At 66.5% G+C, this 48,301-nt stretch carries 46 protein-coding genes and 4 tRNA genes; 26 read left to right on the forward strand and 24 right to left on the reverse strand.

Going from position 1 to position 48,301, the window contains the following annotated elements; translation table 11 throughout:
• The coding region (locus tag QMZ25_RS07790; RefSeq protein WP_283219404.1) for a peptidase domain-containing ABC transporter at nucleotides 1-2,155 on the forward strand (2,155 nt) is incomplete at its 5' end.
• Here the strand turns inward: QMZ25_RS07790 and QMZ25_RS07795 are convergent.
• From QMZ25_RS07795 to QMZ25_RS07815, 5 genes are all read right to left on the reverse strand, one after another.
• Nucleotides 2,070-3,347 carry an HlyD family efflux transporter periplasmic adaptor subunit gene (locus QMZ25_RS07795; protein WP_080375280.1) on the reverse strand — a complete coding sequence of 426 codons (1,278 nt, stop codon included), beginning with the start codon at nucleotides 3,345-3,347 and terminating at the stop codon, nucleotides 2,070-2,072. The two genes, QMZ25_RS07790 and QMZ25_RS07795, sit on opposite strands and share 86 nt — an antisense overlap.
• Before the next feature lie 48 nt (nucleotides 3,348-3,395).
• On the reverse strand, nucleotides 3,396-4,685 hold the full coding sequence (locus tag QMZ25_RS07800; protein ID WP_111187021.1) for a retropepsin-like aspartic protease: 1,290 nt from the start codon (nucleotides 4,683-4,685) through the stop codon (nucleotides 3,396-3,398).
• A gap of 68 nt (nucleotides 4,686-4,753) precedes the next feature.
• A complete protein-coding gene (locus QMZ25_RS07805; RefSeq protein WP_164972387.1) occupies nucleotides 4,754-5,308 on the reverse strand; it encodes a hypothetical protein in 555 nt (184 codons plus the stop codon).
• Between the two features lie 638 nt (nucleotides 5,309-5,946).
• The gene (locus QMZ25_RS07810; protein WP_283219405.1) at nucleotides 5,947-7,266 is read right to left on the reverse strand and encodes a retropepsin-like aspartic protease; all 1,320 of its coding nucleotides are present in this window, start codon (nucleotides 7,264-7,266) and stop codon (nucleotides 5,947-5,949) included.
• Between the two features lie 49 nt (nucleotides 7,267-7,315).
• Nucleotides 7,316-7,936 (reverse strand): hypothetical protein, encoded by a 621-nt coding sequence (locus QMZ25_RS07815; protein ID WP_197572643.1) that lies wholly within the window; start codon nucleotides 7,934-7,936, stop codon nucleotides 7,316-7,318.
• A 268-nt stretch (nucleotides 7,937-8,204) separates the two neighbouring features.
• On the opposite strand from QMZ25_RS07815, the gene QMZ25_RS07820 reads away from it, so the two are divergent.
• Both QMZ25_RS07820 and QMZ25_RS07825 read left to right on the forward strand, forming a co-directional pair.
• Complete coding sequence (locus QMZ25_RS07820) at nucleotides 8,205-8,897, forward strand: hypothetical protein (RefSeq protein ID WP_193396687.1); 693 nt, start codon at nucleotides 8,205-8,207, stop codon at nucleotides 8,895-8,897.
• On the forward strand, nucleotides 8,894-9,316 hold the full coding sequence (locus QMZ25_RS07825) for a hypothetical protein (protein WP_197572644.1): 423 nt from the start codon (nucleotides 8,894-8,896) through the stop codon (nucleotides 9,314-9,316). Before QMZ25_RS07820 ends, QMZ25_RS07825 begins: the two co-directional genes overlap by 4 nt.
• Nucleotides 9,317-9,370: 54 nt before the next feature.
• Here QMZ25_RS07825 and QMZ25_RS07830 read toward each other — a convergent pair whose 3' ends face one another.
• The 7 genes from QMZ25_RS07830 to QMZ25_RS07860 form a co-directional block, all read right to left on the reverse strand.
• Nucleotides 9,371-11,512 (reverse strand): TonB-dependent siderophore receptor, encoded by a 2,142-nt coding sequence (locus QMZ25_RS07830; protein ID WP_283219406.1) that lies wholly within the window; start codon nucleotides 11,510-11,512, stop codon nucleotides 9,371-9,373.
• A gap of 100 nt (nucleotides 11,513-11,612) precedes the next feature.
• Entirely contained in the window at nucleotides 11,613-13,316 is a 1,704-nt protein-coding gene (locus QMZ25_RS07835; protein ID WP_283219407.1) for an ATP-binding protein, read from the reverse strand.
• An 89-nt stretch (nucleotides 13,317-13,405) separates the two neighbouring features.
• Nucleotides 13,406-13,591: a hypothetical protein gene (locus QMZ25_RS07840; RefSeq protein WP_111187042.1), complete on the reverse strand. Its 186-nt coding sequence runs from the start codon at nucleotides 13,589-13,591 to the stop codon at nucleotides 13,406-13,408.
• 4 nt (nucleotides 13,592-13,595) lie between these two features.
• Nucleotides 13,596-13,835 carry a hypothetical protein gene (locus QMZ25_RS07845; RefSeq protein WP_053517863.1) on the reverse strand — a complete coding sequence of 80 codons (240 nt, stop codon included), beginning with the start codon at nucleotides 13,833-13,835 and terminating at the stop codon, nucleotides 13,596-13,598.
• A gap of 106 nt (nucleotides 13,836-13,941) precedes the next feature.
• On the reverse strand, nucleotides 13,942-14,196 hold the full coding sequence (locus QMZ25_RS07850; protein ID WP_283219408.1) for a hypothetical protein: 255 nt from the start codon (nucleotides 14,194-14,196) through the stop codon (nucleotides 13,942-13,944).
• A gap of 129 nt (nucleotides 14,197-14,325) precedes the next feature.
• Nucleotides 14,326-14,595, reverse strand: a complete 270-nt coding sequence (locus QMZ25_RS07855) for a hypothetical protein (protein ID WP_053517866.1) — start codon at nucleotides 14,593-14,595, stop codon at nucleotides 14,326-14,328.
• Nucleotides 14,596-14,734: 139 nt separating this feature from the next.
• The gene (locus QMZ25_RS07860; protein WP_164153102.1) at nucleotides 14,735-15,946 is read right to left on the reverse strand and encodes an MFS transporter; all 1,212 of its coding nucleotides are present in this window, start codon (nucleotides 15,944-15,946) and stop codon (nucleotides 14,735-14,737) included.
• Nucleotides 15,947-16,253: 307 nt separating this feature from the next.
• Here QMZ25_RS07860 and QMZ25_RS07865 point away from each other — a divergent pair, with 307 nt between their 5' ends.
• On the forward strand, nucleotides 16,254-16,760 hold the full coding sequence (locus QMZ25_RS07865; protein ID WP_164153108.1) for an N-acetyltransferase: 507 nt from the start codon (nucleotides 16,254-16,256) through the stop codon (nucleotides 16,758-16,760).
• Nucleotides 16,761-16,770: 10 nt separating this feature from the next.
• Here QMZ25_RS07865 and QMZ25_RS07870 read toward each other — a convergent pair whose 3' ends face one another.
• Nucleotides 16,771-17,208, reverse strand: a complete 438-nt coding sequence (locus tag QMZ25_RS07870; RefSeq protein WP_164153107.1) for an acetyltransferase — start codon at nucleotides 17,206-17,208, stop codon at nucleotides 16,771-16,773.
• Between the two features lie 111 nt (nucleotides 17,209-17,319).
• Between QMZ25_RS07870 and tadA the strand changes: the two genes are divergently transcribed.
• The 4 genes from tadA (at nucleotide 17,320) to QMZ25_RS07890 (ending at nucleotide 20,715) form a co-directional block, all read left to right on the forward strand.
• A complete protein-coding gene (tadA, locus tag QMZ25_RS07875) occupies nucleotides 17,320-17,844 on the forward strand; it encodes a tRNA adenosine(34) deaminase TadA (protein WP_164153106.1) in 525 nt (174 codons plus the stop codon).
• A 75-nt stretch (nucleotides 17,845-17,919) separates the two neighbouring features.
• The gene (orn, locus tag QMZ25_RS07880) at nucleotides 17,920-18,492 is read left to right on the forward strand and encodes an oligoribonuclease (protein WP_053517870.1); all 573 of its coding nucleotides are present in this window, start codon (nucleotides 17,920-17,922) and stop codon (nucleotides 18,490-18,492) included.
• Between the two features lie 64 nt (nucleotides 18,493-18,556).
• Nucleotides 18,557-19,429 carry an EcsC family protein gene (locus tag QMZ25_RS07885; RefSeq protein WP_283219409.1) on the forward strand — a complete coding sequence of 291 codons (873 nt, stop codon included), beginning with the start codon at nucleotides 18,557-18,559 and terminating at the stop codon, nucleotides 19,427-19,429.
• Between the two features lie 170 nt (nucleotides 19,430-19,599).
• On the forward strand, nucleotides 19,600-20,715 hold the full coding sequence (locus QMZ25_RS07890; RefSeq protein ID WP_283219410.1) for an alkene reductase: 1,116 nt from the start codon (nucleotides 19,600-19,602) through the stop codon (nucleotides 20,713-20,715).
• Between the two features lie 105 nt (nucleotides 20,716-20,820).
• Here QMZ25_RS07890 and QMZ25_RS07895 read toward each other — a convergent pair whose 3' ends face one another.
• The 3 genes from QMZ25_RS07895 to ppsA all read right to left on the reverse strand — a co-directional run bounded on the left by QMZ25_RS07895 (nucleotide 20,821) and on the right by ppsA (nucleotide 25,147).
• A complete protein-coding gene (locus QMZ25_RS07895; protein WP_253119946.1) occupies nucleotides 20,821-21,720 on the reverse strand; it encodes a mechanosensitive ion channel domain-containing protein in 900 nt (299 codons plus the stop codon).
• Nucleotides 21,721-21,832: 112 nt separating this feature from the next.
• Nucleotides 21,833-22,606 (reverse strand): hypothetical protein, encoded by a 774-nt coding sequence (locus QMZ25_RS07900; protein ID WP_283219411.1) that lies wholly within the window; start codon nucleotides 22,604-22,606, stop codon nucleotides 21,833-21,835.
• Between the two features lie 162 nt (nucleotides 22,607-22,768).
• Nucleotides 22,769-25,147, reverse strand: coding sequence for a phosphoenolpyruvate synthase (ppsA, locus tag QMZ25_RS07905; RefSeq protein WP_253119942.1), 2,379 nt, complete (start codon nucleotides 25,145-25,147; stop codon nucleotides 22,769-22,771).
• 145 nt (nucleotides 25,148-25,292) lie between these two features.
• On the opposite strand from ppsA, the gene QMZ25_RS07910 reads away from it, so the two are divergent.
• The 5 genes from QMZ25_RS07910 (at nucleotide 25,293) to QMZ25_RS07930 (ending at nucleotide 29,535) form a co-directional block, all read left to right on the forward strand.
• On the forward strand, nucleotides 25,293-26,114 hold the full coding sequence (locus QMZ25_RS07910) for a pyruvate, water dikinase regulatory protein (RefSeq protein ID WP_053517875.1): 822 nt from the start codon (nucleotides 25,293-25,295) through the stop codon (nucleotides 26,112-26,114).
• A 177-nt stretch (nucleotides 26,115-26,291) separates the two neighbouring features.
• Nucleotides 26,292-26,804 (forward strand): DUF1249 domain-containing protein, encoded by a 513-nt coding sequence (locus tag QMZ25_RS07915; protein WP_053517876.1) that lies wholly within the window; start codon nucleotides 26,292-26,294, stop codon nucleotides 26,802-26,804.
• A 40-nt stretch (nucleotides 26,805-26,844) separates the two neighbouring features.
• A complete protein-coding gene (locus QMZ25_RS07920) occupies nucleotides 26,845-27,333 on the forward strand; it encodes an 8-oxo-dGTP diphosphatase (RefSeq protein ID WP_053517878.1) in 489 nt (162 codons plus the stop codon).
• A gap of 93 nt (nucleotides 27,334-27,426) precedes the next feature.
• Complete coding sequence (locus QMZ25_RS07925) at nucleotides 27,427-28,059, forward strand: DUF2239 family protein (RefSeq protein ID WP_283219412.1); 633 nt, start codon at nucleotides 27,427-27,429, stop codon at nucleotides 28,057-28,059.
• A gap of 114 nt (nucleotides 28,060-28,173) precedes the next feature.
• Nucleotides 28,174-29,535: an MATE family efflux transporter gene (locus QMZ25_RS07930; protein ID WP_283219413.1), complete on the forward strand. Its 1,362-nt coding sequence runs from the start codon at nucleotides 28,174-28,176 to the stop codon at nucleotides 29,533-29,535.
• Between the two features lie 53 nt (nucleotides 29,536-29,588).
• Here the strand turns inward: QMZ25_RS07930 and QMZ25_RS07935 are convergent, their stop codons facing one another.
• Nucleotides 29,589-30,239 carry a class I SAM-dependent methyltransferase gene (locus QMZ25_RS07935; protein WP_283219414.1) on the reverse strand — a complete coding sequence of 217 codons (651 nt, stop codon included), beginning with the start codon at nucleotides 30,237-30,239 and terminating at the stop codon, nucleotides 29,589-29,591.
• A 343-nt stretch (nucleotides 30,240-30,582) separates the two neighbouring features.
• On the opposite strand from QMZ25_RS07935, the gene QMZ25_RS07940 reads away from it, so the two are divergent.
• From QMZ25_RS07940 to QMZ25_RS07985, 10 genes are all read left to right on the forward strand, one after another.
• A complete protein-coding gene (locus tag QMZ25_RS07940; protein WP_053517884.1) occupies nucleotides 30,583-31,197 on the forward strand; it encodes a CDP-alcohol phosphatidyltransferase family protein in 615 nt (204 codons plus the stop codon).
• A gap of 22 nt (nucleotides 31,198-31,219) precedes the next feature.
• Complete coding sequence (phaE, locus tag QMZ25_RS07945) at nucleotides 31,220-32,311, forward strand: class III poly(R)-hydroxyalkanoic acid synthase subunit PhaE (RefSeq protein ID WP_283219415.1); 1,092 nt, start codon at nucleotides 31,220-31,222, stop codon at nucleotides 32,309-32,311.
• 3 nt (nucleotides 32,312-32,314) lie between these two features.
• Entirely contained in the window at nucleotides 32,315-33,388 is a 1,074-nt protein-coding gene (locus QMZ25_RS07950; protein WP_053517887.1) for a class III poly(R)-hydroxyalkanoic acid synthase subunit PhaC, read from the forward strand.
• Between the two features lie 32 nt (nucleotides 33,389-33,420).
• On the forward strand, nucleotides 33,421-33,792 hold the full coding sequence (locus QMZ25_RS07955; protein ID WP_053517888.1) for a YfeK family protein: 372 nt from the start codon (nucleotides 33,421-33,423) through the stop codon (nucleotides 33,790-33,792).
• 64 nt (nucleotides 33,793-33,856) lie between these two features.
• Nucleotides 33,857-34,060, forward strand: a complete 204-nt coding sequence (locus tag QMZ25_RS07960) for a PspC domain-containing protein (RefSeq protein ID WP_074899197.1) — start codon at nucleotides 33,857-33,859, stop codon at nucleotides 34,058-34,060.
• Between the two features lie 11 nt (nucleotides 34,061-34,071).
• A complete protein-coding gene (locus QMZ25_RS07965) occupies nucleotides 34,072-34,545 on the forward strand; it encodes a hypothetical protein (RefSeq protein ID WP_283219424.1) in 474 nt (157 codons plus the stop codon).
• A gap of 659 nt (nucleotides 34,546-35,204) precedes the next feature.
• On the forward strand, nucleotides 35,205-35,420 hold the full coding sequence (locus tag QMZ25_RS07970) for a hypothetical protein (protein ID WP_005410085.1): 216 nt from the start codon (nucleotides 35,205-35,207) through the stop codon (nucleotides 35,418-35,420).
• A gap of 204 nt (nucleotides 35,421-35,624) precedes the next feature.
• A complete protein-coding gene (locus QMZ25_RS07975; RefSeq protein WP_283219416.1) occupies nucleotides 35,625-38,012 on the forward strand; it encodes a Tex family protein in 2,388 nt (795 codons plus the stop codon).
• A gap of 208 nt (nucleotides 38,013-38,220) precedes the next feature.
• Nucleotides 38,221-40,416, forward strand: coding sequence for a PAS domain S-box protein (locus QMZ25_RS07980; protein ID WP_283219417.1), 2,196 nt, complete (start codon nucleotides 38,221-38,223; stop codon nucleotides 40,414-40,416).
• A 63-nt stretch (nucleotides 40,417-40,479) separates the two neighbouring features.
• The gene (locus QMZ25_RS07985) at nucleotides 40,480-40,719 is read left to right on the forward strand and encodes a hypothetical protein (RefSeq protein WP_283219418.1); all 240 of its coding nucleotides are present in this window, start codon (nucleotides 40,480-40,482) and stop codon (nucleotides 40,717-40,719) included.
• 9 nt (nucleotides 40,720-40,728) lie between these two features.
• Here QMZ25_RS07985 and QMZ25_RS07990 read toward each other — a convergent pair whose 3' ends face one another.
• The gene (locus tag QMZ25_RS07990) at nucleotides 40,729-41,817 is read right to left on the reverse strand and encodes a DUF5694 domain-containing protein (protein ID WP_283219419.1); all 1,089 of its coding nucleotides are present in this window, start codon (nucleotides 41,815-41,817) and stop codon (nucleotides 40,729-40,731) included.
• 424 nt (nucleotides 41,818-42,241) lie between these two features.
• Here QMZ25_RS07990 and QMZ25_RS07995 point away from each other — a divergent pair, with 424 nt between their 5' ends.
• Complete coding sequence (locus QMZ25_RS07995) at nucleotides 42,242-44,077, forward strand: methyl-accepting chemotaxis protein (RefSeq protein ID WP_283219420.1); 1,836 nt, start codon at nucleotides 42,242-42,244, stop codon at nucleotides 44,075-44,077.
• On the opposite strand, the gene QMZ25_RS08000 is transcribed toward QMZ25_RS07995, so the two are convergent.
• Together QMZ25_RS08000 and QMZ25_RS08005 are read right to left on the reverse strand one after the other, a co-directional pair.
• Nucleotides 44,074-45,510: a GGDEF domain-containing protein gene (locus tag QMZ25_RS08000; protein ID WP_283219421.1), complete on the reverse strand. Its 1,437-nt coding sequence runs from the start codon at nucleotides 45,508-45,510 to the stop codon at nucleotides 44,074-44,076. The two genes, QMZ25_RS07995 and QMZ25_RS08000, sit on opposite strands and share 4 nt — an antisense overlap.
• 205 nt (nucleotides 45,511-45,715) lie before the next feature.
• Nucleotides 45,716-45,801, reverse strand: a tRNA-Leu gene (locus QMZ25_RS08005).
• A gap of 140 nt (nucleotides 45,802-45,941) precedes the next feature.
• Between QMZ25_RS08005 and QMZ25_RS08010 the strand changes: the two genes are divergently transcribed.
• A complete protein-coding gene (locus tag QMZ25_RS08010) occupies nucleotides 45,942-46,322 on the forward strand; it encodes a response regulator (RefSeq protein WP_053520434.1) in 381 nt (126 codons plus the stop codon).
• A 40-nt stretch (nucleotides 46,323-46,362) separates the two neighbouring features.
• Here the strand turns inward: QMZ25_RS08010 and QMZ25_RS08015 are convergent, their stop codons facing one another.
• Nucleotides 46,363-47,319, reverse strand: a complete 957-nt coding sequence (locus QMZ25_RS08015) for an SOS response-associated peptidase family protein (RefSeq protein ID WP_283219422.1) — start codon at nucleotides 47,317-47,319, stop codon at nucleotides 46,363-46,365.
• Nucleotides 47,320-47,396: 77 nt separating this feature from the next.
• On the opposite strand from QMZ25_RS08015, the gene QMZ25_RS08020 reads away from it, so the two are divergent.
• Nucleotides 47,397-47,813, forward strand: coding sequence for a GNAT family N-acetyltransferase (locus QMZ25_RS08020; RefSeq protein WP_065182734.1), 417 nt, complete (start codon nucleotides 47,397-47,399; stop codon nucleotides 47,811-47,813).
• 38 nt (nucleotides 47,814-47,851) lie between these two features.
• Here the strand turns inward: QMZ25_RS08020 and QMZ25_RS08025 are convergent.
• The 3 genes from QMZ25_RS08025 to QMZ25_RS08035 all read right to left on the reverse strand — a co-directional run bounded on the left by QMZ25_RS08025 (nucleotide 47,852) and on the right by QMZ25_RS08035 (nucleotide 48,301).
• Nucleotides 47,852-47,927 (reverse strand) — tRNA-Glu (locus tag QMZ25_RS08025).
• A 48-nt stretch (nucleotides 47,928-47,975) separates the two neighbouring features.
• A tRNA-Ala gene (locus QMZ25_RS08030) sits at nucleotides 47,976-48,051 on the reverse strand.
• A gap of 180 nt (nucleotides 48,052-48,231) precedes the next feature.
• Nucleotides 48,232-48,301, reverse strand: a tRNA-Glu gene (locus QMZ25_RS08035).

Here is a 48,301-nt window from a genome sequence, read left to right on the forward strand (position 1 = left end):
GCTGGCATGCCTGGCGATCTGCTCGTCCATGCTGGGCGCGGATCTGGAAATGAGCGAGCTGCGGCGCAAGTACCACAACTCCCAGCGCGGTGTGGACCTGAACCAGCTGATCGCGCTGGCCAGCGCGCTGGACATGCAGTGCCGGCCGGTGCGCTGCGAGCCCAGCGATCTGCAGCATCTGGGCACGCCGGCCATCCTGCACTGGAAGCTCAATCATTTCGTGGTGCTGGAGAAGGTCTCACGCGGCCGCTACCACATCATCGACCCGGCCCATGGCTCGCTGTCCTTCAGCGAAGCGGAGCTTTCCCAGGCCTTCACCGGCATCGCGGTGGAGGTCAGTTCCTCGCCCAGCTTCCGGCCGCGCAAGCAGCGTTCGCCGCTCAACATCTGGTCGATGATCCGCTTCAAGGGCGGCGTCGGCACCGCGCTGTTCCATACGCTGGTCTATACGCTGCTGCTGCAGGGCTTCGTGCTGTTGTCACCGTTCTTCATGCAGCTGGCTGTGGACGAGGGTGTGCTGCGCGGCGACCGGGGCTTCCTGATGGCGCTCGCGCTGGGGTTCGGTGCGGTGGCCGTGTTCAACAGCCTGGCCGAGGCGCTGCGCGGGGTCACGCTGCAGCGGGCGTCGGCGTTGATGGGCTGGGACATGAGCCGGCGCCTGTTCCATCATCTGGTCAGCCTGCCGCTGACCTGGTTCCATCGACGCCGTCTGGCCGATGCGCTGTCGCGGATGGAGTCGATCGACCCGATCCGCCAGCTGATCGCCAACGGGCTCATCGGCGCACTGCTGGACGGTGTGCTGGCGCTGGGCATCATCGTGCTGATGTTCGTCTACTCGCCGCTGATGAGTCTGGTCGCACTGACTGCGCTGGGGCTGTACGTACTGATGCGGGTGGCCGCCATCCCGATGTCGATGAAGATGGGTATGGCCAGTCTGCAGGCGAACATCGCCGAGCGCGGGACGCGCATCGAAACGCTGCGCGCGATGCAGTCGATCAAGACCATGGGCGGCGAGTTCTCGCGCGAATCGATCTGGGCCAACAAGTACGCCGATCTGGTGCGTGCTTCGTTGAACAGCGCCAACCTGCAGATTGGCATCGGCGCGGGGCGCACCCTGCTTGATGGCCTCAGCCTGGTGGCCATCGTCTACATCGGCGCCCAGGCGGTACTGGCCAACACGCTGACAGTAGGCGCGCTGTATGCCTTCGTGGCCTACCGGCAGCAGCTGAGCAACCGGCTGACCACGCTGGTGGACCAGTGCATCGCCTGGCGCCTGACCGAGCTGCATTCGGACCGCATTGCCGATATTGCCCTCAGCCCCAGCGAAGAAGGCTTCAGCAAGGATCCTTCGGCGTCGGACAGCATGGAAGGGCACATCCAGCTGCGTTCGGTGTACTTCCAGTACTCGGCACAGGAAGCGCCGGCGCTGAAGGACATCAACCTGGCCATTGCGCCGGGCGAGTTCGTGGCCATCACCGGCCCGTCCGGCTGTGGCAAGAGCACGCTGGTGAAAGTGCTGACCGGGCTGTACCCGCCCAGCGCCGGCGAGCTGCTCTATGACGGGCTGAACATCGCCAGCTGGGGGCCGCGCGTGGTCCGTCAGCGGATGGGCGTGGTGATGCAGGATGATGAGCTGCTGACCGGTTCGATCGTGGAGAACGTGACCTTCTTCGCCGAGCGCCCGGACATCGCGCTGGTCTGGCAGTGCCTGGAAATGGCGGCAGTGAAGGAGGATGTGCAGCGCATGCCGATGCAGCTGGAAACGCTGGTGGGCGACATGGGCTCGACCCTCTCCGGCGGCCAGAAGCAGCGCCTGCTGCTGGCCCGTGCGCTGTACCGCAAGCCCAGCATCCTGGTGCTGGATGAGGCCACCGCGAACCTGGACGTAGCGCGCGAGAGCCGCATCTACCAGGCGCTGGCGCAGCTGGATATCACCCGCATCCTGATCACCCACCGCCCCGACACCATGCGCCTGGCCGACCGTCTGGTGCGCATCGACCAGGGCAGGGTGGTGGGCGATACCCGCAAGCCCACCGCAGCGGCGCCCACAGCAGCGCCGACCGTCAACCTCATTCCTGCCGTCGTTTCGCCGCCAGCAGCGGTTCCAGCAGCCAGTCCAGCAGCGAACGCTTCTCCAGAACCAGATCGGCTTTGAGGCGCATGCCCGGGGTCAGTGCCAGTGCCTTGCCATAGGCCTGCATCTGCTGGTCGTCCAGCGCGGCCAGCAGGCGGTACTGGCTTTCCACGGCCTGCAGGTCGGCGGGCAGTTCCTCCGGTGACGTCGGTGAGCGCGCGATCTTGACGATCCGGGCGCGGCCGACGCCGAACTTCTGGTAGGGGAAGGCGTCGTACATCAGCCGCACGTCGGTGCCGACATTGACGAAGGCGATGGCCGAGGAGGGCACCCACAGCTCGGCGAACAGCTGCGAGCCTTCCGGCATCATCACCCCGAGCGTGCGCCCGGCGGTGACCGTGGCGCCCGGCTTGGCCTGCAGCCAGGTGACCTGCCCGGCGGACTGCGCCACCAGATTGAACTGCGTGCCCAGCTTGTAGTTGATCGCCTTCTCGCGTGCGCCCAGCAGTTCGGACAGCGCGGTGGCGCGGTTGGCGTCACGCTCGGCCTTGAGGCGGCCCAGCTCGTGCCGCATCTGCTCGTGCTCCTGTTCCAGCTGGGCAATGCGCGTCTGCACTTCGGCCACCGATTGGCGCACGTTCAGTACCCGCACCTCCGCGTCGCGGTACTGCAGTTCGGATACCAGCTTGTCCGCGCGCAGGCGGCCCAGGTCGTGCACGGTCTTCTCGGCGATGGCCTGCTGTTGCTGGTACAGCGTGACGTTGTCACGCAGTACCGAAAGCTGGCGGGTGGTGCCCAGCATGCGCTCGCGGATGCCGGCCTCCTGGCTTTCCAGGGATGCTTCGGTGGCGCGTTCGCGATCGACCGACGCCTGGGTGAGGCGCTCGGCCATGCCGGACAGGGTGGCGCCGGTGCTTTCGCCGGTGTCGATCACCGAATCCACCGAGACGCTGACGATGGGGTCGCCCTGGCGGACCTTCGCGCCTTCCTCCACATGCACGTTGCTGACGATGCCCGAGCGCTGGCTGATGATCGGCAACAGGCCGCGCGAGGGGACCAGCGCACCGGATACGGTTTCCTTGCGCGGGAACGAGGTGGTCACCAGGAACAGTACCGCCAGGCCCAGCAGCGCAACCACGAAGCCGGTGGCCAGCCACATGCCGACACCCGGTGCCTGCACCGGGGAGCCGAAGCGCTGCGTGGCAGCCTCGATCGCTTCGTTGCGGAACAGCGGAATCACATCCGCCGTCTCATCCTTTCTGGCTGGTTCCATGTGGCCTGCGGTGCCGCGTCGTTGCGGAGAGTGGGATGGGTAGGGACATCATCGAGCGGTTCGGGGCGCAAGGCAGCCATGGCCACCGGCCACGTCCACGTAGTAGTCGTAATCGTCGCGCAGGCCGAAACCCACCCGCCAGGAGATCGGGAACACGTTGGCGGGCTGGTCGGAGACCTGGGTCTGCAGGGTGACCGTGCGGCCATTGAACGTGACCGGTGCGGTGGCCTCGGCGTAGCGGACCGGTTGCAGGCCGTGCATCGTCCAGCGGCGTCGCTGCACCAGGCTGGCCTGTGGGTAGGTGGACAGGTCCACGCCGGAGGCTTCCAGTGCGACATCGGTGCCGGTGTCGAGCAGGACGAGCTCGTCGCGCTTGCCGATGCGCATCGGCAGGCGCAGCGAGTACTGGCCGCCCCACAGTGCAGAGGTGGTTGCCAGGGGTTGCCGGCAGGTACCGGCAGGCAGTGCCTTCAACAGCTCCAGCTCGGTGGGCCGCAGCACCAGCGGACCCAGCCGATACAGCAGGTCCAGGCCGATGATGTTGAACTCGATCTGGTCGGTGACCGTAAAGGCGACGTTGCTGAAGTGCAGATCGCCCAGCTGCACATCGACCGGAGCGGCCAGGCCGATCGCCACGGTCTGCCCGGGCCGCGAATTGTCGGTGGCGAAGTTGTCGGTCACCGCCAGGCCCATCGCCTGTGCGGCCTTGCGGCTGATATGCGAACGGGTGGCGCCGGTGTCGATGATGAAATCGGAGTCGATGTCGCGCTGCTTTCCATCCTGGCCGCCCCGGATCTTGCCGCGGATGACAGGAACACCGGCCTTGGCCGACAGCGGCAGGCGGGTTCCGGCAGGCGGCGGTGCGGCCAGCGTGGCCGATCGCGGCCATTGGCTGAAGGACTCGAACGCGGGGGCGGTGATGGCGCGTACTTCCTCGCCTGCACGCAGCGACGGCGCGACATGCTGCTGATAGAGCGCGCGGACCTTCTGCATGTCGGCGGCCCAGCCGGCGATGTCGCCTTCCAGCAGACGGTTGCCGGCACGCAGGCTCCGGCACAGGTACATGACCCCCTGGCTCTTCTCGGCCACCACGGCAGCGTCGGCGATACAGGTGTCGGCCCAGCGATTGGACTGGGCGATTTCGCCACGCGTGCGGTGGTAGCCGGCACGTGCGGCCAGCCGTGCCGTGGTATTGGATTTGCCGATCCGCTCCAGGGCCGCGCTGTTGCCCTGCATCACCGCCACGGTGATGCCATGGCTGTCTTCAGCGACCACATCGCGGGCCCCGGCGGGGGCGGCCACGCCCAGCGCGATCACTGCGGACATCAGGAATTTCATTGCCTCAGCTCCTCTGTGACACGTATCGGCCGCCCGGTCTCCCGGGCGGCCGATGTTCCGGTGCAGCGTCAGAACCCGCTGATGACCAGGTTGAACTGGCCGGTGAACGAGTTGGTGTTCGGATCGAACGTCAGGCCGATGTTGAACGACACACCGTTACCGAAGTCCTGGTTGAAGCTGGCGTTGTAGTTGCTCACATTGAAGTGATCGGTGGTCAGGCCCAGGGTGTAGGTCTGGCCTGCGTACTGGAAGCTGCCGTTACCGGCCAGGCCCCAGTTGCCATTGGTCAGATTCAGGTTCTCGGTCAGGTTGAAGGTCAGGTTGTAGTCCTGCAAGACCCATGTCTGGGTCGCGCTGGCTACACCGTTGCCATCAATGCTGGCGTTGGAACTGAAGGTGGTCTCGCCACCGCCGTCGCCACCACCACCGCCGCCACCACCACCGCCACCGCCGCCATCGCCCGGATCCCACGGATCGGTCCAGTCCGGCGGATCCGGGTTGGGACCCCAGTCGTCCGGCGGGGTCACATCGACCGGCGGCAGATCGGTGGTGTCCACCTGTGCGCCACCGGAGACCAGTGCACGTTCTTCGGGGGAGAGATCACGAATTCCACTTGCAGACATCTCACAACTCCTTGTTTGTCCGATGCAGATTACGGATGCGTCGATCGCCGCCTTCATGCGGCCCTCGGACATTTATCACACGAAGTGGACAGTGCTCTGTCAGAAAAATCTGATTCGGACAGAAGGGTGATAAACGACAAAAATGAACGCGCCCTGCGCTTGCTTTCGTTCAGCGGCCGCTTGCTGCGACACGCTAGCCCCCACCGCAGGCACTCAGGCAGCGGTCGCGTATTTCCCCGCACTTGATGTCCGGAAGGCGATTCCGGCAGAAATCCACGCTCGCCTGGCATGATCGACGAAGATACCTGTCCTGGATTTCGTCACAGTTGCCACCCCATTGGGATGCCGAGCCCAGGCACCCGCTACTGCTTCCGGCGGAATGACAGCTGGCATATTGGTCCTGACACTGGTCCATGCATTGGCGTGCAGCCGTGGTTTCACGAGCGCCCTGCGCCAGATAGGGGTCGCCATGGCTGCTGCAGGATGCCATTGCAACGACAGCCACGAATACGAGTAGTTTGCTCTGCACTGCAGCAGACCCTTTCAATTGATCGTATCAGTCTCTTCATCATCAGCCGGCTGATTCCATTCTGGCCTGAGTGGCTGTGCTGATGCGGAGATTCAATCAGGATGCGATATCAATGTGCCGACTGGGTGGCCCCCAAAGACATCAGGCAGGCCTTGTTTGTGATGAAATCCAGATAGATGGAGACCTTGCGCAGACTGCCGCCGCCCAGCACATAGCGCGTCTTGCTTGGATGGTTTCCAGTGGATGTGCTCATCTGCAATTCTGCAGAGCCGTCCAAGGTCTGCACAATGGCCTCGCGCGCGACCGATGCTCTTCGCTGCTGTCCTTGTACGCCTTGAACAACACTGTGTTGAACTGGACCTGCTGGCAGAGCCACACCGATTGGCAAGGCTTCCATCAACTCGCCACTGTTGCCAGTATCCAGCATTGCTTCCTGGCGCTTGCCGTCAACAGTAATGAATAACCTTGGGACGGTCTGCGTGCCGCTCAGGTCTGCCGCCGAGAACATCGGGGCGTCGCAGGCCGGAGCGGCAGATCCCTCCGCGAGCACCTGCAGGCCATCCTTGCCGATCAGGACTCGGCCGAGACGAGATAGAACATCGAGGCCAAGAAGGTTCGCAGGAATGCGTTCGCTGACGGATACCAATGGCTGCGAGATGATCAACGGACCAAACTGGAGGGTCTGTGGCTGGGCGATCCTGCTGCGCTGTTGTGAGTCGCCCAGCACGCCGGAAAGCGTGAATCCCTCCATGAGCGGGGGCGCAGTTATCGCCGCGGGATGCACTATGGTCAGTGCCGAGCCTGTGTCGACCAAGACCTCAAGAGTCTTTCCGTCAATCTGCAGTTGCGCCATGTTGGGATAAGCGACACGGCCGCCGTCGTGATCCTGGCTGGACGCTACCGTAACCGTTCCTGTGTTCAGGGCGATACGTCCTTGGCCAGATGAATCGACTTTGGGAGCGGGCCGACCGGCCATCGCGGCGTAGTCTGGAATGCGGGTGAACACATCGACATTTCCCAATGTTTTGCCCCGCTTCTCCGCAGCGGCCCGAACGCGCTCCCGCGCCTGCATCGACAGGCGTGCCCATGCAGGCAGGTCACCCGCTACCACCTCGACGCCAGCTCGCAGTGCTCCGCAGACAGTCAGCCCGGCCAGATGCGTAGTCTGCTGCGCCATCTGGATACATTCATCTGACGCTTCGCGGGCTCCAGGAACGTCCAGCAGAACGCGGCGTTCGGCGGCCCTGGCCATCTTCTTTACGACGGTATTGGTTGCATTGACCTGCAGCTGCCGTAGTGCAGCGACATCACCTTGAGCCAGCGCTTGGCTGACCGGCGTGGGGTCGTTGAATATCTGCGTGACGCGGGTTGTCTCAGCGGCACCAGCACAGGATGAAACGAGCAGCAATGCAAGTAAAAGGGGACGCATGGGACTCCAGATGGATGCCGCGTCCGCGGACGCGGCATCCCAAGAGGGATCAAGGACTCTTGTTGTAGAGGAACTGGGCTTCGCCCTTTATGTCGTTGTCCGCTGAGTTGTAGATCAGGTTGATCTGAAAGCCGAAGCCGGCGCCGATATCCCAGTAGTAACCACCATTGACGGTGGAGGTCCAGGAACCTTCGTTCAGCTGCCACTTGAGAAGACTGCCATCGTTGCCGACGAAATCCAATGTGCCCTTGCCGTCCTTGAAGGTGCCGTCGGTGTTGAACTTCAGCTCGGTGCTGACCGTCCACTGGCCGAACTCATTGGGAATCGGGTAGGTCAACACCGCTTTGTTGAAGCCCGGCTCGCCATTCTCGCCCGGCGTGTAGGTCAGCTTGCTTTCAAAAGGCTTGACATCGATGAAGGTGAAGTCCGGCTGTCCGTCACCGTCACCGTCACCACCGCCGTCGCCACCACCACCACCACCGCCGCCACCGCCGCCGCCGCCATCGCCCGGATCCCACGGATCGGGCCAGTCCGGCGGATCCGGGTTGGGACCCCAGTCGTCCGGTGGGGTCACATCGACCGGCGGCAGATCGGTGGTGTCCACCTGCGCGCCACCGGAGACCAGTGCGCGTTCTTCGGGGGAGAGATCACGAACTCCACTTGCAGACATCTCACAACTCCTTGTTTGTCCGATGCAGATTACGGATGCGTCGTTGCCGCCTTCATGCGGCCCTCGGACATTTATCACACGAAGTGGACAGTGCTCTGTCAGAAAAGTCTGATTTGGACGGAAGGGTGATAGACGACAAAAATGAACGCGCATCGCACTTGCGCCACGACGATTCTTCATCTTGAAGTAATGCGAATGTGCTATTTGACCTTCACGCAGTTGCTGCGCTAAACACCACACCTCACGCTCGAAGCAAGGAGTTGCACGCATGCAGGAAAATGGAATTCGCGAGCTGTCGTTGGAAGAGCTCGCGCTGGTTTCTGGCGGTGCGCAGATGGACACCACCGATCTGCCTCCGGTGGATGCGTTGCCGCCCGATGACGGCGGCTGGCCGGATATCGATCCGCCAGACTGGACCGATCCGTGGGACCCGGGCGATGGCGGCGGCGGTGGTGGCGGCGGTGGCGGTGGCGAGGCGCCGCCGAGCGCGTATGAGCAGGTCGATGCACAGGCTGACACCGTCGCGCGTGAGGTGGAGGCACTGATCAAGGCCGATCCGGGTTATCAGAGCCAGGAGCTGGGCACGGTGATCTACCGCGACGCAGTGACCGGTGAAATCAAGACCAGCCCACTGGCGCGCGGTGATGCCAGCAATCCCGGGGCCATCAGCTATCCGCTGCTGGAGTGGGGCATCACGCCGGGCCAAGTGGTGGGCATCATCCATTCCCATCCGGCCGGGGTCTTCCCGTCGGAGACGCATGAGGTCAACAAGTACCCGTCCGACAACCGCACCGTTGGCGGCGTGGCCTATGAGGGCGGGGACTGGGGTGTGGCCGATCTGCTGCGCGACAACGGCATGAATGCCGAAGAGTTCCGCTACTACATCATCGGGCCCGACGGTGTGACCCGTGAGTATGATTTCAACGACCGCGATGCGGAAACGCTGGGTACGACGCTATGAAGATAGAGGCCGCATGGGCGGTGGCCGTTCTGGCCGTGGGCGCAGCAGCCTGTGCGCCGGTGGCGCGTGCCGATTCGCCAGGGCTGGCGGTGCTGCGCAGCGAAGATGGACTGCCTGCGGACCGCTACACCTCGCAGCACCAGATGAGTTGTGGCAGCCGCGTGTTCGAGCTCGTGGTGGAATCGCCGGGTCCGGTCAGGTTGACTGGCCTGAAGGTGGATGGCGTCGCGGTTCCTGCCGCGCAGCTGCAGGCCATCAATGCACAGGTACCGGAGCGCTCCTGGTTCCAGGGCATCGCCTCGTCCTGCACGTCGGCCCGCCAGTCGCTGACCCTTCAGCTGTCATCGCCGCAGGGGGCAGTGACCATCCCGCTTTCGTTCAAGGATGGCGTGCTGGTGCCGGCGGCACCCGCCAGGTAACGCAGGTGCTGCAGGCTGCCGGCCCCTGCGCGGGGCCGGCAGCGCGACCGCCCGTCAGAAGCGGTAGGCCGCCTGCACGTACACCCGGCGCGGTTCCCCGGGGAAGTGCCCGTTGCGCGCGATGAAGCCACTGGCCGCATACACCTTGTCGAACAGGTTCTTGACGTTGGCCTGGAACTGCCACTGCTTCCACGTGGTCTTCCAGCTCATGTCGAACACGGTGTAGGCCTTCACGCTCTGCCCGTCCAGGCTGATGCGCTCGCCGACATGGTCGGCACCGAAACCAATGGCCGAGTTCAGCGCAGGCAGGTCGTAACGCGTCCACAGGCCGAGCGAGTTGCGCGGTGCATTGGCGAAGCGGACTCCGGAGGCGTTGGTGATGCCGTTCGGGCCCGCATCCTTAACCCGTGCGTCGTTGTACGCGTAGGTGAGGTTCACCACCCAGCGATCGGTCACATCGGCCAGCAGATCGAGTTCCATGCCGGTGCTGCGCACCAGGCCCAGCGCGGCGAGCTGGTTCACGCCTGCGGTCACTTCGCCGGTGGCCTGCACGATGTTGCTGCGGTCGATGCGGTAGGCCGCCATGTTCAGGGTCACACGCTCGGCCAGCAGCGACTTCATGCCTATCTCCCACTGTTTGCTGCGTTCAGCGTCGAACGGGCCGCCGGCAGCACGGTCCTGGTTGGCCGCGCTCTGTGGCACGAATCCGCTGGCCACGTTCGCGTACAGGTTCAGCCCCTCGCGCACAGTGAAAGTGCTGCCCAGCCGCCAGCTGAGGTCGTGCCCATCCACGCTGCTGCCGCCGAGGCGATCCTCGTCCTTGAAGCCATCCCAGCGCAGGCCGGCCAGCACATGCCAGCGCGTGCCCAGCGCAAGTTCGTCCTGCAGGTAGCCGCCGTAGCGGGTGCTGCGCGTGGAGGTGCTGCGCCAGGGCAGGGTAGTCAGAGCGTAGTCGTGCCAGGTGCTGGCGCCATACACTGGATTGAACAGGTCGATGCCACGCACCGGCCCCGCACCGCGCGCGAGGTCGGCACTATTGGCGGTCTGCGCGGTGAAGTCGGCATCGAGCTGGTACACGTCAGCGCCGAACAGCAGTTTATGCTCGATGCGGCCGGTACTGACCCGCCACACGGCATTGCCGTTGACCGTAAACGCCTCGTTGTCGCGGATCTGGTTGCGCAGCTGGCGCGTCATCCACTCGGCCACGCCATCGCGATCGCGGTCGATCAGCCCCATCGGCTCGTGATACATCTGGTGCTCGTTGTTGGTGAACCAGCGCGCGGCGAAATCCACATCCAGATTCGAGGCCGGCGCGAAGCGATACTGCGCCAGGGCGACCTTCGCGCGCATGTCGAGGAAGTCGCTGGCCTCGTTGTGGTTCCAGCGGCGAGCGGTCAGGAACGTACCTGCGTCATTCACTGGTACACCCCGCAGGCGGTTGCCGCCCAGGTTCTGGGTGATGTCGGTGAACTGCAGGGTCAGCTCGCCGGTATCGCCCACATCGAAGGCCAACGATGCATCGCCGATCACGCTTTCGCTGTCGGTGTTCCAGCGCACACCCTGCTCGGTGTCGCCGTACAGACCGGCGCGGTAGCGCACGCGGCCGGCCGCATCCAGGGGGCCGGTGGCCTCGACCGAGCCGGCGCGGAAATCCTCGTTGCCCAGCTGGACTTCGATGCGGCGCTCAGCCGTGGCCCGCGGTTTGCGGGTCACATAATTGATGACGCCGCCGGCATCACCACCGCCATACAGTGCGCCGGCCGGACCCTTCAGCACCTCCACCCGCTCGATGTTGAACAGCTGGGGCACCGCGAAGCCCGCATACGGGTCGCCGCGCAGGCCGTCATAGAGCACGTTTTCCTGCCGGAAGCCACGCAGGGTCACGCCCGCATAGCTGAAGAAGCTGATGCCGCTGATGCTGCGGTACAGGTCGGTCACCTGGCGCGCCGCCTGGTCGTCGATCAACTCGCGCGGCACCACCTGCACCGATTGCGGCACCAGCTCCAGCGGGGTATCGGTGCGGGTGCCAACCGCGGCGTCGTCAACCCGGTACAGCGTCTGAGCACGGCCACGCACTTCGACCTTGTCGAGCTCGGTGGTCGCGGTGGTGGGTGGGGCGGCGGCCTGTGCCAGGGGCGCCAGGGGCAGGGCGAGGGCCGCGCACAGCGCGCGGCGGCGGAGCGGGAACGGGGTCATGGGAGGGGATTGGCAACCGCAAATGAGAAAGATTAGCATTTGCAGTGATGCTGTGCCTATTCCCCGATGGCGCGATGCACATCGGCCCGTGCGGAGAGCGTTACGCCCGCGCTGCCGCTACGTCTCTTTGACCCGCGGCCTCGGTCATCACGACGGCGAGCTGCTTGAGCGAGTAGGGCTTGCGCAGCAGGGTGAAGCCGTGGCCGGGGTCGCGTGCCAGAAGCTCGCTGTAGCCGCTGGTCAGGATGATGGGCAGATCCGGAAAGCGATCACGCACGTGCCGGGCCAGTTCCAGGCCGTTGGTGCCGGGCATCACCACGTCGCTGAACATCACATGGAACCGCATGGCGTCCTGTTCCAGTTCGGCAAGTGCCTCATTGGCGTTGCGGGCCAGTACCACCTCATAGTCGAGTTCGCGCAGGGCTCCGACCGCGAACTCGGCCACATCCACGTTGTCCTCCACCACCAGCACGCACAGCCCGTGCCCGTGCAGCAGGCCCGCCTGTGCCGCCGGCCGCGCCACCGCCTCGCCGGAACGGGTGAGCGGCAGATACAGCGTGAACCGGGTACCGACGCCAGCCTCGCTCTTCACGTCCACCTCGCCTTCGGACTGCTTGACGAAACCGAATACCTGGCTGAGGCCAAGGCCGGTGCCGGCACCAATACCTTTGGTGGTGAAGAAGGGTTCGAAGATGCGATCCACCACGCCCGGGTCGATGCCGGAGCCGGTATCGGTCACGCTGATGGCGGCGAAGTCACCCTTCAGCGGTGCCGCGAAGCGGACCGAAGGCACTGCCGTAACCTGCTCGACGTCGATGGTGACCGTGCCGTGGCCGTCGATCGCATCGCGCGCGTTGACGGCGATGTTGATCAGCGCGGTGTCCAGCTGTGTGCGGTCCAGCAGCACCGGCAGCGGGCGATCAGGCAGGTTGACCGACACCTGGATGCGTGCCCCCAGTACCGTGGTGATGATGTCCGACAGGGCCTGCACGCTCTCGCACAGGTCGAAGACCTCCGGTGACAGGCTCTGCCGGCGCGAGAAGGCCAGCAGCTGCGCTGTCAGCCGTGTGGCCCGGTCCGACGCATTGCCGATCGCCTGCACGTAGCGGCGTCGCGGATCTTCCTCTGGCCAGGTATGCAGCAGCATGTCCACCGAGCCGGTGATGACCTGCAGCAGGTTGTTGAAGTCGTGTGCGACGCCTCCGGTGAGCTGGCCGATGGCTTCCAGCTTCTGCGACTGCCTGAGCTGCTCGCGGGCCCGCACCAGTTCCAGGTGCGCCTCGCGCGCCTGTTCGGTGATCGCGGCCACCTGGCGGCTGTGCAGGTCGCGCTCGATCACGCGTTCGGTCTGCTCGCTGACCACGCAGATGATGCCGGCGACGGCACCGCTGGCATCGCGCAGAGGCGAATAGGAGAAGGTCCAGAAGGTCTCGCGCAGCGTGCCGTCGCGGTCCATCATCAGCGGCAGGTTCTTGAAGCTGCGGCTGCGGCCCGCGAACGCCGCATCGATGGCATGCTCCACATCGGCCCAGACGTCAGACCACACCACGTCCAGGCGGTTGCCCATGGCGCCGTGCAGCTTGTCACCCAGCATCGGCAGGTAGGCATCGTTGAAGAAGAATGCCTTTTCGCTCTGGCCCCAGGCGATCCACAGAGGTTCCGGAGAGTCGAGGATCATCGCAAGCAGCGTGCGCAGCTCGCAGGGCGCCTGTGCCGCCGCCGGCGAGCGTGCCCAGTCGCTGTCCTGCAGCAGGCGATAGGCAAGCTGGTCGGGTGCGGAGACGGGAAGGGGGAAAGGATGCATGGCCGTCGGCGCGGGAAGGTGCGGCAGCATAGCCGAACCGATGTCAGCAGGGCCTGCACATCGCCAATGGGTCGGGGCAACCGCAGCGGCTAGCCTGGCTCCTGGCCTGGTTGCCCGGCCAGGGCGTGCCGGCCTGCCGGCGTCAGGTCGATGTCCGCATCCTCGGCCTGCACCGCAAAGCCCGCATTCACTGCCCAGGTCGCAGCGTCACCGCGCACCGGCTGCGCGTCGGCAATGTCCTGCAGGATCCTGATCTGCGCTGCGGTCAGCTCCATCGCCTCATACCCCCAGCAGCGACGGGAGCTGCCACTCCGAAACACGCGCATGGCTGATCGGCTGGTGGCAGCCGCAACGCTCGCAGCGGAACAGGGCACCGCCTGGCAGCTGCAGCAATGTGTCCTCACTGGCGGAGGTGGTCTCCGCGCAATGGTGGCAGGTGACGGTGAGCGCGGTGATGCGTTCAACACCACCTGAGAGGTTGAAGACGGCTTCGAAAGCGCGGATGACAGGGTGGGACATAACCGCTCGCGAGTAGTACACGTCTGCATCCTCGCCTGCCACCCGTGACGGCGCAGTCAGCTGTGTGCATCGGCCGCATCAAGACACCCCGCCGTCAGAGCTTTCTTCAAAGCTCCTTCTTCTTGCCGCTCAGATCCAGTGGCTTGTCATCGCCCTTGCGCTCGCTGGACCAGACTTCAAGACTCTTGTTGCAGCGGCTTTCGCGTGCGGCGACCTGCGGCGGCAGGTCCTTCAGGTGCGGTGATTCCTGGCACCCCGAATGCATGGCCGTGTCGTCATAGGTGGCGCAGGCAGCGAGCGAGGCAAGCATGACGGCATAGGCCGAGGCGCGGAGCGCGGCGGGGGCGAAGCAGGTAGGCATGGACGGCATCCTGGGAAAGTGGGGGTGCCCTGATTCAATAATGTGACCCCGTGCCGACGCAATCGGTCTGCCTGCACTTGTTATTCAGTAACAAGTGTGACGATACTGTGCGATTGTGGCGCCTGCGGTCTACGCGACGCAGATCATGAACAGTGCGGACAGCGCCAGCATCAGCATGAAGACCCGTCGGCTCAAGGCCAGGCAAGCCAGGCAGGCGGCCAGGGCCCAGGCCGCCAGCAGGACGCAGGTGAGCAGCCACAGTCCGGTGGTCATCAGTGACCCCGCAGCGATGGCCGACAGAGCGGACGCCTTGAACAGCGCGATACCCAGCACACTGCCCAGCACGCCGGCCTGCAGGGCGACCGCGTCATGGTGGGCAGGGGCACGGCGGGGAGGCATTGCGGTCCGGACGATCGACCAGGGGGTGTTGATCGAAGTCTGCCCGAACGGATATCCACGCCATGTGTAGTCCCGTCGGCGGCCGCCGCAGGCCTGCCTGCCGCGTGCGGCGCTGCGGGACGGCCGGAGGACAGCAGTGTCAGTGACTGCGGGCGACCGTGCGTGCGCGGTTCTTTTCCAGCATCACCGCTACGCACCACAGCAGCAGGCCACCGAAGGCCGTGGCTGCGCCGACATAGCCGGTGGTGGCGGGGCTGAAGCCGGAGCTGATGGCCATGCCACCCAGCCACGGTCCCAGCGCGTTGGCGGTGTTGAACGCGGCATGGTTGGAGGCCGCAGCCAGCGTCTGCGCTTCTCCCGCCACATCCATCAGGCGGGTCTGCAGCACGGCGGCAAGCGCACCCATGGTGCCCACGGTGATGATCATCGGGCCGATGGTCCACACCGACTGCGCAGCCAGCGGATACAGCAGCAGCATCACGATCGACCACGCCAGTACCAGCGCGGCGGCCTTGAAGTGGAATCTGTCCACCAGCCAGCCGCCGGCGATGTTGCCGATGATGGCGCCGATGCCGAACACACCCACGGCGAGCGGCATCCACGATTCGGCAACCCCGGTCACCTGCACCAGGGTCGGCGCAAGATAGGTGAACACACAGAACATGCCGGCGAATCCGACCGCACCGATGGCCAGTGCCAGCCATACCTGCGTGGTGTTGAAGGCGCGCAGCTCGCGCATCGGCGAGGTGCGCACCTCCTCCGGGTCGGGCAGCAGGAAGCGCGCGATCATCGCAACGGTGGCAATGGCCAGCAGGGTGACCAGCGCAAACGCCGTACGCCAGCTCAGTTGCTGGCCCAGCCAGGTGGTGAGCGGGTTGCCGATCAGGATGGCGATGGACAGGCCGAGCAGCACGCGCGACATCGCCTGGCCGCGCTGGCCGGCCGGGCTGATCGCCGCCGCTACCAGCATCGCCACGCCAAAGTAAGCGCCATGCGGAAGGCCCGCGACGAAGCGCGCGATGAGCATGGTGGCGTAGTTCGGTGCCAGCGCGCTGGCCAGATTGCCGACTGCATAGAAGCCCATCAGCGCCAGCAGCAGGCGACGGCGCGGGAAGCTGGCGCCGACGAACGCCAGGACCGGTGCACCGACCACCACGCCGATGGCGTAGGCGCTGATGAGATGGCCGACCTGTGTTTCGGTGATCGACAGGCCACGACTGATTTCCAGCATCAGGCCCATGCTGGCGAACTCGCTGGTACCGATGGCAAAGCCGCCGAGCGACAGGGCGAGGATGATCAGGGTGCGCTGGCGGGGCGTCAGCTGCGCGGCCAGGGAGGAATTGGGGCTCATGCGGGGGCGCAGGGGGCGGGGGAGCAGGCTATTGTACTGCTGCACCGCAACAGGGGTCATCGCCGGCTGCCAAGAATCAGCGTCCGGCCAGTGGTAGTGCTGCGCACCGCATGTTGACGGGATCTCCATTTCCATGAACATCTCCATAGCCGAGCAGAGCACCGTGCGGGTGCCTGCCCAGGCAGCTGCATCGCTGTCTTCCGCGAGACCTCCGCGGTTGGACAATCGCGGATGCACGGTTGTTACACCCTTCGTTCCCTGTCGCGGCGGTCTCCGGGCCGGTGCGTGGCCTAGCTCAAGGTGCTCCATGACACTTTCCATCCGTACTGAAATGCCGGCCGACATCGCCGCCATCCATGCCCTGACCACCGCCGCTTTCGCCACGGCCGGACACAGCAGTCACACCGAGCAGTACATCGTTGATGCGCTGCGCGAGCGCGGCGAGCTGAGCATCTCGCTGGTGGCCGACGCGGTCGGAGAAGTCATCGGCCACGTCGCTGTTTCGCCGGTGTCCGTCAGCGACGGCAGCAGCGGCTGGTACGGCCTGGGCCCGATCTCGGTGCTGCCGGAGCGACAGGGGCAGGGCATCGGTACCGCATTGATGCGCGCGGCCATCGAGGCGCTTCGCCAGCAGCACGCGCGAGGCTGCGTGTTGCTGGGCGAGCCGGCGTACTACGCTCGTTTCGGCTTCCGCGCCGAGCCGGGGCTGGTGCTGCCGGGCGTTCCTGCCGAGTACTTCCAGGCGCTGTGCCTGCAGCCGCCACTGGCGCAGGGAGAGGTGCGCTACTCCCGGGCGTTCGAAGCGACCCACTGATCGCGGGCGTTCAGCCCGCGTGCCGAAGATGGATCAGCGGATACGGACGGCCCTGTGAATCCAGCGCTGAGCGGCCGGTCTCGGTGAAGCCCATGCGCAGGTAGAACCCCACTGCCTGCGCATTCTGCGCATTGACGTCGGTGCTCAGCTGCGGATGCACGGCCAGTGCGTGCTGCAGCAGCTGACGGCCGATGCCGGTGCCGCGCACGTCTGGGTCGATGAACAAGGCTTCCAGATGCGTCCCGTCGATCAACATGAAGCCCAGAGGACGATCATCTGCATCCACGGCCACGGTGGTCGGCGCCTGGGGCAGGAAACCAGCCACTTCGGCATCGATGGCCAGGCGGTCTTCAGGGCTGAGGAAGTCGTGGGTGGCGTCGACGGCGCGGCGCCACAGGTCGACGAGTGCGGCACCGTCATCGGCGCGCGAGGGGCGCAGGGTGGTCATGGGGGGGAACGTGAAGCGGGCAGGCAGCACAGTATGACGTCATTCTGGCATCCGCTGCGCAGCCCGGCGTTACACTGTGCGCCTGAGCTCTGCCGCCTCACGGAAACTGCCATGACCGACGCTCCGGGTGTACCGGTGCACGACGCCGACGAACAGTGGATGCGCCATGCGTTGGCGCTGGCCGAGCGCGCGCAGCGCGAGTTCGACGAGATCCCGGTCGGTGCGGTGCTGGTCGGTGCCGACGGCCAACTGCTGGGTGAGGGCTGGAACCTCAATATCGCTTCGCACGATCCCAGCGCGCACGCCGAGATCGTGGCGATGCGTGCCGGCGGCCAGGCGCTGGCCAACCATCGACTGTTGGGCAGCACGCTGTACGTGACGCTGGAGCCCTGCGCGATGTGCGCGATGGCAATCGTGCATGCGCGCGTGTCGCGGCTGGTCTACGGTGCCAGCGACCCGAAGACCGGTGCCTGTGGTAGCGTGTTCGACCTGCTGGGCGACGCGCGCCACAACCACCGCGTGGAGATCCACGGCGGGGTGCTGGCCAAGGAGGCGAGCACGCGGCTGACCAACTACTTCCGCGCCAAGCGCGGCAAGCCGCCCCTGTTGCTGGAACGCCCGGCGGACGAGGGATGAGCAGCGAAAGGGTATGATGGGCGCCCCTTTCCTTTTCCGGCGGCCCGCGGGCCAGCCCTGCAGCGAGACGACACGATGGTGGAGAACGGCGCGGCCAACGAGCGATTGATCTGGATCGACCTGGAAATGACCGGGTTGGATACCGACAACGATTCGATCATCGAGATCGCCACCGTAGTGACCGATGCCCAGCTCAACGTGCTGGCCGAAGGACCGGAATTCGCCATCCATCATCCGCTGGAGACGCTGGAGGCGATGGACGAGTGGAACCGCAACCAGCATCGTCGTTCCGGCCTGTGGCAGCGCGTTCTGGACAGCAGCGTGACCCTTGCCCAGGCCGAGGCGCAGACGGTGAATTTCCTGGCGGAGTGGATTCCGGCTGGCCTATCGCCGATGTGCGGCAATTCGATCTGCCAGGATCGCCGCTTCCTGCACCGGCAGATGCCGCGCCTGGAGAAGTACTTCCACTACCGCAACCTGGATGTGTCCACGGTGAAGGAACTGGCCAGGCGCTGGGCGCCGGGCGTGGCCGCTGGCGTCGGCAAGAACAGCAGCCATACCGCACTCAGCGACGTGCATGATTCGATCAACGAGCTGCGCCACTATCGCCGGTTCATGGGCGCGCTTTCAGGGTTGCCGACTGCCTGAACGACGACGCCGGGCATGGCCCGGCGCTACCCATCGTTCAACCGCGTGGCGCTACTATCGGCCCATGAACGAGCCGATCCTGCTGCCGCGCGATATCGCCCACGACGCCCGCGACTGGGCCGACCTGCAGCGGGCGGTGGCACTGCTGGAGGCGCCGACCCTGACCGCGCGCATGGCCAACCTGGTCGGCACGCCGCTGGAGTTCGCAGTGAAGGCCCTGCCGACGTCGGTGTCCAGCCGCATCCACGGCGCGGTGCAGGCGGCGCTGTCGAAATCCGCGCAGGCAGCGCTGTGGAGCATGGACAATTCACCCGGCAAGGGCGCATCCACCCGCTGGCACAAGGTGGCTGCCGCAACGTCCGGCGCGGTCGGCGGTGCCTTCGGTTTTGCCGCGTTGTTCATCGAACTGCCGGTGTCGACCACCATCATGATGCGCGCCGTGGCCGATGTGGCGCGCAGCGAAGGCTTCGACCTGTCCGAGTTCAGCACACGTCAGGCCTGTCTGGAGGTGTTCGCGCTGGGCGGCAATTCGCCGCGCGACGACGCCAGCGAGACGGGCTACTACCTGGCCCGCGGCTTCACCACCGATGTGATGCGCCACCTGTCGGCCGAGCTGGCCGGCCGCGTGGTGACCGGCCGCGACCTCACCCTGGGCGTGGCCCCGAAGGAGGCCGGCAAGCTGTTGGCCAAGGTGGTGGAGAAGGTCGCCGCGCGTTTCGGTGTGGTGGTGACCGAGAAGTTCGCCGCGCAGGCGGTCCCCATCGTGGGTGCTGCCGCCGGCGCCACGCTCAACACCATGTTCACCGACTACTACCAGGACATGGCACGCGGTCACTTCATCGTGCGCCGGCTGGAGCGCAAGTACGGTGAGGATGTAGTGCGCACCTGCTATGACCGCGTGGCGCATGGCGGCGCCCTGATCGAGCCGACGCTCTAACCGGTGTCGGAGTCAGATCCCTTTGCCGTGCAAAGGGATCTGACCCCGGGCGAGACCTCAAGCGAGCCTATCATTGCCCCGGCGGAACAACTGTTTTGCCAGTCCGTGCCTGTTGCCCGGCGGGCGCCATCCCCATTCTTTGCGGCACTCCCCCGCAAGAGATGGCCGACATGCTGTTCACTCCCCACCGCCTGGGCGCACTGACCCTGCCCAACCGCATCGTGATGCCGCCGATGACCCGTTCGCGTGCGGCCCACGGTAATGTTGCCACCGCCGAAATGGCGGCGTACTACGCGCAACGTGCCGGCGCCGGCCTGATCATCAGCGAAGGCACCCAGATCAGCCCGCAGGGCCAGGGTTATGCCTGGACCCCGGGCATCCACAGTCCGCAACAGGTACAGGGGTGGCGCCAGGTCACCGATGCGGTACACGCGGCGGGCGGACGCATCTATGCGCAGCTGTGGCACGTGGGCCGTGTTTCGCATGTTGCCCTGCAGCCGAACGGTGAGGCTCCGGTGTCGTCGTCGGCATTGCTGGCCGAAGGCGTGAAGGTGTTCGTTGACCCGACCGGTGCCGGTCCGGAGGCCGGCGTGGGCGAGATGATCCAGCACTCGATGCCGCGCGCCCTGCGCGAGGACGAGATTCCAGGCATCGTCGAGGAATATGCACAGGCGGCGCGCAATGCACTGGCGGCGGGCTTTGATGGGGTCGAGCTGCATGGGGCCAATGGCTATCTCATCAACCAGTTCATCGATTCGCAGGCCAACCAGCGCACCGATGGCTATGGTGGCGCGCTGCAGAACCGGCTGCGCTTCCTGCGTGAGGTGACGCGGGCGGTGGTTGAGGTGGCGGGCGGCGACCGGGTGGGGGTGCGCCTGGCGCCGCTGACCACGCTGCAGGGGGCGGTGGACGATACGCCGCAGGCCACCTATCTGGCGGCCGCGCATCTGCTGGGCGGGCTGGGTGTGGGCTACCTGCACATCGCCGAAGCCGACTGGGACGACGCACCACCGATGCCGCTGGCGTTCAAGCAGGCGCTGCGCATGGTCTATCCGGGCACGCTGATCTACGCCGGCAAGTACACCGCCGAGCGCGCCGAGCAGGCACTGGCCGAAGGCTGGGCTGACCTGATCGGCTTCGGCCGGCCGTTCATCGCCAACCCGGACCTGCCGGAGCGGCTGCGCCAAGGTTCGGAACTGAACCTGCCGGACCGCGCGACGTTCTTCGGAGGCGGGGCGGTGGGCTTCACCGATTACCCGACGCTGGAAGAGAGCGTCGCTGCCTGATTCCGCATCCGCCGGGCATGGCCCGGCGCTACCCGTGCCGACCGGTCGAGCAGGTAACGCCGGGCCATGCCCGGCGAGCGCGCAGCGCGGGATGAGGCGCGGCGGTCAGGGCGTGTCGCGCACCAGCGCGTCGGCCTCGACCACGCCACCGTCCTTGCCGTGCAGGTACAGATGCATGTCCTGCTGCGGGTAAGGAATGTTGATACCAGCCTTGTCGTAGCCCAGCTTGATCTGCTCGAGCAGCGTCACCTTCGTGCCGAACCAGTCGGCCGACTTCACATAGCAGCGGATGCCCAGATTGATCGCGTGCGCGCCCAGCTCGTAGACCACCACGTCCGGCACCGGCGTCTGAAGTACGCGCGGGTCGGCCTTCATCAGCGCGAGGGCGGTATCGCGCGCCAGCTGGATGTCGTCGTCGTAGCCGATGCCGACCACCAACTCGACGCGACGGGTCGGTTCGGCCGTGAGGTTGATGATCGGCGCCGCGGTGATCAGGGTGTTCGGAATGGTGGTGTGCTGGTTGTCAGCGCCGGTGATAACGGTCTGGAAAATGCGCACTTCGCGTACCGTGCCGGTCTGGCCGGCGACCGTCACCACATCGCCCACGCGGAACGGGCGCAGGGTCACCAGCATCACGCCTGAAGCGATGTTGGACAGCGAATCCTTCAGCGCCAGGCCGACGGCCAGGCCTGCGGTACCGAGCACGGCCAGCAGCGGGGTGATCTGCACGCCCAGCGTGCCGATGGCCAGCACCACCACGATCACCAGCGATGCGGCGTAGACCACGTTGCGCAGGAAACTGCCCAGCATCGGGTCCACGCCCATGCGCGCGGTCGCGCGCGGCATCGCGTTGGACAGGCGGCGTGCCACCCACAGGCCGACCAGCAGCACCACGATGGCGGCCAGCAGTGGCACGCCATAGGTTTCCAGCAGGCGTTCCCAGTTGAGCGAGTGGAACCAGGGCGTTGCGGCGGGGGATGAGGCGGGTGGGGTAGTAGCAATCATGCGGGCTCCTTGTCGAACCGGGCGCGGCGCTCAAGAACGCCAGAAACGAAAAACCCCGCAGAGGCGGGGTTGCATGCGAGCAGATTATCGACATGGCGGGATGAACGTGGTGTCAGCCGCCTTCGATCAATGCGCCTGTACCCTTGAGCAGCGAGCGTAGTCCTTGCACCAGATGCGGTTCTACCGTGCTGAGCCAGAGGCGGCCGGGCACCAGTTCGTCCAAGGTGCAGCCGGGGCTACCTTGCAGTATCCCCGCCAGTGTCTTGCCGGGCGCGACGGGCGCACCCAGCTGCGCTGGATTCAGCAGGCTAAGGGGAAAAATGTTGCGGGCCCTGCGCAGGCGAACCTCCGGCGGAGCGTCATACCAGATCTGGTTGCGGTCTTCTTCATCCTGCGGCTGTGTTCCATCACAGTAGCCGATGATGTAGGCCTGCGGGCTGCGCTCAAAGGGTGGGTGGGTGACGTAGCCGAAGTCCCAGTCATACAGGGCGATCAGCCCCGCCAGAAGCTCCCGGAATGAATGCGGTTCCAGAGGGAAGCGAGCATCCTTGGAGAACAGAGCGAATTGCGTTCCAAGCTCACGACTGGAGAAGAAATCGGCGGATGCCGTCAGATCGTAGGCGGGCGCGTCACTTCCTTTGGGTACAGCGTCAACACCGAGGAGAGTCAGCTCGTTGAAGCCAGTGGCCAGAAGTCTTCGATGTGCTGCATTGCCCAGCTTCGCCAACTTGCCGCTCTGGCCCTTTCCGTCAGCCGCAAAGTGGGTGGCCTCTACTCCACGCTTTTCGAGCATGGATATAGCCAACTCGTGAAACTTCTGGAAATCCTGCGCTCCTGCCAGTGGGCCGGAGTAGTTGAACAGTCCAAGCGCGAAGGGGATGGTCATGAGGCGAATGTTGCCGGGAAGTGACTTCAGTCCTCGCAGTGTGCGTCGGCCAAGTCAGGGCGCCTACTGGAATAGTTGCAAATGTCGTATCGGGCCCGTAGGTCCTCCCCAAAAGCAGAAACCCCGCCGAGGCGGGGTTTCTGTTTTCAGCTTGTGGCTGGATCAGCCGTTGGCCTTCAGCTTGGCCAGGCGCAGCCAGGTATCGACCACGGTGTCCGGGTTCAGCGACACCGATTCAATGCCTTCCTGCATCAGCCATTCGGCCAGGTCCGGGTGATCGGACGGGCCTTGGCCACAGATGCCGACGTACTTGCCCTTGGCCCGTGCCGACTTGATCGCCATCGACAGCAGCTTCTTCACTGCCGGGTTACGTTCGTCGAACAGATGGGCGACGATCGACGAGTCGCGGTCCAGGCCCAGGGTGAGCTGGGTCAGGTCGTTGGAGCCGATCGAGAAGCCGTCGAAGATCTCCAGGAACTCATCGGCGAGCAGTGCGTTGGACGGCACTTCGCACATCATGATGATCTTCAGGCCGTTCTCGCCCTGCTTCAGGCCGTTCTGGGCGAGGACTTCCACCACCTTGCGGCCTTCTTCCAGCGTGCGCACGAACGGAATCATGACCCAGAGATTGTCCAGGCCCATTTCATTGCGCACGCGCAGCACGGCCTTGCACTCCAGCGCGAAGGCAGCCGAGAAGCTCGGATCGACATAACGGCTGGCGCCGCGGAAGCCGATCATCGGGTTCTCTTCGTGCGGCTCGTAGTTGCTGCCGCCGATCAGGTTGGCGTACTCGTTGGACTTGAAGTCCGACAGGCGCACGATCACCGGGTTCGGCGCGACCGACGCGGTGAGGGTGGCGATGCCCTCGGCCAGTCGGTCCACGTAGAAGCTGACCGGGTCGCCATAGCCGGCGATCTTCTCGTCGATCTTCTTCTTCGTTGCCGCGTCCTGGCGGTCGTACTCCAGCAGCGCGTTCGGGTGGATGCCGATGTGGCTGGCGATGATCATTTCCAGGCGCGCCAGGCCGATGCCGGCGTTCGGCAGCTGGCCGAAGTCGAAGGCACGTTCCGGGTTGGCCACGTTCATCATGATCTTCAGCGGAGCCGGCGGCATGTTGCCCAGATCGGTGGTGGTGCGCTCAAAGCCGAGCTTGCCTTCGTAGATGAAGCCGGTATCGCCTTCAGCGCAGCTGACGGTGACCAGCTGGCCGTCTTCGATGACCTTGGTGGCGTTGCCCGAGCCGACCACGGCCGGTACGCCCAGTTCGCGGGCGATGATCGCGGCGTGGCAGGTACGGCCACCGCGGTTGGTGACGATGGCCGAAGCGCGCTTCATCACCGGTTCCCAATCGGGATCGGTCATGTCGGCAATCAGCACGTCGCCCGGCTGCACGCGGTTCATGTCGTCCAGCGTCTTCACCACGCGGGCCACGCCCGAACCGATCTTGGCGCCCACGGCACGGCCTTCGGCCAACACGTTACCGCCCTTCTCGGTCAGCGCGAAGCGCTCGATCTGGGTGGCGTGGCTGCGCGACTTCACCGTCTCCGGGCGCGCCTGCACGATGAACAGCTTGCCGCTGACACCGTCCTTGGCCCACTCGATATCCATCGGGCGGCCGTAGTGCTTTTCGATCACCAGCGCCTGCTTGGCCAGTTCCTGCACGTCCTCGTCGCTGATCGAGAAGGTGTTGCGCAGTTCGGCCGGAGTGTCCTCGATCCTGACGCGCTCGCCGGGAACGTCCGAGTAAACCATGCGGATCGCCTTGCTGCCGAGCGAGCGGCGCAGGATCGCCGGCTTGCCGGCCTGCAGGGTGGGCTTGTAGACGTAGTACTCGTCCGGGTTGACCGCGCCCTGCACGACCATTTCGCCCAGGCCGAAGGACGAGGTGACGAACACCACGTCGCGGAAGCCCGATTCGGTATCCAGGGTGAACAGCACGCCGGAGGAACCCACGCCCGAGCGCACCATCAGCTGCACGCCGGCGGACAGGAACACGTCCTCATGCTTGAAGCCGTGGTGTACGCGGTAGGCGATGGCGCGGTCGTTGTACAGCGAAGCGAACACTTCCTTGACCTTGTGCACGACATCGTCGGCACCGGTGACGTTGAGGAAGGTTTCCTGCTGGCCGGCGAACGAGGCGTCGGGCAGATCTTCGGCGGTGGCCGAAGAGCGCACCGCCACGGCCACGTCGCCGCCGCCGTTCTCGGCGCTCAGCTTGGCGTACGCGGTCCGGATGTCCTGGTCCAGCTGCGGCTGCAGCGGAGCGTCGATGACCCAGCCACGGATTTCCTTGCCGGCCGCGGTCAGCGCGGTAACGTCCTCGACGTCCAGCGTGGCCAGCTTGTCGAAGATGCGCTTGGACAGATCGTTGTGCGCGATGAAGTCCTTGAAGGCTTCAGCGGTGGTGGCATAACCGCCTGGCACCGACACGCCCAGACCGGCCAGATTGCCGATCATCTCGCCCAGCGACGAATTCTTGCCGCCTACGCGGGCCAGGTCGGCCAGACGCAGTTCGTGCAACCACAGGATGTTCTCGTTCAAGCGCGATGCTCCGTTTGGCCATCGCCCGAGGCGGGCTGTAATGGCCGCGTCCGTAGGAAGAAGCCGATATGATGCCGGGCAGAGTACCGTCGGCACAAGCTTGTGCTGGCGGCCTTTTTAGGCTTCGTAGGGGGTAAAAGCGCGCATGTCGACCATCCGCCCGGTGTTCTATGTTTCCGATGGAACCGGTATCACCGCTGAAACCATTGGACATAGCCTGCTGACCCAGTTCTCCGGGTTCAGCTTCATTACCGATCGCATGTCGTTCGTCGATGACCCCGAAAAGGCCCGTGAAGCCTGTGCCCGGATCCAGGCGGCGGGGGAGCGCTACCAGGTCCGGCCGATCGTGGTGAACTCCTGCGTGGACCAGAGCCTGAGCCTGATCCTGGCCGACAGCGGGGCGCTGATGCTGGACGTGTTCGCGCCGTTCATCGAGCCGCTGGAGCGGGAACTGTCCAGCCCGCGCCTGGCCCGGGTCGGCCAGGCCCACGGCATGGTCGATTTCGACACCTACCACCGCCGCATCAATGCGATGAACTTCGCCTTGACCCACGACGACGGCATCGCGGTGAACTACGACGATGCCGACGTGATCCTGGTGGCGGTGTCGCGGGCCGGCAAGACCCCGACCTGCATCTACCTGGCCCTGCACTACGGGGTGCGCGCAGCCAACTATCCGCTGACCGATGAAGACCTGGAAAGCGACCGCCTGCCTGCGCGGCTGCGCAACTACCGGCGGAAGCTGTTCGGCCTGACCATCGACCCGGACAGGCTGCAGCAGATCCGCCAGGAGCGCCGGCCGAACTCACGCTACGCCAATCTGGAAACCTGCCGGCGCGAAGTGGCGGCGGCCGAGACCATGTTCCGCATGGAGAGGATTCCGACCCTGAGCACCACGCACACTTCCATCGAGGAAATCTCCAGCAAGGTGCTGGGCACGCTGGGGCTGCAGCGCGAAATGTACTGATCCTCTCCCGGCGGCGCCGGCGATGCCGGGCCACGCTGGATGGCTGCGCTGCGCGCTCGCCGGGCCTGGCCCAGCGCTACCTGTCAGCGCGTGGATGCACACGGACGATCGCGGCCGGTGGGTTGGCTGCGGCGTGAACCGCCCCCACGTTGAACCACCAACGTGTAGGATCGACCCATGGCCCGAGCCTTGCCCCGCACCGAACGCATTCCCCGCCTGAGCCGGCTGAGCTGGCTCATGGGCCTGTATGCGGAAAACTACCGGCACCTGGTGCGCCTGTTCGCACCGGCCGAGCTGGTTGCGGGCAGCTACATCTCTTCGGTGGGTGATGGTCTGGATGTGCGTCTGGACGTGATCGAGTGCCATCGCTACACCGTCGAACTGCGCCTGACCTACGACCTGGCCGACCCGGTGACCGGCGAGCCGGACCCGTCGGCCTATGTGCGCCTGTACCGCGACGCACGCCAGGCTGAAACCACCCATTGCTACGTCGGCCGCCGCTGGCAGGACACCATGGGGCTGTATCCGCCGCCGGCCGAACTGATCAGCCACCGCATGCGGATGAACACCTTCCTCGGCAAGTGGCTGGAATACCTGGCCGAGCGTGGCCATGGCGTGGCCACCCTGCGTCGCGATCCGGACGGCAGCGCGGCAGCCGATGGCGAGCGTCGCCTGTCGCTGGTGCGCTGATCGGCCATAATCCGGGGCTGACCTGCCGCCGGATGCCGCCATGCCGTATACCCCGATCGTCGCCACCCTGGGCTATGTGCTTTCGCCCGACGGGCGCCAGGTGCTGATGATCCATCGCAATACCCGCCCCGGCGACCACCATCTGGGCAAGTACAACGGCCTGGGGGGCAAGATCGAGCCGAGCGAGGACGTGGCAGCCGGCATGCGCCGCGAAATCGCAGAGGAGGCTGGCATCGCGTGTACCTCGATGCGTCTGCGCGGCACCATCAGCTGGCCGGGTTTCGGCAAGCACGGTGAGGACTGGTTCGGGTTCGTGTTCGTGATCGATGGCTTTGAAGGCAGCCCGCATGGCGGCAACCATGAGGGCACGCTGGAGTGGGTGGACCTGGACAAGCTCGACACGCTGCCGATGTGGGAGGGCGACCGCAATTTCCTGCCGCTGGTGTTCGATGCGGATCCGCGTCCATTCCACGGGGTGATGCCGTACAAGGACGGACGCATGCAGAGCTGGTCGTTCAGCAGGCTGTGAGCCGCGTCGAGGTAGTGCGGATTAATACCCGGGTGATATTGACGCCATAAAATTGCCCGGGTAATATTTCCGCATCGCCCCGGTGCCCGTGCCATGTCCAATGCTCCCCTTCCGCCGTTCAGCTGCTTCGACGGTCATCGACTTGTCGCTTCCGGTACGCCGGACGTCGCCGCGCTGGCGCTCAGGCAGCTGCGTGCCGATGCGGCTGCCGGCCCGCTGCTGGTGTTCGACAACGCCACCGGCCTGACCCGGGATTTCGACACGCGTGGCAGCGTCGCGCAGCTGCTGGTGCGTATCGCCCAGGCCTTCCCGGCATCACGCGCGGACGCCGATGTGCAGACGGCGGCCACCGATGAGCCGGTGGTGGCGCGCGGGCGCGGGCGACCGAAACTGGGTGTGGTCGCGCGCGAGGTCACGCTGCTCCCGCGTCATTGGACCTGGTTGGCCGGACAGCCGGGCGGCGCCTCGGTGGCGCTGCGGCGGCTGGTGGAAGCGGCCAGCCGGGCCGGTGCCGATCTGGACCGGCAGCGCCGCAACGCCGAGCGCGCGTATCACTTCCTGCAGACCATCGGCGGCGATCTGCCCGGCTTCGAGGAAGCCACGCGTGCGCTGTTCGCGCACGACCGCGCGCGCCTGCAGGCTGTGCTGGAAAGCTGGCCCGTCGACGTACGCAGTCACGCTTTGCGTCTGGCCTTCGACGAACCTGCGGGCAGCGCCGACGACTGACCCGCCGCCCCGCAGATGCACGGCCGCGCTGACCGCGGGCCATGACTCCTCCCCACCTGCGTCTCCTGCTGGCCCCTTGGCCGGGCAGGGCAACGCCTTGCCCATGGAATGCCAATGAATCCCCCATCACTGTCCGCACCGCCTGTGGCGCCCCCCCTGTGGCGCGCCTATCTCGGGTTGTTGCTGCCGATGCTGTTGACCAACGCCCTGCAGCTGGCCTCCGGGACGCTCGACAACATCTACCTCGGCCACCTGCTCGGTGCACATGCGGTGGCCGCAGCGGCGGCGGTGTTTCCGATGTTCTTCCTGTTGCTGGCCCTGGCGATGGGCCTGGCCACGGGCGCCACGGTGCTGATCGGGCAGGCGTGGGGGTGCGGTGATGTGGTGCGGGTGCGGCGGGTCGCCGGAACGGCGGTCGCGCTGATGCTGGCGGTGTCGTTGCTGGTGATGGTGGTCGGCATCCTGTTCGCACCGCAGCTGCTGCAGGCGCTCGGCACACCGGCGCCGATCCTGGGTGAGGCCATCGCCTACGCGCGCATCATGCTGAGCGGCGTGCCGGTGATCTTCCTGCTCTGGCTGGCAACGTCGGTCAGCCGCGCGGTGGGCGATGCGATGTCGCCGCTGCACGCGTTGCTGATCGCCACCTTGATCGGCCTGCTGTGTACACCCTTGCTGATCGTCGGTGCTGCAGGCCTGCCGAGGATGGGAGCAGCCAGCGCCGCATTCTCCGCGGTGCTGGCTTCCACGCTGGCGTTGGCCTGGCTGTCGTGGCGCTGGCGCCGACAGGGGCATCCGCTGGCACCCGATCGTGATCTGCTGCGCGCGGTGCGCGTGGATGCGGGCACGGCGCGATCAATGTTGCGGATCGGGGTGCCGTCGTCGCTGCAGATGCTCAGCCTGGCCGTTGCCGAAATCGTACTGCTGGGCTGGATCAACCGGCACGGTTACCTGGCGACCGCCGCCTACGGCGCGGTCAACCAGCTGATGAGCTGGGTGCAGCTGCCGGCGATGTCGCTGGGGATCACCGCCACCGTACTGGCTGCGCACGCGATGGGCGCGGGGCGCGTGGCGCGGCTGCCTGCGATCGCCCGCACCGGTGCGTGGCTGGGGGGCGGGCTGCTGGCCGCAGTGGTGGGGCTGGTGATGCTGTCGGCACCATGGCTGGTCGGCCTGATCCTGGACGCACCGGACGTACGCGCGCTGGCGACAGAGCAGCTGCGCACGGTGGCCTGGGGTGTGCTGGCGATGGGCGGCGCCTCGGTGCTGGTGGGCGTGATGCGCGGCAGCGGCACGGTCGTGTGGCCGGCGCTGCTCGGAATGGCGGCCATCGTGCTGCTGGAACTGCCGCTGGCGGCTTGGCTGCATGCGCGGCATGGCCTGGCGGGACTGTGGTGGGCCTGGCCGCTGGGACTGGTGATGATGCTGGTGCTGCAGCTGTTCTGCTTCGCCGGTTGGCGGCCCCGGATTGCCGGCTGAGCGCCTGGGCGCCTGGCCGCTGCGCTCGCCGGGCCATCCCCGACGGAAAACGATCACTGCCGGTGCGCCAGCAGCAGATGGAAGTGCTTCTCGCGCTGCTGGCCATCGTTGCCTTCCGCGGTTTCACGGTGTGCCCGCCAGGCCGAAACACGGAAGCCCGAGATCCGCAGCGCGCGTTCCACCGCCTCCAGTTCGTGCAGGTGGAAGGTCGAGGCAAACGGCAGGCCGCGCATGAAGGTGGCATCGCCGAACGCCAGGCACAGGCGGCCGCCAGGGCGCAGCACCCGCGCCAGTTCGTCCAGCACCGGCGCCAGGTTCGGCCAGAAGTAGAGGGTGTTTACGCTCAGCGCCGCGTCCACGCAGGCATCGGTGACGGGCAGGGCGTGGGCGTCGCCATGGCGCAGTTCCGCGCGGTCACCCAGGCCGGTCGAGGCCAGTCGCTGGTTGCCGGCCGCAACCATGGCGGTGGACAGTTCGATACCGAGGTAGCGGCTGTTGGCCGCTTGCAGCAGCAGGGGCGCGAACGCGCCATTGCCCGGGCCGATTTCCAGCACGCTCTCGCCTGCAGCGGTCGCGAGCAGGCGGATGGCGGCCTGGTTGAGCTCGCCATTGCTGCGGTTCATCGCGTCGGCCACGTCCAGGGCGTGGTCGCCATGGGGCATCCGCAGTTGAGCGGCCAGGGTGGCTGCGTCCAGCATCGGCATCGTCCGGTGAGGGGATCAGGACGTGGCGACGGCGGGTCCGCCGCTGACCATAGCGCCAGAGAGCCGGCTTGGGAAGGGCGGAAACCCCGCCAGAAGTGATGAGCAAATGTCCACCGTCGCAGTCGGTGAGAACGGGTTGTCCACAGGGGGTGTGGATTACGCGTGGGCAACTTTGTGGATAAGCCTCGACAGGCGCCACCCCCCTAGGCTGTCAAGATGGGTGGCGAAAAATTCACCGCTGGTGACGATGCGTGAGCGACCGGTGAAGGGGGAACGCGGGCCGTGCTGTCGCCAGCGGCTGCGCTCGCGGTACCCTGTGGCCCTTGATGCCCCGTGAGACTTCATGAAACGTCACTTCTCGATGCTGCGCGAGTTCCAGCTGGCGGACTGGTTCACCCTGGCCAACGCCTTCTGCGGCACCGGCGCGGTGTTCGCCGCCATGCGCTTCCTGCAGGATGGCGAGCGTGGCTACCTGCTGTTCGGCATGGCGTTGATCCCGCTGGCCTTCATCTTCGACGCGCTGGACGGCCGCATCGCGCGCTGGCGCAAATCCAGTTCGACGCTGGGCCGCGAGCTGGATTCGCTGTCCGACGTGATCTCCTTCGGCGTGGCCCCGGCCGCGCTGGCCTATGCCTGTGGCATGCAGGGCGGGTGGGACTGGCTGGTGCTGAGCTACTTCGTCTGCTGTGGCGTCAGCCGTCTGGCCCGCTACAACGTGACTGCCGAGGCGCTGGCCGGCGACGAGGGCAAGGTGAAGTTCTTCGAGGGCACCCCGATCCCGACCAGCCTGGTGCTGGTGATCGTGCTGGCGATCGCGGCGGGTACCGACGCGATCGGCCCGGACATCTGGCTTGGCCAATGGCAGCTGGGTCCGTGGCAGTTGCATCCGATGGTGCTGCTGTTCGCTCTGTCCGGGTCGCTGATGATCAGCAAGACCCTGCGTATTCCCAAGCCATGACGGCATCCTGCGGAGGCCTGCGATGACCAGTTCGGCCCATGACGCCGGCAGCAGCGATTTCGAGGCTCTGGCCCGGCAGTATTTCGGGGCTTGGGGCGATGCCCTGCGCCACGCCTCCGCCGCTGGTGCGCCAGGTAGCGGCGATGCGGGCAGCTGGCAGCGCCTGTTTGACGGCTGGAGCCAGATGCTGCCCGAGCAGGGGCCGGGAGCGCCGGAGGACGCGGTGCGCCGGTTCCGCGAGCAGGCGGGCAGCTGGTACGGCACGATGCAGGAGGTCGCCAGCCGCTTCGCCGGACGCGACGCCAGCAGCGCAGAAGTGGCACAGGCCTGGCGTGAGGCAGTGCAGGGCCAGGGGGATGGCCTGCTGCAATGGATGCTGCAGGGCGCGCGCGGCAGCACCCAGGCCGGCGGTTCGTTGCCGGAGTTCGCCAGCTGGCTGCAGCAATGGCAGCTGCAGGCGGGCCCGTGGCTGCAGAGCCCCGCATTCGGTCCCGGCCGTGAACACCAGGCGCGCTGGCAGGCCCTGCTGCGCGCGCAGGAGGATTACCAGCAGCAGTCGCGCGCCTATGTCGAACAGATCCGGCAGGCGCTGGACGAGGCCTTCGACCTGTTCGAGCAGCGGCTGGCCCAGCATGAGCAGCCCGGCAGCCAGTTGACCAGCGCGCGGGCGATGTTCGACCTGTGGATCGAGGCGGCCGAAGAGGCTTACGCCAAGGTGGCCCTGTCCGAGCCGTTCCAGCAGGTCTATGCCGACCTCGGCAACGCACAGATGCGCCTGCGCGCTGGGCTGCAGCGCGAAGTGGAGCAGGTAAGCGAGCGGATCGGCCTGCCGACCCGTTCCGAAATGGATGCCGCGCACCGTCGCATTGCCGAGCTGGAGCGCAGCCTGCGTCGCCTGCAGGCGCAGGTGACGGTGCTGGCGGGTACGGCGACGGTGGATCCGGCCGCACAGCCGGCCCCGGCCAGGGTGAAGCCTGGCACTCGCAGGGCGGCCGCGAAGAAGGCGGCGCCAACGCCGAAGGCGGCAGTCAAGAAGGCTGCAGTCAAGAAGCCTGCTGCAAAGCGTGCGCCAGCCAGGAAGGCGACATCCCGTACTTCCTCGCGGAAAACATGACCGATGAAGGGACCTCTGGGCTTCAATGCCGATGACCTGATGCAGGAGACCCTGGCCATGCAGCGCAAGCTGATGGAAGGGCTGAAGCTGCTGCCGCAGGTGGAAGATGTCGATTACGGGGTGACCGCCCGCGAGGAAGTCTGGCGTGATGGCAAGGTGGTGCTCTATCGCTTCGTCGGCGAACAGGCACCGACCCGGCGGACGCCGCTGCTGATCGTCTACGCACTGGTCAACCGCCCCTACATGGTTGACCTGCAGGCCGATCGCTCGCTGGTGCAGAAGCTGCTGGCACTGGGGCAGGACGTGTACGTGCTGGACTGGGGCTACCCGGATCGATCCGAACGGTTCCAGACGCTGGAGGACTACCTGCTGCGCTACATCGAGGGCGCGGTGGACGCCCTGCGCGCGCGCAGCGGCGGCCCGGTGGACCTGCTCGGCATCTGCCAGGGCGGTGTGTTCGCGCTGTGCTATGCGGCGCTGCGCCGGCAGAAGCTGGGCAAGCTGATCACCATGGTGACGCCCGTTGATTTCCACACCGCCGACAACATGCTCTCGCACTGGGCGCGGCAGGTGGACGTGGACCTGCTGGTGGACACGCTGGGCAACATCCCGGCCGACCTGATGAATGCCAGTTACCTGATGCTCAAGCCGTTCCGCCTGAACGTGCAGAAGTACGTGGGCCTGCTGGACATCCTCGATGACAAGGCCGCGCTGGAGGATTTCCTGCGCATGGAGAAATGGATCTTCGATTCGCCGGATCTGGCGGGCGAGGCGTTCCGCGACTTCATCAAGCAGTTCTACCAGGACAACGCGCTGGTGAACGGTACGGTGCGGATCGGCGAGGAAGCTGTGGATCTGTCGCAGGTGACCCTGCCGGTGCTGAACATCTACGCCGAGCAGGACCATCTGGTGCCGCCGGATGCATCGCGCGCGATGCGGGGGCGCCTGGGCACGGAGGACTACACCGAGTCCAGTTTCCGCGGGGGGCATATTGGAATCTACGTGTCCGGACGGGCGCAGCGCGAAGTGCCAGCTACGATTGATGGCTGGTTGAAGGCCCGGGACGGGAAGGGCTAGTCTCAGGCGCTCTGGACGGGCTGGAGCCAAGGATGCTGTCGCACAAATCACTGCTGGTTGCAGCGCTGCTGCTGACCCCTGCATGGGCCCCTGCGGCCCCGGGCCCCGTAGCGCGCGGCGAAATCGCGCAGCTGATCTCCAGCCTGGACGGCTCCCAGTGCCGTTTCCAGCGCAACGGCCGCTGGTACGACGGCAGCAGTGCGCGCGCGCACCTGCAGCGCAAGTACGACTACCTGCTGAAGAAGGACCTGGTGGACAGCGCCGAGCAGTTCATCGAACGCGCGGCCACCCAGAGCAGCATGAGCGGCAAGGCCTACCGCATCCAGTGCCCCGGGCAACCGGAGCAGGCGTCGGCCGCATGGTTCAGCGCCCGGCTGCAGGCGCTGCGCCAACGCACGCCGTAGACAGGGGGGCGGTGTAGAGTCGAGTCCTGTTCGACTGCTTTATGCACTCCCAGGAGGATCCGCCATGAGTACCGCGCCCCGCACGTTGTCGCGCTCGCTGAACGACCGGATGATCGCCGGGGTGATGGGCGGCATCGCGCATCGCTTCGGCTGGAATTCCACGCTGCTGCGGGTGGTCTTCGTACTGGTGTCGCTGGCATCGGCGGCATTCCCCGGCATCCTGGTCTATCTGATCCTGTGGCTGCTGATTCCCAACGAGGCCGATTGAACCGTCCTGCCATGGTCCGGCCGATCTGGCTGCGTGCCTTGCAGGTGCTGGGTGCAGCCTGGACCGTCCCCAATTCGCTGATCGGCCTGGTCGGAGGCCTGGCCGGGCTGCTGGGCGGTGCGACGGTGCGCTGGAGCGGCCGTGAGTGCGCGCTGGTGTTCGATCGCTGGCCGTGGGGGCCCGGCGGCGCGATCACGCTGGGCAACGTGATCCTGCATACCGGCCATGATCTGGCCATGCCGTGCCGGACCTATGCGCATCAGGCGGGGTGGGGGGCGGAGCCGCTGATCCGGCTGGACGACCATGAGCGCGCGCACGTCTACCAGTACCTGGTGCTGGGGCCGCTGTACCTGCCGGTGTACCTGCTGTGCGGCGGGGTGAGTGCGCGCAACCCGTTCGAGCGGGCGGCGGATCATTACGCTCGGTTCGGGCACGGCTGGTGGCCGTGGTCTGCAGCCAACGGCACAGCCCCTCGTGGGCGGTGAAGTGGGTTGCGGAAAGTCGGTCTACTGTGGGCTGGCCGGGTGGGTGGGACTGGCGGGGACGCCGTGAACCCGTCCCTGGGGGCTTAGCCGCGCCATCCATGGCGCGGATACCCCCGCGACCCCAACCCGACCGCCCTTGTAGAGCCGAGCCTGCGCTCGGCTTCGTGGACTGACCTGAAAGCAGCCGAGCGTGGGCTCGGCTCTACAAAATGCAGCCGGCCAGGCTGCTTTTGCTTTTGCTCTTCTTTTTTCTTTTCCGCAGGTGGTAGACGCAGCAGCAAACTGTCAGCGGCCGGGTGGGTGGGGCTGGCGGGGTATCCGCGCCATGGATGGCGCGGCTAAGCCCCCAGGGACGGGTTCACGGCGTCCCCGCCAGTTCCACCCACCCGGCCAGCCCGCAGTGAACCGGCTTTCCGCAAGCCACCCAACCGCCCGCGAGGGGCGGCGCCGTTGGCGGGAATTCCCTTGGAAATTCGTTAGCTGGAAGTTAAGGATGCGTAAGCATTCTGCTGCGATCCCGCCGTCATCTGCATGCAACCGATCGTCATTAGCCTGCGTGACGTTCCAGTCAGGTACGACGCGGTAAGCTCCTCTCCGATGGGCTCGCAGCATCGCTCATCGAGTGCAGTACGCAGTAGCAATTTGGAGGAATACATCACATGGCAATCGTTCTCTATGTCGGTGGTAGCAAGGATGGCGAGAAGGGCGTGGTGCCCTATGGCTTCAGCAAATCGCGCGCCGACACCGCGCTGGGGCCGGAGTTCTACACCGAGCGGTTCATGGAACTGCAGGGTGTCGGCAAGGTCAGGCTGATGGCATTGGAAGGCATGCGTGACGAGATCGTCATGCAGCGCGCCGCCCGCCACTACCGCTGACCCTCGCAACACGCGGCAGGGCGCGCCCACCATCGCGCGCCCGCGCCGGCATCCCAGCCCCGGGCCAGTCCGAGCCCCCCTGCCAGGATGCCGGCGTCCAGACCGGCCACGCCGCTGAACCTCGTCTGCTGTCAATGTCTTGTCCGGCTCCGTCGCGGATTGCCAGAATGGGGTCTTCCCGTAACGCGGCACAGACCTGAAGCAATGCACGACGCCAAGAACGCCCAGAGCGCGCTCGCCCAGCAGATCGCCCAGACCATCGCCGAGGAAATCGGTGCCCAGCCCAGCCAGGTGCGCGCCGCGGTCGGCCTGCTTGACGAAGGTGCCAGCGTTCCGTTCATCGCCCGCTACCGCAAGGAAGTGACCGGTGGCCTGGACGACACCCAACTGCGCAATCTCGAAGTGCGCCTCACCTACCTGCGCGAACTGGAAGACCGCCGTGCGGCGGTGCTGGCCAGCATCGACGAGCAGGGCAAGCTCAGCGACGAACTGCGCAACGACATCCTCGCCGCCGATACCAAGAGCCGACTGGAAGACCTGTACCTGCCGTACAAGCCCAAGCGCCGTACCCGTGCGCAGATTGCCCGCGAGGCCGGCCTGGAGCCGCTGGCCGATGGACTGCTCGCCGATCCGACGCAGGACCCTCAGGCCTTCGCGGCCAGCTTTGTCGATGCTGACAAGGGCGTGGCCGATAGCAAGGCGGCGCTGGAGGGCGCGCGGGCGATCCTGATGGAGCGCTGGGGGGAAGATGCCGCGCTGGTGGGCGAACTGCGCACCTGGCTGGGCGAACACGGCGTGATCCGCGCCCGCGTGGCCGAGGGCAAGGAGACCGAGGGCGCCAAGTACCGCGACTATTTCGAGCACGCCGAAGCCTTGGCGAAAATTCCCTCGCATCGCCTGCTGGCGCTGTTCCGCGCGCGTCGCGAGGAGATCCTGTACCTGGAGCTGGACCCGGGCAGCGATGCCGAGGCAGGCCATCAGTACGCAGAGGGGCGCGTGGCCCGCAAGGCCGGCATCGCCGACCAGGGCCGTGCCGCCGACCGCTGGCTGCTCGATGCCTGCCGCCTGACCTGGCGTGCCAAGCTGCACATGCACCTGCTGCTGGATCTGTTCAACCAGGCCCGCGAAAAGGCCGAAGCGGACGCGATCACCGTGTTCGGTGACAACCTGAAGGATCTGCTGCTGGCTGCGCCGGCGGGCCCGAAGACCGTGCTTGGGCTGGATCCAGGCATCCGCACCGGCTGCAAGATCGCAGTGGTCGATGCCACCGGCAAGCTGGTCGCCACCGAGACGATCTATCCGCACGAGCCCCGGCGCCAGTGGGAGCAGTCGCTGCAGACGATCAGGCAGCTGTGTACCCGGCACAACGTGGAACTGATCGCGATCGGCAACGGCACCGCCAGCCGCGAGACCGACAAGCTGGCCGGCGAAGCGATCAAGGCGGTCGGCAACCCGAAGCTGCAGAAGGTGGTGGTCAGTGAGGCCGGTGCTTCGGTGTACTCGGCTTCCGAGCTCGCAGCCAGGGAGTTCCCGGACCTGGACGTGTCGCTGCGCGGCGCGGTGTCGATCGCGCGCCGCCTGCAGGATCCGTTGGCCGAGCTGGTCAAGATCGAACCGAAGGCCATCGGCGTGGGCCAGTATCAGCATGACGTCGATCAGTACCGCCTGGCGCGCGCACTGGACGCACGCGTGGAGGACTGCGTGAACGCGGTCGGGGTGTACGTGAACACCGCCTCGGCCGCGCTGTTGTCGCGCGTGTCCGGCCTGTCGGCGACGGTGGCCGAGAACATCGTGCGCCATCGCGATGACAATGGTCCGTTCAAGCGCCGCAAGGACCTGCTGAAAGTCGCCCGGCTGGGTGAGAAGACCTTCGAGCAGTGCGCCGGCTTCCTGCGCATTGCCGACGGCGACGAGCCGCTGGACGCGTCGGCCGTGCATCCGGAAGCCTATCCGGTGGTCGAGCGCATCGTCGCCAGTACCCAGCGCCCGATCAAGGCGTTGATCGGCGATGGCAGCTTCCTGCGTGGGCTGAAGGCCGAGCAGTTCACCGATGCGACCTTCGGCGTGCCGACGGTGCGCGACATCCTCAGGGAGCTGGAAAAGCCCGGCCGTGACCCGCGCCCGGAGTTCAAGGCCGCACGTTTCGCCGAGGGCGTGGAAGACATCAAGGACCTGCGCGAGGGCATGGTGCTGGAAGGCGTGGTCAGCAACGTCGCCGCGTTTGGTGCCTTTGTCGATATCGGCGTGCACCAGGACGGCCTGATCCACATTTCGGCGCTCTCCGACACCTTCGTGAAGGACCCGCGCGACGTGGTCAAGGCTGGCGATATCGTCAAGGTGAAGGTGCTTGAGGTGGATGTGCCGCGCAAGCGCATCGCGCTGACCCGGCGCCTGGACGATACCCCCGGCCAGGCCACCAGCCGCCCCGGCAGCCGTGACGAGCGTGGTCAGGGACAAGGGCCGCGGCGTGACGCAGTCGGGCCGGGCCGGAGCCCGGGGCGGGGCCAGGGCAACGGCGGTCGGCCCGCCCCATCGGCAGCCCCGGCCAACAACGCACTGGCTGAAGCCTTCGCCCGCGCCAAGCGCAGTTGAGGAGCGTGTCCCCCGTCACGGTTGAACCGGGGCGGGGGACTTGTCGATTTTCCCCGTGATTGCGCACACTTGCGCATCTGGGGAGGCGTGTGGCCGACCCGCTGTCGCTGGGGAGGACCATGACGCCAGCACGCCCCGTCCGATTCCGTGACAGCTGCAGCGGATTGCTGCGGCCCGTGCACGCCTGCGCGGGACGGAGAAGGGCTTGATGGCGGGTCAGGGCAACAACAGCAACGATCTGCTCGAACGCCGTCTGCATGCGCTGGCCGAAGAGCGTCGGCGGCTTGCGATGATCATCGAAGGCACCGCTGCCGGCACCTGGGAGTGGAACGTGCAGACCGGCGAAATGCGGGTCAACGCGCGCTGGGCCGAAATCGTCGGCTACCGGCTGGAAGAGCTGGAGCCGATCTGCCAGAAGACCTTCGCTGCACTGGTGCATCCGGACGACATCGCGCTGTCGGACACCGCGCTGCAGGAGCATTTCGACGGGCGCAGCGACAACTACGCCTGCCTGGTGCGCATGCGCCACAAGAACGGCCAGTGGATCTGGGTCCATGACCGCGGTCGCGTGTTCGAATGGGACGGTCAGGGGCGGCCGCTGTGGATGGCGGGTGCCCACGCCGACGTCACCGAGCTGCAGCAGGCACGACAGGACGCGGCCGAGAGCCGCCAGCGCCTGCAGTCGGTGGTGGACGCCTCCGACGACGTCGCGGTGATCGCGACCGATACCGATGGCACCATCACCCTGTTCAACACGGGGGCGCAGCGCCTGCTGGGTTACAGCGCCGCCGAGGTGGTCGGCCTGCGGCGGCTGGATGCCTTCCATGAGCCGGATGAGCTGAAGGCCTGGCTGCAACCGCTGGCCGACCCGCAGGGTCACCTGCCGGATGTGTTCGAGGCCCTCAGTGCGCATGCCGAAGGGCAGACCTATTCGCGGCGATGGACGCTGCTGCGCAAGGATGGCCGGCAACGCCAGGTGCGGCTTTCGATCAGCCGCATGGACGGCGCCGATGGCACGCGCATCGGCTATGTCGGCATGGCCATCGATATCACCGAGATCCTGCAGGCACGTGCGGAGGCACGCATGGCGGCGGAGAAGTTCGCAGGCGCCTTCACCTCGGCTGCGCTCGGCATGGCGCTGGTTTCGCTGGAAGGGCGCTGGCTGGATGTCAATGACGCGCTGTGCCGCATCCTGGGCTATGCGCGCGAGGAGCTGCTGCAGGTGGATTTCCAGCGGCTGACCCATCCGGACGATCTGCAGGCCGATCTGGCCCTGGTGCAGGACCTGCTGGCAGGCCGGTGCAGCCATTACCACCTGGAGAAGCGCTTTCTCGATCGCAACGGCAGGGTGATCTGGACGCGGCTGTCGGTATCGCTGGTGCGCAACGAACGCGGCGAGCCGGTGCATTTCGTCTCGCAGATCCAGGACATCAGCGCACAACGCAGCAGTGAACAGCGCCTGTTTGAAAGCGAGCAGCGCAGCCGCATCACCCTCGACGCCGTCGCCGACCTGGTGCTGAGCGTCAGCCTGGAGGGCCGCATCGAATATGCCAATGCCGCTGCCGTGCGCATGCTGGCCGGCGACGGCGCACAGGCGCTGGCCGGCTACAGGGTGCAGGACGTGCTGCAACTGACCACCGAGTACGCCCCCGGCTCGATGCTGGACGTGGCCGTACTGCTGGACCCGGAAAGCAACGCGGTCGACCTGCATGCCGACCTGCTGCTGCGGCTGGGCACCGCGACGGTGCCGGTGGACCTGACCCGCGCCTGGCTGCGCGACGATGAAGGCCATGTGCGCGGTGCGGTGTGGGTGCTGCGCGACGATACCCAGCAGCGCGCACGGCAGCGCGAAGCGCGCCAGCTGGCGGAGATCGATCCGCTGACCGAACTGAGCAACCGGCGGGGCTTCGAAGTCCATCTGCAGCAGGCCATCACCCGGGTCGAGCGGACAGGCCAGGCGGCATCGCTGATGTACATCGACCTGGACCGCTTCAAGCCGGTCAACGATACCTGGGGCCACCTGGCCGGCGATGCGGTGCTGTGGGCGGTGGCCAGCGTGCTGCGCCACGGCGTGCGCGATTCGGACGTGGTGGCCCGGCTGGGCGGGGACGAGTTCGCGGTGATCCTGTCCGGCTGCACGCCGCGCCGCGCGGCGCGGATCGGCGGCGAACTGCTGCAGACCCTGGCCAGCCTCTCCATTCCCTGGGACAAGCACCGCCTGCGGGTGGGCGCCAGCATCGGTATCGCACCGCTGCTGGGCGGCATGGGGGTGGACCAGGCCGTGGCTGCGGCCGATGCGCAGTGCTACAGGGCCAAGGCAATGGGACGCAACAACGTGCAGGTGCAGGGGGAAGCCGGCGAATGGCCGGCCGAGGGCGTGGACAGCGACGCCGGTGGCGGCTGATCTCAGTCTGTGAGAGGGCGGCCGCGAATACTTCGCGCACACCCATCCCCGTTGGAGAACGACATGCCTTTCTGGACCCCGGATGCCCTGCGTGCCTTCGCGCCGGCAATGGTCGGCTGGTGGCTGGCGGTAGCCGCCTGCCTGCGTTTGGAGCAACTGCACGGCGATGCCCGGGCGCAGGCGCTGCTGCCCACTCTGCAGGGCGGCGTGGTGGTGCTGCTGATGCTGACCCTGGGTGCCATCGTGGCCGCCTGCGTGCTGCTGTGGCGGTCGCGGCGCGGGGATGCGCCGGCACGCTGCTAGCCCTGGCGCTCAGTCCAGCACGCTGTTGGCATCAACCAGCCGCACGTCGTGCATCTGGTTGAGGTAGGCCTCGTAGTAGCCCTTGTGCGAGGCGCCGACGAGGGTCAGCATGCGGGTGCCCGGGTGCTGGCCCAGCACCTCGCGCATGTTGGCGACCATGCGCAGGTTGCGGGTTTCCCAGTAGCCGACATAGCGGCGGCCGAAGCCTTCTGGCGATGGTTCGACCAGGGCTGCGCCGAAATCGCTGTCGTAGACCCGGGCGACGGTGTCGGGCGCGTTGTAGTTCCGATAGAGCGCCAGCAGGCCGTCCGTGCTGCCGAGTTCGGCGTACAGGGCCGTATCGGCGGCCCGTCGTGCCTGGGTGGCGGGATTGTTCCAGGCGTTCATGATGGCTTCGCCAGCCGCCTTCTCCAGTGCCGCAGGGGTGGGCGAATCAGCGGTGTGGTCATCGACTGCCCACAGGCGTTCCAGGCCCAGGCGTGCGGCAAGCTCGGCCGCGATCAGGCTGACTTCGTTGCGTCGCGAGGCGCGTTTGTCGAGGAACTGCACCAGTTGCGGTGACAGGCTGTCTGCGGCGCGACGCTCCTGCGGCGGCAGGCGCAGCCACTGCACCAGCGCGGAGCCGTTCTCACCTGCGGCCAGGAACAGTGCGGCCAGCCGGCGACGCTGTGCGTGCGTCGGTGTGGCGGGCCATGCCGCCAGCACGCGATCGACTTCGGCATTGGCCGCTGGAACATCCAGACCGGTGGCGGCCTGGGCAGGTGCAGGATCGACGCAGTAACTTCCCACGCTCTCGGCATAGCGGGCGGGATTGCGGCGCATGAAATCGCATTGCAGTCCGGACAGGTTCTCCACCGCGATCGCCGTCGGCCGCCATGCCTGCAGGCGCTGCAGCAGCGGCTCCAGCATTGCCGGCTGGAAGGTCGGGGGCAGGCCGGACAGGTGCGGTGAGCCCAGCACCAGCACTTCGTTGACGCGGCCGGCGGGCGGGCCCTTGAGCTGTGCGGGGTTGAAACTCGGCCGATAGCCTGCATCGGCGGCCAGCGCGCCGCTGCTGCACAGGCCGAGGGCGAAAAGAGCAGCCAGGCGTGAAAACATGCGATCTCCGTGTCGATGGACGGTCCGTGGTGGGCGCATCCTTGCCTGTCCACCCCCTTGCCGACAGCCCCGATGGTCATGGCAACCTTTTCGTTGCAGGCTGCATCTAGGGGCCCGTCAGGCGCTGCAGGGGGAGGGGGCTGGACAGGGCCCGCTGCGGAGGGGCCTAAAGCCCGGAACGGAGGTGCCGATAACCTCACTGGATCCCGCTCCCGTCACCCGCTGCAGGACCCCAGGCTGCCCCGTCGGGCGGCCCGCGCAGTGTGTTCCGCCGCTCCCGGATGTCGATCGCACCCGCCCCCAGATGTTCTTGCCCGTTGCTCGAGAGGTGCCTGCCGGCACCTGTAGTCCAAGCAATTGATGTCGCCGTCGGGCATCCCGCCTGGCGGATCGCAACCGCTTACCGGACACCGAGGATCAGACAATGCTCATTCCAGGCCTTACGGCAGGCGCACAGGCGCCAGCCGAGCTGCACACCCGTTGGTCGCCGTGGCGTTCCCTGCTGGGGGCGCTGGCGGGACAGCCTCGGCCCGGCAGGGTCGACAGCGATCGCGGTCATGCCGAGCTGGCCGCCCAGGTGGCCGCACTGCATCGCGTGCAGGTGGTGATCGAATTCGATCTGGATGGCACCATCCTGCAGGCCAACGACAACTTCCTGCAGGCGGTGGGTTATCGTCTGGACGAAATCCAGGGCAGGCATCATTCGCTGTTCGTCGATCCCGATCAGGCGTCCAGCGCCGAGTATCGGGACTTCTGGGCCCGGCTGGGACGTGGCGAGTTCGACGCCGGACAGTACCGACGGCTGGGCAAGGGCGGGCGCGAAATCTGGATCCAGGCCTCCTACAACCCGGTGCTGGACCCGCAGGGCCGGCCCTTCAAGGTCGTCAAGTTCGCGACCGACATCACCGCGCAGAAGCTGCAGGCCGCCGACTCGGCGGGGCAGCTTGCCGCCATCGACAAGTCGCAGGCGGTGATCGAGTTCAGCCTGGACGGGCACATTCTCTCGGCGAACGCCAACTTCCTCGCCGCCACCGGCTACAGCCTGGAAGAAGTGCGCGGCCAACACCATGCGCTGTTCGTGGAGCCCGAGCTTCGCGGCAGCCTCGAGTACTGCCGGTTCTGGGAAAAGCTCGGGCGCGGCGAGTACGACGCCGGGCAGTACCGGCGGCTCGGCAAGGGCGGCCGCGAGATCTGGATCCAGGCCTCCTACAACCCCATCCTGGATGGCAACGGCAGGCCCTTCAAGGTCGTCAAATACGCGACCGACATCACCGCGCAGGTGCATGAGAACCAGGCCATGCAGCGTGCGGTGGCGCAGACCCGGGAGGTCGTGGCGGCGGCCAAGCAGGGCGACCTGACCCGAACCGTCGCCATTGCCGACAAGAGTGGCCCCATCGCCGAGCTGTGCGATGGCGTCAACGCGCTGGTCGAAGCCATGGCGGGCATCATCGGCCAGATCAAGTTCGCTGCCGATACCATCGCGGTCGGCGCGACCGAAATCGCGCAGGGCAACAGCGACCTGTCGCAGCGCACCGAACAGCAGGCGGCCTCGCTGGAAGAAACCGCCGTGTCCATGAAGGGCCTGGCCGATACGGTGCAGCGCACGGCGGCCAATGCGCGCCAGGCAAGCCAGCTGGCCGGCGGCGCAGCGGAGGTGGCTGCGCGTGGCGGCAGCGTGGTGCACGAGGTGGTGGCGACGATGGCCTTGATCAACGCCTCCTCGCGTCGCATCGTCGACATCATCGGGGTGATTGACGGCATCGCATTCCAGACCAACATCCTGGCGCTGAACGCTGCCGTGGAGGCGGCCCGTGCCGGCGAGCACGGCCGTGGGTTCGCGGTCGTCGCCACCGAGATCCGCGAACTTTCGCAGCGCTCGGCCAGCGCCGCCAAGGAGATCAAGCAGCTGATCGACGCATCGGTGGCCAATGTCGGTGCGGGCACGGCGCAGGTGGAAAGTGCTGGCCGCACGATGGACGAGATCGTGCTCAACGTGCGCAGGGTCAGTGACCTGGTCACCGAGATCAGCAGCGCGTCGCAGCAGCAGAGCGATGACATCCAGCAGATGAACCACGCGGTGGACCTGATCGACCAGGGAACCCAGCAGAACGCGGCGCTGGTCGAGGAAGCGTCTGCCGCGGCGCGCAGCATGGAAGAACAGTCGGCCCACCTGCTGCAGACCGTCGCCGGATTTCGTGTGCAGGGGGCGGCGGGCGGCGCTGCCCTGCAGCATGGCGTGCCGACCCTGCGCGTGGTCTAGGCGCGCAGGGCAGGGGCCGCTGTACGTTCCGGCAAAGCCTCGCCGCGGACGCAGTTGCGGCCCGCGCGCTTGGCCCGGTACAGGGCCTGGTCCGCACGTTCGACCACGCTGTCCGGTTCCTGCCGAGCATCGGCAGCCAACCATGCCACGCCGATGCTGACGGTTACGCTGGACGGGCCGGACGGCAGCGCGGCGTCTTCGACCGCCACGCGGATGCGCTCGCCCATGGCCATCGCATGGGCCACGTCGGAGGAAGGCAGCGCAGCGATGAATTCCTCGCCGCCGTAGCGGGCGAGCAGGTCGTCACCGCGCTGCAGGCAGCCATCGATGATCGCGGCCACCGCCTGCAGGCGGCGATCGCCCTCCGGGTGCCCGTAGGTATCGTTGAGGCGCTTGAAGTGGTCGATGTCGATCATCAGCACCGCCAGGCCCAGGCCCTGGCGCCGCGCGCGCCGTTGGGCACCGGGCAGCGATTCATCGAAACTGCGGCGGTTGCCCAGCCCGGTCAGCGGATCACGCCGGGCCAGCGCTGCCAGCTCGTCGCGCTGGCGTTGGATGTCCACCTGGCTCAGCACGCTGCGCAGTGCATAGCCCAGCATGGCGCCGATGAAGCCCACCGTTGCCATCGTCTGGTTCGTGCGCGCCATCAGCAATGCGACCAGCATCAGCAGAAGCGGCAGCATCAACGGCACGCTGGCCTCGACGAAACGCCGCAGGTTGCGCGGGACAGGCGGCGCGGTCCTGCGCCGCGGACTGCCGGCGATCACCGCCAGCAGCAGGAACAGGCCGCTGATGAGCAGATCTGCCCATCCGCCGTCCGGGGTCTGCGGCCGATACCGGCTGACGTACTGCTCGATCAGGAAGTAGCCGAGCAGGAACAGGGTGAGGGTGCGGAAGAAGTCGCGGCGATCTGCGTTGTCCTCGGCCAGGTAGCGGATCAGCGCGAAGCCGAACAGCAGGCTGTTCTGCGTGGTGCTGATGGGGTTCAGGCCATGCGTCCACAGCGCGGTATCCAGCTGCGCAGTCGATTGCGCGTGCGTGTAGTACAGCAGCCAGAGCAGACCGATGATCGACAGGTCGACGCTGCGGACATGGCGGTTCCGGCTGTCGGCGCTGGCGGCCACGTAGGTCAGCGGGATGCGATAGAACACGTAGAGGATCAACGATGTCAGTGCGACCTGCGCCGGCCAGGCATCGGTGATGCCTGGAAACAGCAGTGGGAGCAGTGCGACCGGAAACAGGCTGACGGCGAAAGCGAAGGTCCTCCATTTGCAGGCGGCGTGGCTGTCACGCGCGCGGCGCACGCATGCCATGGCCGCCAGCAGCGGCGCGGCGCTTGACATCAGGAACGAACCCACCGGATCTCCAGGGCCTGCCAGGCCGACGACGAATGCATGCGTGACCAGAAAAAACAGTGCAGCCGGCAACGTCATGCATTCCCCCGCCCCCAGGTACGGCCAGTCACGATAGGCAGATGCGCATGCGCCTTGCAAGAATTCCGCAGCGTTGGCCTGCTGGCAACGTTGTCAGCTGCGGCGCGCACGGCGGCGGCGCTGGGCGGTCGCCGCGCGGGAGGGGCGACGCAGGTGACGGGCCGGAAATGCAGAAGGCCAGGTCGTGGACCTGGCCTTTGATGCATGGTGCCGGTGAAAGGACTCGAACCTTCATGGGGTTGCCCCCGGCTGATTTTGAGTCAGCTGCGTATACCATTCCGCCACACCGGCAGGCAGCGGGTGATTTTACCCGAGGTCGAGCGCACTTTCATAGAGGCTGCCCGGCGCGGGACGATTGCGGCCGAATCTGCCGGCATTGCCCCCGTGATCGCTATACTGCGCCGGCGTGATATGCACAGGAGCGGGAATCGATGGCGGCGTTGCAGGACCTGCGGGTACTGGTGGTCGAGAACGACGAGATGAGCGCGGCCCTGCTGCAGATGCAACTGGTGCAGGCCGGTGCACAGGTGGTGGGGCTGGCTGCGAGCGTCGGCGAAGCACTGAGGCTGCTGGAAGAAACCACGCCGGACGTGGCGCTGCTGGACTATCGCCTGGCCCACCAGGAAACCAGTGAGCCGGTCGCGGCGGCGCTGGCCGCCCGCGGCGTGCCCTTCGTGCTCGCGACCGGCATGTCGGCGGAGCAGCTGCCACAGGCCATGCAGTCGGGTGTGCTGCTGGTCAAGCCCTACCTGTCGGCGGAGCTGTCGCAGGCGCTGGCCCGCGCGGTCGGGCACTCCAGCGCCCGCGCCTGATCCAGGCGCGGTGCCCGGACGATCCGGCCGCAGTGCGTGCTCAGGCGGACTCCTCGAAGACGTAACGGATCTCCTCGCGATCGTCGAGGATGCGGTATTGGCTGGCGAGATCGCCAGGTTCCGGATTGAGCCATGCATCGAGGTGCTCGGGCCGGATCGGCACGATGCCGCGATCATGGCCGGCGGCGGAGATATCGGCCGGCGGCGTATCGGTGATGGTCGCAAATGAGAGGAGGCGTCCTTCGGGGCCGTCCCACTCGGACCAGAGGCAGGCTACCAGCAGGTCGCGGGGCGGGTCGGGGCGGAACTCAAGGACCACATCTCCCGTCCTGCCATCAGGGGCCGGTGCGCGTCCGCCAACCGCGTGCCGGGACACATGCTCGTAGAAGGCCTGGATGACGACCACGCCATGACGCTGCCCGAAAGCGCCGCGCCAGTAGCCTTCCAGGCTGTCACGGCGGGCGTTGTAACTGCCCGGATAGAGCACGTCGTTGCGCGCGGGCGCATCCGGCAGACGGCACCGGTAGCGCATCGGCTTGATCACCCGTTGCCCGTTCTCGCTCACCATCACCGGCGCGTAGGTGCCGGGGAAAATGCGGTTGTCGCGGGGCAGCAGCTGCACGCGATGCAGGTCGTCGAGCCGGGTCTGCGCGCGATCGATGCGGTTGCCGGCGATGCGCAGCTCGTTGCGCGCCTTCAGTGTGGGACGGGTGGCCAGGGCTGCGATTGCGATGTCGCGGCGTTCGCGCTGCTGGGCCAGCTCGGCTTCCAGCGTGGCCTGCTCCTGTGCATGCCACCGCTGGATCCGGGCCACGATGTCGCGGCCGAGCTCCGTGCGCGCGCCAGCGAAGCCGTCATCCATGGCCTTGGGCGTCCTGGGTTGCTTCTTGCCGGGGTCGTACGCATACAGCGCGGCGAACTCCTCCAGCGACAGCACGGCACCGAACTCGCGCACCAGCTTGGCGTAGTCGGCCCGGATCAAAGCGGAGTAGCACATGCGATATCTGTCGGGGTGAGTCGCGGCGGCTGCGACGCGGATGCGGCAGGATAGCCTGACACTCAGGGAGATTCCGCATGAACGATCCTGCCCATTGCCATTTCCGTGAAGGCGTGCCCACGGTCGAGGCCTATTGCCAGCTCCGGGCGCTGGCCGGGCTCAGCGCCAAGACCGCCGAAGCGGCTGCACGTGCGCTGCCCAATACCCTGTTCGGTGTCTGCGCCTATCAGGGCAGTGAGCTGGTGGCGATGGGCCGGATCGTCGGCGATGGCGGCTGCCACCTGCAGGTCTGCGATATCGCCGTGCTGCCGCCGTTGCAGGGGCAGGGACTGGGCAAGGAGGTGATGCGGCGTCTGGACGAATGGATGCAGGCCAACCTTCCGCCTTCGGCCTATGTGAGCCTGCTCGCCGATGGCGAGGCACATCGGTTGTATGCGCAGTACGGATTCGCGCCGACGGCGCCAGCCTCGATCGGAATGTATCGACGCTTCTGAAAAGAAAAACCCCGGCCGAAGCCAGGGTTTTCAGAAATTGGCGTCCCCACGGGGATTCGAACCCCGGTCGCCACCGTGAAAGGGTGATGTCCTAGGCCTCTAGACGATGGGGACGCACGAAAACTTCAAGTTGTAGAACCTTCGACGGCCTGATGTCGAAAGTGGTGGAGCCAAGCGGGATCGAACCGCTGACCTCCTGCATGCCATGCAGGCGCTCTCCCAGCTGAGCTATGGCCCCGTGTTACCGAGCCGCCTATCATACCTGCGTGTTCACGTTTGTGGAAGCCTTTTGAGCTTTTTTCGTTCCGGCGCCCCGCATACGATCCGGGAGACCACCGTGACGCCACAACCTGAATGCCGGTTGGCGGTGAACAAAAAAGACCCGGTTATCGGCCGGGTCCTCGTTGTTCGTGATGAGTGGCGTCCCCACGGGGATTCGAACCCCGGTCGCCACCGTGAAAGGGTGATGTCCTAGGCCTCTAGACGAT

Origin of the sequence: Stenotrophomonas sp. RS-48 (assembly GCF_030053245.1) — a bacterium.
Classification (GTDB): Bacteria; Pseudomonadota; Gammaproteobacteria; order Xanthomonadales; family Xanthomonadaceae; genus Stenotrophomonas; species Stenotrophomonas maltophilia_P.

Bases quoted from the DNA above. Each gene is read 5' to 3' on its own strand.
- QMZ25_RS07830 (WP_283219406.1), bottom strand. From the start codon at position 11,512: ATGACCCCGTTCCCGCTCCGCCGCCGCGCGCTGTGCGCGGCCCTCGCC.
- QMZ25_RS07975 (WP_283219416.1), top strand. From the start codon at position 35,625: ATGCACGACGCCAAGAACGCCCAGAGCGCGCTCGCCCAGCAGATCGCC.
- QMZ25_RS07835 (WP_283219407.1), bottom strand. From the start codon at position 13,316: ATGCATCCTTTCCCCCTTCCCGTCTCCGCACCCGACCAGCTTGCCTAT.
- QMZ25_RS07970 (WP_005410085.1), top strand. From the start codon at position 35,205: ATGGCAATCGTTCTCTATGTCGGTGGTAGCAAGGATGGCGAGAAGGGC.
- QMZ25_RS07940 (WP_053517884.1), top strand. From the start codon at position 30,583: ATGAAACGTCACTTCTCGATGCTGCGCGAGTTCCAGCTGGCGGACTGG.
- QMZ25_RS07885 (WP_283219409.1), top strand. From the start codon at position 18,557: ATGAACGAGCCGATCCTGCTGCCGCGCGATATCGCCCACGACGCCCGC.
- QMZ25_RS07985 (WP_283219418.1), top strand. From the start codon at position 40,480: ATGCCTTTCTGGACCCCGGATGCCCTGCGTGCCTTCGCGCCGGCAATG.
- QMZ25_RS07870 (WP_164153107.1), bottom strand. From the start codon at position 17,208: ATGACCACCCTGCGCCCCTCGCGCGCCGATGACGGTGCCGCACTCGTC.
- QMZ25_RS07935 (WP_283219414.1), bottom strand. From the start codon at position 30,239: ATGCCGATGCTGGACGCAGCCACCCTGGCCGCTCAACTGCGGATGCCC.
- QMZ25_RS07910 (WP_053517875.1), top strand. From the start codon at position 25,293: ATGTCGACCATCCGCCCGGTGTTCTATGTTTCCGATGGAACCGGTATC.
- QMZ25_RS07855 (WP_053517866.1), bottom strand. From the start codon at position 14,595: ATGCCTCCCCGCCGTGCCCCTGCCCACCATGACGCGGTCGCCCTGCAG.
- QMZ25_RS08020 (WP_065182734.1), top strand. From the start codon at position 47,397: ATGAACGATCCTGCCCATTGCCATTTCCGTGAAGGCGTGCCCACGGTC.
- QMZ25_RS07795 (WP_080375280.1), bottom strand. From the start codon at position 3,347: ATGGAACCAGCCAGAAAGGATGAGACGGCGGATGTGATTCCGCTGTTC.
- QMZ25_RS07995 (WP_283219420.1), top strand. From the start codon at position 42,242: ATGCTCATTCCAGGCCTTACGGCAGGCGCACAGGCGCCAGCCGAGCTG.
- QMZ25_RS07815 (WP_197572643.1), bottom strand. From the start codon at position 7,936: ATGTCTGCAAGTGGAGTTCGTGATCTCTCCCCCGAAGAACGCGCACTG.
- QMZ25_RS07895 (WP_253119946.1), bottom strand. From the start codon at position 21,720: ATGATTGCTACTACCCCACCCGCCTCATCCCCCGCCGCAACGCCCTGG.
- QMZ25_RS07820 (WP_193396687.1), top strand. From the start codon at position 8,205: ATGCAGGAAAATGGAATTCGCGAGCTGTCGTTGGAAGAGCTCGCGCTG.
- QMZ25_RS07825 (WP_197572644.1), top strand. From the start codon at position 8,894: ATGAAGATAGAGGCCGCATGGGCGGTGGCCGTTCTGGCCGTGGGCGCA.
- tadA (WP_164153106.1), top strand. From the start codon at position 17,320: ATGACCGACGCTCCGGGTGTACCGGTGCACGACGCCGACGAACAGTGG.
- QMZ25_RS07965 (WP_283219424.1), top strand. From the start codon at position 34,072: ATGGTCCGGCCGATCTGGCTGCGTGCCTTGCAGGTGCTGGGTGCAGCC.
- QMZ25_RS07805 (WP_164972387.1), bottom strand. From the start codon at position 5,308: ATGTCTGCAAGTGGAATTCGTGATCTCTCCCCCGAAGAACGTGCACTG.
- QMZ25_RS07850 (WP_283219408.1), bottom strand. From the start codon at position 14,196: ATGCCTACCTGCTTCGCCCCCGCCGCGCTCCGCGCCTCGGCCTATGCC.
- QMZ25_RS07890 (WP_283219410.1), top strand. From the start codon at position 19,600: ATGCTGTTCACTCCCCACCGCCTGGGCGCACTGACCCTGCCCAACCGC.
- QMZ25_RS07860 (WP_164153102.1), bottom strand. From the start codon at position 15,946: ATGAGCCCCAATTCCTCCCTGGCCGCGCAGCTGACGCCCCGCCAGCGC.
- QMZ25_RS08000 (WP_283219421.1), bottom strand. From the start codon at position 45,510: ATGACGTTGCCGGCTGCACTGTTTTTTCTGGTCACGCATGCATTCGTC.
- QMZ25_RS07800 (WP_111187021.1), bottom strand. From the start codon at position 4,685: ATGAAATTCCTGATGTCCGCAGTGATCGCGCTGGGCGTGGCCGCCCCC.
- orn (WP_053517870.1), top strand. From the start codon at position 17,920: ATGGTGGAGAACGGCGCGGCCAACGAGCGATTGATCTGGATCGACCTG.
- QMZ25_RS07950 (WP_053517887.1), top strand. From the start codon at position 32,315: ATGAAGGGACCTCTGGGCTTCAATGCCGATGACCTGATGCAGGAGACC.
- QMZ25_RS07930 (WP_283219413.1), top strand. From the start codon at position 28,174: ATGAATCCCCCATCACTGTCCGCACCGCCTGTGGCGCCCCCCCTGTGG.
- phaE (WP_283219415.1), top strand. From the start codon at position 31,220: ATGACCAGTTCGGCCCATGACGCCGGCAGCAGCGATTTCGAGGCTCTG.
- QMZ25_RS07915 (WP_053517876.1), top strand. From the start codon at position 26,292: ATGGCCCGAGCCTTGCCCCGCACCGAACGCATTCCCCGCCTGAGCCGG.
- QMZ25_RS07840 (WP_111187042.1), bottom strand. From the start codon at position 13,591: ATGGAGCTGACCGCAGCGCAGATCAGGATCCTGCAGGACATTGCCGAC.
- QMZ25_RS07900 (WP_283219411.1), bottom strand. From the start codon at position 22,606: ATGACCATCCCCTTCGCGCTTGGACTGTTCAACTACTCCGGCCCACTG.
- QMZ25_RS07960 (WP_074899197.1), top strand. From the start codon at position 33,857: ATGAGTACCGCGCCCCGCACGTTGTCGCGCTCGCTGAACGACCGGATG.
- QMZ25_RS07955 (WP_053517888.1), top strand. From the start codon at position 33,421: ATGCTGTCGCACAAATCACTGCTGGTTGCAGCGCTGCTGCTGACCCCT.
- QMZ25_RS08015 (WP_283219422.1), bottom strand. From the start codon at position 47,319: ATGTGCTACTCCGCTTTGATCCGGGCCGACTACGCCAAGCTGGTGCGC.
- QMZ25_RS07990 (WP_283219419.1), bottom strand. From the start codon at position 41,817: ATGTTTTCACGCCTGGCTGCTCTTTTCGCCCTCGGCCTGTGCAGCAGC.
- QMZ25_RS07810 (WP_283219405.1), bottom strand. From the start codon at position 7,266: ATGCGTCCCCTTTTACTTGCATTGCTGCTCGTTTCATCCTGTGCTGGT.
- QMZ25_RS08010 (WP_053520434.1), top strand. From the start codon at position 45,942: ATGGCGGCGTTGCAGGACCTGCGGGTACTGGTGGTCGAGAACGACGAG.
- QMZ25_RS07920 (WP_053517878.1), top strand. From the start codon at position 26,845: ATGCCGTATACCCCGATCGTCGCCACCCTGGGCTATGTGCTTTCGCCC.
- QMZ25_RS07845 (WP_053517863.1), bottom strand. From the start codon at position 13,835: ATGTCCCACCCTGTCATCCGCGCTTTCGAAGCCGTCTTCAACCTCTCA.
- QMZ25_RS07865 (WP_164153108.1), top strand. From the start codon at position 16,254: ATGACACTTTCCATCCGTACTGAAATGCCGGCCGACATCGCCGCCATC.
- QMZ25_RS07925 (WP_283219412.1), top strand. From the start codon at position 27,427: ATGTCCAATGCTCCCCTTCCGCCGTTCAGCTGCTTCGACGGTCATCGA.
- QMZ25_RS07980 (WP_283219417.1), top strand. From the start codon at position 38,221: ATGGCGGGTCAGGGCAACAACAGCAACGATCTGCTCGAACGCCGTCTG.